This is a genomic window from Pseudomonas sp. B19125 (assembly GCF_044218855.1).
GTDB classification, from domain to species: domain Bacteria; phylum Pseudomonadota; class Gammaproteobacteria; order Pseudomonadales; family Pseudomonadaceae; genus Aquipseudomonas; species Aquipseudomonas edaphica.
Genome location: NZ_CP162589.1, coordinates 1450001 through 1506873 on the forward strand (window position 1 = coordinate 1450001; position 56873 = coordinate 1506873).

Sequence of the window (56873 nt, forward strand, 5' to 3'; positions counted from 1 at the left end):
GGATAACAGGCTGATACCGCCCAAGAGTTCATATCGACGGCGGTGTTTGGCACCTCGATGTCGGCTCATCACATCCTGGGGCTGAAGCCGGTCCCAAGGGTATGGCTGTTCGCCATTTAAAGTGGTACGCGAGCTGGGTTTAGAACGTCGTGAGACAGTTCGGTCCCTATCTGCCGTGGACGTTTGAGATTTGAGAGGGGCTGCTCCTAGTACGAGAGGACCGGAGTGGACGAACCTCTGGTGTTCCGGTTGTCACGCCAGTGGCATTGCCGGGTAGCTATGTTCGGAATAGATAACCGCTGAAAGCATCTAAGCGGGAAACTAGCCTCAAGATGAGATCTCACTGGAACCTTGAGTTCCCTGAAGGGCCGTCGAAGACTACGACGTTGATAGGTTGGGTGTGTAAGCGCTGTGAGGCGTTGAGCTAACCAATACTAATTGCCCGTGAGGCTTGACCATATAACACCCAAGCAATTTGAGTCGAAAGGCCAGATTGGGTGTGTGAAGACGAGATGAACCGAAAGTTCGACGCTCACAAAACACCGAAAGCTGTCACATACCCAATTTGCTGAAGCGAAGCCATTTGGCTACGACTCAGTACCCGAATTTCTTGACGACCATAGAGCATTGGAACCACCTGATCCCATCCCGAACTCAGTAGTGAAACGATGCATCGCCGATGGTAGTGTGGGGTTTCCCCATGTGAGAGTAGGTCATCGTCAAGATTAAATTCCAAAACCCCTGATTGCTAACGCAATCAGGGGTTTTGTTTTGGGCGGTCGAAAAGTGTGGGCACGCAATGTATCAAGCGTTTCCCTGTTGCAGCCTGCCACCGCCTTCAATGCTAAAGTCCATGCCTCGATTTTGCTTTTCCCAAGGAAGCCGTTATGCCGGATGCGACGTCCCTCAGCGCTGGATTCATGGTGGTTCACGGCAACCGCCTGGACGAACTGCGCAGTCTGGTAGTCAGCTGGATGCGCCGTTATCCCCTGGCTCCTCTGGAAAACGAAATTGCCTTGGTCCAGAGCAACGGCATTGCCCAATGGCTCAAGTTGGCCTTGGCAGAGGATCCGGAAGAAGATGATATGGGCGGCTGTGGCATCGCTGCGGCTATCGACGTGCAACTCCCCGGCAGCTTCATGTGGCAGCTCTATCGCATGGTCTTGGGGAAGGATGAAATCCCGCCCAAATCCCTGCTCGATAAGGCCCCGCTGACCTGGCGCTTGATGCGCTTGCTCCCGGAGCTCATCGATCAACCGCACTTCGAGCCCCTGCAGCGCTTTCTCACCGACGACACCGACCTGCGCAAACGCTATCAACTGGCCGAACGCCTGGCCGACTTGTTCGACCAATACCAGGTCTACCGCGCCGACTGGCTGGAAGATTGGGCCGCCGGTCGCCATCAACTGCGCAATGGCCGAGGCGAAGCAAAGCCCCTGAACCCGGCAAATTGTTGGCAGGCCGAACTATGGCGTGCACTGCTATTGGACGTTGGCGAAGAGGGCATGGCCGAAAGCCGTGCCGGTGTTCACCAGCGTTTTATCGAGCGGATCAACACCCTCGAAAAAGCCCCTCAGGGGCTGCCGTCCCGAGTCATCGTTTTCGGCATTTCATCCTTGCCCGCCCAAGCGCTGGAAGCACTCGCCGGCCTGGCACGCTTCAGCCAAGTCCTGCTGTGCGTACACAACCCTTGCCGCCACCACTGGTCCGACATCGTCGCCGACAAAGACCTGCTGCGTAACGAGTACAAACGCCAGGCGCGCAAAGCCGGCATGCCAGTCACCATCGACCCGCAAACCCTGCACCAACATGCGCACCCGTTGCTGGCCGCTTGGGGCAAACAGGGCCGCGACTACATTAGCCTGCTGGACAGCTACGACGACCCCAACAGCTACCGCGCCGCCTTCCGTGATGGCCGCATCGACCTGTTCAGCGACAACGAACCCACCACGTTGCTCAACCAATTGCAGGACGACATCCTCGAACTGCGCCCACTCAATGAAACCCGCGAACTGTGGCCGGGTGTCGATCTAAATCACGACAGCTCCATCCGCTTCCACGTCGCCCACAGCGCCCAACGCGAAGTGGAAATCCTCCATGACCAATTGCTCCAACGCTTCAGCGCCGACCCCACACTGCGCCCGCGTGACATCATCGTCATGGTCCCCGACGTCGACAGCTACGCGCCGCACATCCGCGCCGTCTTCGGCCAGCTTGAGCGAAACGACCCACGCTTCATCCCGTTCACCCTCACCGACCAAGGCCAACGCGGCCGCGATCCGCTGCTGATCGCCGTCGAACACCTGCTAAAACTTCCAGATAGCCGCTTCCCCGTCAGCGAAATCCTCGACCTGCTCGACGTCCCCGCCTTGCGCGAACGTTTTGCCATCAAGGAACGTGATCTGCCCACGCTGCACCGCTGGATCGAAGGCGCCGGCATTCGCTGGGGCCTCAACGCCGAACAGCGCGCCGGCCTCGGCCTCCCCCAGGAGCTTGAGCAAAACAGCTGGCGATTCGGCCTGCGCCGTATGTTGCTGGGTTATGCCGTGGGCACTGGAATCGCCTGTGACGGTATTGAGCCCTACGATGAAATCGGCGGGCTGGACGCCGCGTTGATCGGCCCACTGGTCGCCTTGCTCGATGCGCTAAACCACGCTCATCAAGCCTTGTCACAACCGGCAAGCCCCCCAGAATGGGGCGAGCGCCTGCAACGCCTGATGCAGCTGTTCTTCCTGCCCAGCAGCGAGCACGACGACTATCTACTCGGCCAACTCGAACAACTGCGAGAAGACTGGCTGGAAACCTGCGAGTCCGTCGGCCTGCAGGACGAGTTACCCCTTACCGTCGTCCGCGAAGCCTGGCTCGCCGGCCTCGACCAAGGCCGCCTGTCCCAGCGCTTCCTTGCTGGGGCTGTCAATTTCTGCACCCTGATGCCCATGCGCGCCATCCCGTTCAAGCTGGTCTGCCTGCTCGGCATGAACGACGGCGACTACCCGCGAGCCCAACCGCCGCTGGACTTCGACCTGATGGGCAGCGACTACCGCCCCGGCGACCGTTCACGCCGCGAAGACGATCGTTACCTGCTGCTCGAAGCGCTGCTGTCCGCCCGCGATCAGCTCTATATCAGCTGGGTAGGCCGCAGCATCCGCGACAACAGCGACCGCCCTGCCTCGGTATTGATCGGCCAATTGCGTGACCACCTCGCCAGCGGCTGGCATAACGCAGACACACAAGAACCGTTGCTGGAAGCCATGACCCAGGAGCACCCACTCCAACCCTTCAGCGCCCGCTATTTCCACGAAGGTGATGCGCTGTTCAGCTACGCCCGCGAATGGCAATTGCTCCATCAAGCACCCGTGGCCACGGCTACAGAAGAACACTTGGCAGAGCACCACCAGGAAGAACCTCTGAGCCTCGGTCAGTTGCAAGACTTTGTGCGCAACCCCGTCAAACACTTCTTCAGCCAGCGTCTGAAAGTGTTCTTCGAAGCCGCTGAAGTCCCGCTGGCCGATGAAGAACCTTTCGTTCTCGATGCCTTGCAACGCTACAGCCTCAGCGACAGCCTGCTCAATGCAGCCTTGGCCCAGCCCGATCACATAGACCAGGCCCTGAATGCCCAAGCCCTGCGCCTGCAAGGCAGTGGCCTGCTGCCCATGGTCGGTTTCGGCGAATGCCTGCGTAATGAATTGGTCGAGCCATTGCCCGATCTACTGCAGCGTTATCAACACTTACTGGCGCTCTGGCCTACGCCACAAACCGCTGCCGAACCGATCAGTTTTGAGCATCAAGGCATTGAACTCGAAGGCTGGATCAGTGGCCTGCATCGGCGCAGTGATGGCGGATTGTTAAGCGTCACCACCATCCCCAACAGCATTGGCTCGATCAAGACCCGCAAGTGGCATCGACTGATCCGCCCGTGGGTCAATCATGTGGTGGCCTGCGCCTGCGGCTTGCCACTCAGTACCGGGCTGGTCGCCAGTGACGACACCCTGCTGCTGGCCCCGCTGGAAAAAACCGTCGCCCAGGAACTACTCGGCAACCTTTTACTGGCCTGGCACACCGGCATGCGCAAACCACTGCCCGTCGCCGTGAAAACCGCCTTCGCCTGGCTTGGCCAAACCGACCCCGACAAGGCCCAGGCGGCAGCCAGCAAAGCCTATGAAGGTGACGGCCTGACCACCGACGGCGAACGCCGCGAAACCCCGGCGCTCACTCGCCAATTCCCGGATTACGCCACGCTCATCGCCAGCGAAGAATTCGAAGGTTGGGCCGAAACCCTGTATCGGCCCTTGATCAACGCCCCATGGCGATCACTCAGCAGCGAGGAGGCCAGCGCATGATCAGTAAACCTTTGGCCCTGGCCTTCCCACTCAAAGGCAGCCAGCTGATTGAAGCCAGCGCCGGCACTGGCAAGACCTTCACCATTTCCGCCCTGTACCTGCGCCTGGTGCTTGGTCACGGTGGCGACGAATCCGGCTTTGGCCGCGAACTGCTGCCACCGCAAATCCTGGTGGTGACCTTCACCGACGCCGCCACCAAAGAGCTGCGCGAACGCATCCGCATCCGCCTCGCCGAAGCCGCGCGGTTCTTCCGCGACGAAATTGAGCAACCGGACGCCCTGATCGCCGACCTGCGTGACCAATACCTGCCCGAGCAATGGCCTGCCTGTGCCAACCGCCTGGACATCGCCGCCCAATGGATGGACGAAGCTGCGGTTTCGACCATCCACAGTTGGTGCCAGCGCATGCTGCGCGAACACGCGTTCGACAGCGGCAGCCTGTTCACCCAAACCCTGGAAACCGACCACAGCGACCTGCTCGGCGAAGTGCTGCGCGATTACTGGCGGCTGTTCTGCTACCCAATGCACGACGATGCGCTCAACTGGGTGCGCAAAAACTGGAGCGGCCCCGCCGCGCTGATGCCACGCGTGCGCGCGCTGTTCGGCAGCGAACGGCCCACCGATGAAACCCGTGAGCCGGCCGAATTGATCAACGCTTGCTTGCAAGAGCGCCGCCAAGCGCTGGTTGCGCTCAAGGCGCCCTGGCAACAATGGGCCATCGAGCTGCGCGATATCTGCCTGCAAGCCGTCGCCGTCAAAGCCGTCGACGGCCGCAAGATGCAGGCGCGTTACTTCGAGCCCTGGTTCGAAAAGATCAGCGCCTGGGCCACTGACGAAACCCTCGAACAACTCGACATCGGCACCGGCTTCACCCGCCTTACGCCCGTTGGCATGGCCGAAGCCTGGAAGGGTGAGCCGCCGCGCCACCCTGGCATCGACGCCATGGCCAGCCTCAAGGCCAGCCTCGACGCGCTGCCAACCCCCGATGCCGCCGTGTTGCAACACGCCGCCGGTTGGGTCGGTAAACGCTTCGAAGAAGAAAAACGCCGCCGCTCCGAAATGGGCTTCGACGACATGCTCATCCGCCTCAACGCCGCCCTGCAAGCCGACGGCGGCGAGCGCTTGGCCAATGTGATCCGCGAGCAATTCCCGGTCGCCCTGATCGACGAATTCCAGGACACCGACCCGGTGCAATACAGCATCTTCGACAGCATCTACCGCATCGAAGAAAACCACCTAGACAGTGGCCTGTTCCTGATCGGCGACCCCAAACAGGCCATCTACGCCTTCCGTGGCGCCGACATCTACACCTACCTGCGCGCCCGCCAGTCCACCACCGGCCGCCATCACACCCTGGGCACCAACTTCCGTTCCAGCCACGCGATGGTCGAGGCGGTCAACCATGTGTTCCAGAGTGCCGAGACCGGCCGTGGCGCGTTCCTGTTCCGTGAGCGAAATGGCGACAACCCGGTGCCGTTCCACTCGGTGTTGTCCCAAGGCCGCAAAGAGCAGTTGCAAGTCGATGGCCAAACCTTGCCGGCGATGAACCTCTGGCACCTGCCCACCGATCAGCCGATTTCCAACGCGGTCTATCGCCAACAACTCGCGGCCGCCTGTGCTACGCAAATTGTTGAGTTGCTCAATGGCGGGCAGCAGGGCCGCGCGGGTTTCCTACAACCGGATGGCAGCTTAAAAGGCGTACTCCCGTCAGACATCGCCATCCTGGTGCGCGACGGCAAGGAAGCCCAAGCCGTGCGCGCCGAACTGGCCGCCCGTGGTGTACGCAGCGTTTATCTGTCTGACAAGGATTCGGTGTTCGCCGCCCAGGAAGCCCACGACCTGCTGGCCTGGCTCAAGGCCTGCGCCGAGCCGGACGTCGAGCGCCCACTGCGCGCCGCCCTGGCCTGCGTCACCCTGAACCTGTCACTGGCGGAACTGGAGCGTCTGAACCAGGACGAACTGGCGTGGGAAACCCGCGTGATGCAGTTCCGTGGTTATCGCGCGATCTGGCGTACCCAAGGCGTGCTGCCGATGCTGCGACGCCTGCTGCATGATTTCAAACTGCCGCAAACCCTGATCGCCCGCAGTGACGGCGAACGCGTATTGACCAACCTGTTGCACCTGAGCGAACTGCTGCAACAGGCCGCGTCAGAGCTGGATGGCGAGCAAGCATTGATTCGCCACCTGGCCGAACACCTGGCACTGTCGGGCCAGGCCGGTGAAGAACAGATTCTGCGCCTGGAAAGCGACGAACAACTGGTCAAGGTGGTGACCATCCACAAATCCAAGGGCCTGGAATACGACCTGGTCTTCCTGCCGTTTATCTGCTCGGCCAAGCCGGTGGATGGCAGCCGTTTGCCGCTGCATTACCACGACGAACAGGGCAAATCCCAAGTCAGCCTGCGGCCGACCGCCGAGTTGATTACCCAAGCCGACGACGAGCGCCTGGCCGAAGACCTGCGGTTATTCTACGTCGCCCTCACGCGTGCCAAACACGCGTGCTGGTTGGGCATTGCCGACCTCAAACGTGGCAATAACAGCAGCTCGGTCTTGCACCTGTCCGCGCTGGGTTATCTGCTCGGTGGCGGTGCCTCGTTGGGCGAATCCGCTGGTCTGGCGCGCTGGCTGCTGGACTTGCAGGAGGGCTGCGCTGCCATCCTCTACACCCACGTGCCCGACGCGCAAGACAGCCTGTTCCACCCGCCGCGTAACGAGGCTACCTTGCTGGCACCGCTACTGCCCACGCGCAAAGCCGCTGAAAACTGGTGGATCGCTTCTTACAGTGCGCTAAGAATTGGCGACAGCATGAGCGCCGCTAATCTAGAAGCACCAGAAAGCCCACAAGCCCAGAAGCTGTTCGACGACGAACGCCTCGACCCCGACGCACCGCGTGAAGTGGCAGCGTCTGGCGGCGACATTCACCGTTTCCCACGTGGCCCTAACCCCGGCACCTTTCTCCATGGTCTGTTGGAATGGGCGGGCGAGGAAGGCTTCAACGTGACGCCCGAGGCCATCGAAAAAGCCGTGGGCGCCCGCTGTAATCGGCGCAACTGGGAAGGCTGGATCGTCACCCTCAGCGGCTGGCTCGGCCATTTGCTGCAAACGCCGCTGCCGGTAGATAACGATCTAGTCGCCCTCAGCAGCCTGCAGTACTACCAGATCGAAATGGAGTTCTGGTTCGCCAGCCACAAAGTCGACGTGCTGGCCCTCGACAAGCTAGTGTGCCAGCACACCCACAACGGCGTGTCCCGAGTGGCCGCCGAACCGGTGCTGCTCAACGGTATGTTCAAGGGTTTTATCGACCTGACGTTCGAACACGATGGCCGTTATTACGTGGCCGACTACAAATCCAACTGGCTCGGCCCTGACGATTCGGCCTACACGCAGGACGCCATGGAACAGTCGATCCTTGAGCATCGGTACGACCTGCAATACGTACTTTACCTGCTGGCCCTGCACCGCCAGCTGAAGGCACGCCTGCCGGACTACGACTACGACCGCCATGTCGGCGGCGCGCTGTACCTGTTCCTGCGGGGCACCCAGGCCACCAGCCAGGGCGCGTATTTCACCCGGCCGCCACGTGAGCTGATCGAAGGCTTGGACCTGCTGTTCCAGGGCAAACCCATACCGCCCAAGGTTGAGCCCGCCTGGGAACAAGGAGTGCTGCTATGAGCCTGTCGCCCTTACCGCTTGAGGAGTTGATGCCACTCAGTCGCGCCGCCGACCTGTTGCAGTTGTTGGAACGCTGGGTTGAGCGTGGCTGGCTGCGCGCATTGGACAAAGCCTTCGTCGGTTTCCTCCACGAACTCGACCCGCAGGCCGACCCACTGGTATTGCTGGCCGCCGCATTGACCAGCCACCAATTGGGCCATGGCCACGTCTGCCTGGACTTGTTCGAAACCCTTAAAGCGCCAGACTTTGCCCTGTCATTGCCCCCCGAAGGCGACCTGCAAACCGGCGCCATGTTGCTGCCCTCGCAATTGCTCGACGGCCTTGATGGCGCCCACTGGTGCCAGGCGCTGGCCGCCAGCCACTTGGTCGCGCTGGCTGTTGATGGCACTGAATCGGCCCAAAGCCGCCCGCTGGTGCTGTCCGGCAAACGCCTGTATTTGCGCCGCTACTGGACCTACGAACGGCGCATCGACATGGCATTACGCCTGCGCCTGGCCACCCTGGAAACCGTCGCCACTGATTTGCCGCAACGCCTGAACACCTTGTTCGATCAAGCGCCGCCGGACGGCGTGATCGACTGGCAAAAACTTGCCTGCGCCCTGGCCACACGCGGTGCCTTCAGCATCGTTACCGGCGGCCCCGGCACCGGCAAAACCACCACTGTAGTGCGCTTGCTTGCGCTGCTGCAGGCCCCGGCGGTAGAGGCCAACAGCCCATTGCGCATCCGCCTCGCCGCGCCCACGGGCAAAGCCGCCGCACGCCTCACCGAATCCATCAGCCAGCAAGTACTCTCGCTGAATGTGCCGGACAGCGTGCGGGAAAAAATCCCCACCCAGGTCACCACGGTTCACCGCCTGCTTGGCAGCCGCCCCGGCACGCGACATTTTCGGCATCACCTCGGCAACCCGTTGCCATTGGATGTGCTGGTGGTGGACGAAGCCTCGATGATCGACCTGGAAATGATGGCCAACCTGCTGGACGCGTTGCCGCCCCACGCACGCCTGGTATTGCTCGGGGACAAAGACCAACTCGCTTCGGTCGAAGCCGGCGCCGTGCTCGGCGACTTATGCCGTGATGCCGAAGCCGGCTGGTACAGCCCCGACACGCGCCAATGGCTGCAAGCGGTCAGCGGCGAAGACCTCAGCGCCAGCGGCCTGCAGGAAGATCTCGATGGCAGTCATCCGCTCGCCCAGCAAGTGGTCATGCTGCGCTATTCGCGACGCTTCGGCGAAGGCAGTGGCATCGGCCAACTGGCGCGTTGGGTTAACCAGCAAAATGCCGAAGAGGCGCGCAGACTGCTTGCCGCGCGCAGCCATAACGACCTGTTCTGCCTCAGCCTCAAGGGCGAACACGATCACGCGCTTGAGCGCCTGGTGCTGGACGGGCAGGGCGACGACGCCCAGGGTTATCGCTATTACCTCAACCTGCTGCACAGCGCGCGCCCGGCCCTCGACACAGCGCGCGAAGACGCCGCCTGGACCCACTGGGCGCAACAACTATTGCAAGCCTTCGACGCCTTCCAACTGCTCTGCGCCGTGCGCAAAGGCCCATGGGGCGTGGAAGGTTTAAACCAGCGCATCACCGCCGCCTTGCGCAAAGTGCGGCTGATCGAAGGCGATGACCAATGGTACGAAGGCCGCCCGGTGTTGATGACGCGCAACGACTACGGCCTGGGCTTGATGAACGGCGACATCGGCATCGCCCTCAAACTGCCCGAAAGCGACGGCGGCCCACAGGTGTTGCGTGTGGCTTTCCCACGCAACGATGGCCAGGGCGGCGTGCGTTTTGTACTGCCCAGCCGTCTGAATGATGTGGAAACCGTGTACGCCATGACCGTGCACAAATCCCAGGGCTCCGAATTCACTCACACGGCGCTGATCCTGCCCGATGCGCTGAACCCGGTGCTGACCAAAGAGCTGATCTACACCGGCATCACCCGCGCCAAACGCTGGTTCAGTTTGATCGAACCGCGAGGCGGGGTGTTTGAAGAAGCGGTGCGGCGCAAGGTCAAACGCCTGAGCGGGTTGATGCTGGAGTTGGATGCCGCCCTCGATAAAACTGACTGATTGGTCATTAAATATTTCTGGTTTAGTTGTCTGATTTTTCTGAAAATATAGCGGGCTTTGATAAACCCCCAGTTCGTGGGGTTTTCCGCCGCTGTGCTATCGTTGCGGCATCACCCTGTAAAATATTTGAGAGAATTGCTGCATGAACGTGGCTGTCTCGCCCACAGAGCGCAGTTTGAGCTGGAGACGCATGTTACTGGTGGCGGTGCTATGCCTGCTCGCCCCGCGTGTATTTGCGCAGACGCCCAGCCTGGCGGATCACCGCGCCCAGGCGGTCACCCAAGTGGTACTCGGCATCCTCAGTTATGCCCGTTGGCCGGTGGAGCCTGCACAACTGCGCTTGTGCATCGTCGGCCCCACCCAATACACCGACGACCTTGTCAAAGGCACCACCCAGGCCACTGGCCGCCCGGTGGTGGTGCAGCGCCTGCTGGCCGATAATCCCGATATCGTCAGTGCCTGCGACGCCATTTACATCGGCAAACTCACCGCCGATGAACGCAGCCGCCTGTTCACCTCATTGATCGGCCACCCGGTGCTCAGCATCAGCGAAGGCGGCGACCAATGCACCGTGGGCAGCCTGTTCTGCCTGCGCGTGGGCGATGAGCAAGTGTCGTTCGAGGTCAACCTGGATTCCGTCGCCCGTAGCGGCGTGCGCATCCACCCCAGTGTGTTGCAACTGTCCCGACGTCGAGCGCCAGCGCCATGAGAACCGCTAAAGCGCGGCCGACCTTGCGTTCGGTCATTGGCCGTGGGCATTTGATCCTGGCACTGGTGGCCGTGACCCTGGCCAGTGTGTCGCTGACCCTGCTCGGCGTGCTGGCGCTGCGGGTGTATGCCGAGCACAACCTGCACCTGATCGCGCGCTCCATCAACTACACCGTGGAAGCTGCGGTGGTGTTCGATGACAGTGCCGCCGCCACCGAAGCGCTGAGCCTGATTGCATCGACTGAAGAAGTGGCCCAGGCCGAAGTCTTCGACGCCAACGGCAAGCTGCTGGCGCAATGGGTACGGCCCGAAACCGGCATGCTCTCCAAGGTCGAGCTGGCGGTGGCGCACACCCTGCTCGAACAGCCTATCAGCCAGCCGGTCCTGCACCAGGGCCAGCCCGTCGGCAGCATTCACTTGGTCGGCCATGGCGGCAGCCTGCTGCGCTTTTTGCTCAGTGGCCTGGCCGGGATTCTGATTTGTACCGCGCTCAGCGCCTGGGTTGCGTTGTACCTGGCGCGGCGTCTGTTGCAAGGCATCACCCAACCGCTGCAAAGCCTTGCCGCCGTGGCCCACGCCGCCCGCAGCGAGCGCGATTTTGACCGCCGTGTGCCACCGGCGCAGATCGCCGAACTCGATAGCCTCGGCAGCGACTTCAACGCCTTGCTCGGTGAGATGGAAGCCTGGCAAAGCCACCTGCAAAGTGAAAATGAAACCCTCGCCCACCAAGCCAGCCACGACAGCCTCACCGGCTTGCCCAACCGCGCGTTCTTCGAAGGCCGCCTGATTCGCGCACTGCGCAGCGCCGCCAAGATCAATGAGAAAGTGGCGGTGTTGTTCCTCGACAGCGACCGCTTCAAAGACATCAACGACAACTTTGGCCACGCCGCCGGCGATGCCGTGCTGGTCGCCGTCGCCGAACGCGTGCGTGCGCAGCTGCGTGAGGATGACCTGGTGGCGCGCCTGGGCGGTGATGAATTCGCGATCCTGCTGGCGCCGCTGCACAAGGCCGAGGATGCCCAGCGCATTGCCGACAAGATCATTGCCAGCATGGACAAACCAATCCCGTTGCCCGGCAATACCCAGGTGCTGACCTCCCTCAGTATCGGCATCGCCATCTACCCCGATCATGGCGCCACTCCCGGTACCCTGCTTAATGCCGCCGACGCGGCCATGTACCAAGCCAAGCGGCTGTCTCAAGGCGGCCAGCAAACGGCGGAGGCGGAGCCTACCGCTGCCAACGTTCAACACAGGAGTTGATCCCTTGTTCTCGAAAACGCGTGTTCTGTTTATCACTTTACTGGTGGCCTTCCTGGCCCTCGGCGGCTGCCAGACGCCGCCGCCCAAAGGCCTGACCCCGGCGCAAGTCGCGGTCCTCAAACAACAAGGCTTTGAACTCACCGACGAAGGCTGGGCCTTCGGGTTATCCGGCAAAGTGCTGTTCGGCAGCGACGTCGAAAGCCTCAACAAAGCCAGCACCGACATCGTCGAACGCATCGGCAAAGCCCTGACGGGCGCCGGTATCGACCGCGTGCGCGTAGACGGCCACACCGACGCCTCGGGCAAAGAAACCTACAACCAGCAGTTATCCCTGCGCCGCGCCAAAAGCGTGGGCAAGGTGCTGACCAGCGTGGGCATGAAAGAAGAAAACATCCAACTGCGCGGCCTGGGCAGCAGCGAACCGGTGGCGTCAAACACCACCGTGGCAGGCCGCACCGAGAACCGGCGCGTGTCGATCGTCGTGATTGCCGACTAAGCACCTCACTCAATCCCAACGTGGCAATGCGGTCAACTGTGGGAGCAGGCAAGCCAGCTCCCACACTTATTTGTGCCAGACCTGAATCCTGTGCCCACCACCCTTCAACTGTGGGAGCGGGCTTGCTCGCGAATGCGGTGTATCAGCAGTAGATAAGCTGCCTGACCCACCGCCATCGCAGGCAAGCCAGCTCCCACACTTATTTGTGCCAGACCTGAATCCCGTGCCCGCCACCCTTCAACTGTGGGAGCGGGCTTGCCCGCGAATGCGGTGTATCAGCAGCAGATAACCTGCCTGACCCACCGCCATCGCAGGCAAGCCAGCTCCCACACTTATTTGTGCCAGACCTGAATCCTGTGCCCACCACCCTTCAACTGTGGGAGCGGGCTTGCTCGCGAATGCGGTGTATCAGCAGTAGATAAGCTACCTGACCCACCGCCATCGCAGGCAAGCCAGCTCCCACACTTATTTGTGCCAGACCTGAATCTTGTGCTCGCCACCATTCAACTGTGGGAGCGGGCTTGCCCGCGAATGCGGTGTATCAGCAGCAGATAACCTGCCTGACCCACCGCCATTCGCAGGCAAGCCAGCTCCCACACTTGTTTGTGGCAGACCTGAATCCTGTGCCCGCCACCCTTCAACTGTGGGAGCCGGGCTTGCCCGCGATGGCGGTGGGTCAGCTGAGGATTTACTCACTGACCCACCGCTTTCGCGAGCAAGCCCGCTCCCATATTTTGTTTTGAAGTGTGCTTGCTGGCGTGTTCGCTTAGCTGCTCGGCGTCATTGCTTGCGTCAGGTCATCCACCACGGCTTTGCCCATCTCACACAGGTAATGCGCGGCCCATGCGTATTGCTCTACACCCACACTCATGACGAATCTTGATGGCTAAGCTGATGAGGTTTCGCTTTTTCGCAAGTGGTGGGCTTAGTTAAATGGGCGCTCTAACTAACCACCTTAAAGAATCTCGATGATCATAAAAGGCAGTAATTTCAGCCAAGAGGTGTGCAGCCATGCAACAGCCTTGGTTGATGAACTACAAGGCACACCCACTCAACTTCCGGACAAGAAGCCGATGTCTATCAGTAATGCTGAGGTACTCGCTCTGATTTATTCCGGGGCGGACGTAACAGTTGATTCGTCTATGTTCTCGGCGTTGCAGCGTGACAGTCAGGCAATAGCGGCTCGAGATTCGAAGCGCCACGTAACGTTCCGGAATGCAGCGATGATTGATCAGTCAGAACGGTTAGCGCTGTCGAAAAATGCACCCATGGCTGTGCATTTAGATTTTTCTTGAGTGTTGTCTCGATACCTAGAATGAGCAAGTTATCAGACATGGCCTGCTAGACATTTGAAGTGTTCTTATCTCAAAAAGAAAAAGCCGAGCCCCATGGACAACTCCGATATCGCGATCACGCTGGTCTTGATCTCTGCCTTCATGCACGCCACCTGGAACGCTGTAGTCCGCGCCGGTAGCAGTCGCTTCATGACCTTGGCCATGGTTGATGGTACCGCGCTAGTGATATGCCTGCTGGCCTTGCCATTTGTCAGAGTGCCGAGCCTGGAGGTTGGGGGCTATATCCTCGTCTCCGTGATGCTCAATACGGTCTATCGGCTATTCCTTATCAAGGCGTATGAAACGGGTGACTTCGGCCAGGTTTACCCCGTGATGCGTGGGGTACCGCCCGTATTGGTCGCGCTGTTTTCCTTCTTTCTGCTGCATGAGCAGTTGTCACTCCAGGCTTTGACCGGAGTGTTGCTGATTTGTGTGGGGATTATCAGCCTGACCTTTGTGCGCAGGATGACGGCGCAGATGTTCAAACCGATCCTGATGGCGGTGTGCGCCGGTGTGTTTATTGCGTCTTACACGGTGGTGGATGCCAAAGGTGTAAGAGCGAGTGAGACGGTAATGCAGTACATCATCTACCTGACAGTGTTCCAGAGTATTCCGATCCCTGTGCTGGCGTATTCCAAAGAGCGTTCAGCCTTGGCTCAAGCAATACGTGGGCATTGGCGAGTAGGCCTGTTAGGCGGTGTTTTTTACCTGGCGTCTTACGGATTGGTGTTGTTTGCGTTATCGCTGGATGCGGTCGCCAAGGTCTCAGCGCTGCGGGAAACCAGTGTTATTATCGGCGCCATTATTGCCGCGCTGTTCTTTCATGAACGGTTCGGTTGGCGACGGATGCTGTCGGCATTCGTCATTGTTTGCGGGATCATCTTGATCAAAGTGAGCACCTGATGGCCCAGCGTCCGCCTCCCACACCCATGCTTCAAGCGTTCGTCAGCGCAGCGCAAACGGGTAGTTTTGCGCGTGCTGCCTCTGAGCTCAACCTCACCGCCAGTGCCATCAGTCATCAAATTGCGGGCCTTGAGGAGTGGTGGGGCGTGCTGTTGTTTGAGTGGCACTCGCGCGGTGTGAAGCTGACGGCAGCGGGGCAGGCCTTATTGCCGGTAACCGACGGATTTTTCAAGGCGCTGGACGGGGTGCTGCATTCGCTCAACCCCGGTAAATCCCCGCCGTTGTACCTCTCATGCACCTCTTCCCTCTGTTCGACGTGGCTGATTCCCAGAATGCACGGCTCTCACACTGAGGCCTCGTTCAACATTGACCTGGTGTTGACCAGCGCTGACATGAGCGGCGCCAGCCTGGAGGCTCATCAATACGATGTCGCGGTGGTGATGGGGTACGGCGACTACCCGGATCATCATGTTGAACTGCTGATGCGCGACGCGGTGTTCCCCGTTTGTTCGCCGGAGTTTCTGCGGTTGAAGGGTGATATTGCACAGGAAGATGTCGCCCGGTACCCGCTGATCCATCGGGTGGACGATCAGGTGTGTCCGGGGTGGGAAAGCTGGTTTGCATTTCAGGGGCTGGCGGCGCCGCCTTATCACCATGGGCCGCGATTTCCGGATTCGAGCCAGGCGATCAGTCTGGCGGTGAAGGGCACAGGGATTGCGCTGGGCAGAACTGCGTTGGTGTACGACCAATTGGAAGGCGGCACATTGGTTGCGCTGAATAGCCCAGTGATGATGTCGCCAGCGGCCTATTACATAATTTGCCGAAACGGACGACAGTCGGAGCCCGATATCGCTCGGTTAATTGTTTGGCTCAAGAGCACCGCGGGTGAGTTTTTGCGGGAAGTGCGGGCTCGGCATCCGCAAATAGCTGGGGCTGGTGCGGTTTAGAAGTGGAAGGAGCAAGCTTCCTCCCACATTCCGATCGTTCCCACGCTCCGCGTGGGAATGCATCCTGTGACGCTCCGCGTCACGACTTCAAGAGCAGACGCAGAGCGTCCAGGGCGGCATTCCCACGCAGAGCGTCACTAGTGTCCGGTAAAAACCAAAGGGGGAGCTTGCTCCCCCTTGTTGTTCGCGACTGTCAGTCATAATCGGATTTTTCAGACTCGATTTTGACCCATGTTTACCAGTACCCGTTTAGCCCACCTACTCAGTGCGATCCCGCGCCAGTTCTTTCGGCAATCCACCGAAAAGCACCAGGCTGATCGCTACGTCAAACGCTGCACGAGCTGGCAATTGCTGGTGACACTGGTCAGCGGCCATATAACCCAAGCCTTAAGCCTGCGGTCCTTGGCCACTTTTTCCGAAACGCTAAGTCCGCATAGTTACCATCTTAAAGCGGGGCCCGTCGCCCGATCGACCCTGTCAGATGCTTTGAACAAGCGAAACTACCGGCCATTCCAGGATCTTTGCCAATTGCTGTTGAGCGGCATCAGCCGCCAACAGCGCAAAGAAGTCGGTGCCATGATTAGCCTGCTTGATTCCACGTCAATCACTTTGCGCGGACCTCACTTTGATGACTGGACAGCCTCCACGAAAACCCGCATCACGCAGGGCCTGAAAGTACATGTCGGACTAGATTTGGCGCAGTTGGCCCCGGTGTACGTCAACATCACTCCTGCCAACGTCAACGACCTGAGCGATGCGCTGGAAATGCCGATTCAGGTCGGCATGACGTATGTCTTTGACAAGGGATATTGCGATTACAACTGGTGGCACCAGTTGCAGACCAAAGGAGCCTTTTTCGTCACCCGCCTGAAAAAAAACGCCAATATCAAAGTGCTGCACAAGCACTCGATCGCAGCCGAGCAAAGCCCCGTCATGACCGACGAAGTCATCCTGTTCGGAAAAAAGCATCTAGGCGGCAAGCGTCTTAATGACTACCGAGAAACGCCGGCAAGACGCGTGGTGGTAGAACGCGAGGGACATGCCACGCCGTTAATCCTGGTGACCAATGACTTCGTAAGATCAGCCGAAGAAATCGCGGGATTGTATAAAGATCGCTGGAAGATCGAGCTGTTTTTCAAGTGGGTCAAGCAACATCTGAAACTCAAACGCTTCTACGCATTCTCTGAAAACGCCGTGCGTCTGCAGATTTACAGTGCCTTGATCAGCTACTTGTTATTGCACCTTTACCATCGTCGCTCAGAATTTACCGGTTCGTTGTTTGAGCTGACGGTTCGCATATCTCATGTCCTGCACGAACGGCCCGCGACGCCAGAATTGAGGGATCGACGAAGGCAGGAGCGAGAAAAGCTGAAGGCTGCCCAAGGCAGCCTTCAGCTATGAAACATGTTTACCGGACACTAGTGACGCAGAGCGTGGGAACGATCTGCGATCTAGCCTTTAGCTCGTAGGCGTCATCGCTTGCGTCAGGTCATCCACCACGGCTTTGCCCATCTCACACAGGTAGTGTGCGGCCCAGGCGTATTGTTCGCCGCGTACATCCATGGCGGCTTCCATGGCGAGTTTCTTGGAATAAAACAGCAGGGTGGAGGCGTGTTCCAGGGCTTGCTCGATGGGCATGCCGGAGTTGACGCGGAACAGCGGTTTTTGGTTTTCGCCGTAGTCGCCGAAGGTGACGACGCCGAGGGTGGTGATGGATGAAAGGGGTGGATCGGGGACGATTTTGCTCATGATGATTGCTCTCTGCTGAAGTAGAGCTGCCACATCACATCGCTAAACATGAAGAGGGTGGCAGCTGTGTGCAGGTTAGCGATCCGGGCCAGAGCGCATCCCGGGTAGACTCGAAAGTCTCCCGCACACAGCCGCCATAAAACGCTAAAAGCTGACGAGAGCCAGCTGATACTGTTGGGGGCAGTGTCACGCCTGAAACCCGGATCGCTAAACCCGATCGCTGATGAGCAGCGAAGTCAGGAGGCTAGTGACCCAAACGGTAAGGCGCAATAGGGTAGAGAGTCTCTAGGAAACGTCCTGCAAATTAAAGCGAATCGTCGCTGATGGCCCTTTAATCCGCGAACCTCATCTCCCGCGTTTCCCCCATCAACAACCCCGCGTTCTGCTCCGTCACTTCCCTGATGTAATCCCACAACAGCGTAATCCGCTTCAGCTTCCGCAAATCCTCCCGGCAATACATCCAAAACTGCCGCGTTATCGCAATCTGCTCGCCCAGCACCGGCAACAACCGTGGGTCCTGCGCCGCCAGGAAGCACGGCAATATCGCCATCGACCGGCCCTGCTGCGCCGCCACGTACTGCGCGATCACGCTGGTACTGCGCAAACTCGCGCTGGCGCCGGGCACTACGTTGGCCAGGTACAACAGCTCCGAGCTGAACGCCAGGTCATCCACATAGCTGATAAACGGATGCTCGGCCAAATCCGCCGGTTTGCGGATCGGCGGGTGTTGGTCGAGGTAGTCCTGGGTCGCGTACAGCTGCAATTTGTAGTCGCACAGTTTGCAGCACACATACGGCCCGTGTTCCGGGCGTTCCAGGGCGATCACTATGTCGGCTTCGCGCTTGGACAGGCTGATGAAGTGGGGCAGGGGCAAAATATCCACCGAGATTGCCGGGTAAGTGTCGACAAAGTGGCTGAGCTGCGGCGTGACAAAAAAGCTGCCGAAACCTTCGGTGCAGCCCATGCGCACATGCCCGGACAGCGCCACGCCAGAGCCGGACACCTGCTCGCAGGCCATGTGCAGCGTGCTTTCGATGGACTCCGCATACCCCAGCAAACGCTGGCCTTCGGTGGTGAGCACGAAGCCGTTGGTCCGGGATTTTTCGAACAGCAATGTGCCGAGCGACACTTCCAACGAACTGATGCGCCGCGACACGGTGGTGTAGTCCACCGCCAGGCGCTTGGCGGCGACGCTGGCCTTACGGGTGCGGGCCACTTCGAGGAAAAACTTCAGGTCATCCCAGTTCAGGGAGCCCAATGACGTGATGTTTTTTTGCATATTGGACCGGCTTTTATGTGCGTTCTTATTAGAGATTTGCACATCTATACTCCAAAAACAGTCCGAACGCCTCATTCTTCAAGGCGATAGGGGTGTGCTCTCAATAGATGGCGGATCGCGTTGGAGCTGTGATTGTGTCAGGCAAGGCGCGGGACGAAGAGGATGCTTCTGCCTCTTCAAGTCCCGCAACGCAGACTGGCGCGATCACAGCTCCAACCCGCAGGGCCAAGTCCCAAATGAAAGTGTTAGGGATGAACCGGATTTACGCTGGGACGCAGGCGCGACCGTCAGCTATTGAGAGCACACCCCTGGCCTTGGTTCTCTGCACAAATATAAGATTTGGAGACCACATGAACGCTTCTGCCGATATTTCCGTGCAACAGGTCAAGTTGCTGATCAAGGGTGAATGGGTCGAATCCAAGACCACCCACTGGCAAGACATCGTCAACCCGGCCACTCAAGAGGTGCTGGCCAAAGTCCCTTTCGCCACCGCCGATGAAGTCAACGCCGCCATCGACGCTGCCCATCAAGCTTTTCAAACCTGGAAGCTCACGCCGATCGGCGCACGCATGCGCATCATGCTCAAGCTGCAAGCCTTGATCCGCGAACATTCCAAGCGCATCGCCGTAGTCCTGAGCGCCGAGCAGGGTAAGACCATTGCCGACGCCGAAGGCGATATTTTCCGTGGCCTGGAAGTGGTCGAACACGCGTGTTCTATCGGCACCTTGCAGATGGGCGAGTTCGCTGAAAACGTCGCCGGTGGCGTCGACACCTACACCCTGCGCCAGCCGATCGGCGTGTGCGCAGGCATCACTCCGTTCAACTTCCCGGCGATGATTCCACTGTGGATGTTCCCGATGGCGATTGCCTGCGGTAACACTTTCGTGCTCAAACCGTCCGAACAAGACCCTCTGTCGACGATGCTGCTGGTAGAGCTGGCGCTGGAAGCCGGTGTGCCGGCCGGCGTGCTCAACGTGGTGCACGGCGGCAAGGATGTGGTGGATGCGCTGTGCACCCATAAAGATATCAAGGCAGTTTCTTTCGTCGGTTCGACCGCCGTTGGTACCCACGTGTACGACCTGGCCGGCAAACACGGTAAGCGCGTGCAGTCGATGATGGGCGCCAAGAACCACGCCGTGGTGCTGCCGGACGCCAACCGCGAACACACCTTGAATGCGCTGGTCGGTGCCGGTTTCGGCGCGGCAGGCCAGCGTTGCATGGCCACCTCGGTGGTGGTGCTGGTGGGCGCGGCCAAGCAGTGGCTGCCGGATTTGAAAGCGCTGGCGCAAAAACTCAAGGTTAACGCTGGCAGTGAAGCGGGCACGGATGTCGGCCCGGTGATCTCCAAACGCGCCAAGGCGCGCATTCTGGAACTGATCGAAAGCGGCGTGAAAGAAGGCGCCAAGCTGGAGCTGGACGGCCGCGACATCAAGGTGCCGGGCTTCGAACACGGCAACTTCGTCGGCCCGACCCTGTTCTCGGGCGTGACCACTGATATGCAGATCTACACCCAGGAAATCTTCGGCCCGGTGCTGGTGGTGCTGGAAGTCGCCACGCTGGATGAGGCCATCGCGCTGGTCAACGCCAACCCGTTCGGCAACGGCACCGGCTTGTTCACCCAAAGCGGTGCGGCAGCGCGTAAGTTCCAGAGCGAAATCGATGTAGGCCAGGTCGGTATCAACATCCCGATTCCGGTGCCAGTGCCGTTCTTCAGCTTCACCGGTTCGCGCGGTTCCAAGCTCGGCGACCTCGGCCCGTATGGCAAGCAAGTGGTGCAGTTCTACACCCAGACCAAAACCGTCACCAGCCGCTGGTTCGATGACGACACGGTCAACGATGGCGTCAACACCACCATCAACCTGCGCTGATTTGGGGAGACGACCATGAAGATTGCATTTATCGGCTTGGGCAACATGGGCGCGCCCATGGCCCGCAACCTGATCAAGGCTGGCCATGCGCTGAACCTGTTTGATTTGAACCAGACAGTGCTCAAAGAGTTGGCCGAACTGGGCGGCACCATCAGCGACTCGCCGCGTGATGCGGCCAGCGGCGCGGAGCTTGTGATTACCATGCTGCCGGCCGCTGCCCATGTGCGCAGCGTGTGGCTGAATGAAGATGGCGTGCTTGCTGGCATCGGCAAAGGCGTGCCGGCGGTGGATTGCAGCACCATCGACCCGCAAACCATTCGCGATGTGTCTGCCGCGGCGGCAAAACAAGGCGTGGTGGTGGCCGACGCACCCGTCTCCGGCGGCACGGGTGGCGCGCAAGCCGGGACGCTGACCTTCATGGTCGGCGCCACCCCGGAACTGTTCGCCACCCTGCAACCGGTGCTGGCGCAGATGGGCCGCAATATCGTGCATTGTGGCGATGTCGGCACCGGCCAGATCGCCAAGATCTGCAACAACCTGTTGCTCGGCATCAGCATGGTCGGCGTCAGCGAGGCCATGGCCCTGGGCGATGCGCTGGGCATCGACACGCAAGTGCTGGCCGGGATTATCAACAGCTCCACCGGGCGCTGCTGGAGTTCCGACACTTACAACCCATGGCCGGGCGTGATTGAAACTGCGCCGTCGTCCCGTGGCTATACCGGTGGTTTCGGCGCCGACCTGATGCTCAAGGACCTGGGGCTGGCCACCGAAGCCGCACGCCAGGCCAAGCAACCGGTAATCCTCGGCGCCGTGGCCCAGCAGTTGTATCAATCGATGAGTCAGCGTGGGGAAGGGGGTAAAGACTTCTCGGCGATCATCAACAGCTATCGCAAACCCAAGTAGGGGCGTTTCCGAGAGCCCGCGTCGGGCGGGCTCTCGGGTTTTTGCCGGTTACCACAGTGGCTTTTCGTAGCTGACGATCAAGCGTGTTTCGTCTATATCGCTTTCAAAGTTGGAGCGCATCATTGCGTTGCGTAAGCGGACTTTGACGTTTTTCAGGGTCGGATTCTGGAAGGCATAGCTCACATCGATATCCCGTTCCCACTCACGCCCGTCCGAACGGCCCGGCCCTCGGTCGACGTTGCTGCCCGATGCATAGCGCGTGAACATGGAAAGGCCGGGAACGCCCAGCGCGGTGAAGTCGTAGTCGTAGCGTACTTGCCAGGATTTTTCATCCTTATTGGCGAAGTCGCTGTACTGCAGAAAATTCACCAGTGTGGGATAGCTTCCTCTTACAGCTGCGTGGCCTGTGTTGCCTGACATGGTTTGGTAGGCCCCACCCAATTTATGCGCCCCCCATGCGTAGGTCAGCATCGCACCCACTGCGGTGTTGTCGATGTTGGTTTGGCCGTTATCGAGAGAGCGCGTGTAACGCAATTCACTTTTCAGGCTTTGGTCCTCGGCAACTGGATAGGTATGTTGAAGGCTGCCCGCGTGCTGGGTGTAGAGGTTGTCCAGCGTGCTGTAGTAGTAGCTGGCGGTGAGTTGTTTGTTGACGGCGTAACTACCGCCTGCAAAGTCGAATGCATTCGATTGATTCTTCCCACGAACCACGATATTCCTGCGTGCGCCGGTGGCGACCGCCAACGCTTCATAGTTGGTTGAGTCGACCTGGTTGACGTGGGTAATTCTGCCCACGTCCAGCGTCAGGTCTTTGAGTTCCTGGGAGCGCAGGTGCGCGCCCTTGAAAAGCTGCGGCTGCAAGCGGCCGACGTTTTTTTCCAGTATCGGTAGCGCTGGTGGGGCCAGCGCACCGATTTTCAGCGTCGTTTGGGAAGCCCTGAATTTTGCCGTAAAAGCGGCTTCGCCATAGCTGTCTTCGGCTTTGCCGGATTGACGCACCGGCAATAAGCCGGAGCGGGTTCGGTCTGCACTTGAATCAAGCTTGAAGCCCGCCATGGCGAGGACATCGACGCCAACACCCACGGTGCCTTCGGTGTACCCGGACTCAATTTGCAACGCGAAACCTTGTGCCCATTCTTCGCGCTTGGACTGCGTGGCATTGGGCTCACGGTAGTCACGGTTGAAGTAAAAGTTCTTCAGCTCAAGCTTGCCGGTGCTGTCACTGATGAAGTCAGCGAGGGCAGAGGGTGCGAGAAAAACACAGATGTTTAACACACATACTTTGGTCAGGACGTTCAATTGGGCAGCCTGCGTGAGTGGGAAGACTCATCGCAGGGTGCTTTAAAGGGGCCGGACTCACGCTAGGGAAAAACTGAAGCAGGCCAAGGATTTATCTGATGCTGCTTATGCAAACACAAAATACTTACGCACGGTCTCGACCACTTCCCACGTGCCCTTCATACCGGGTTCCACCACAAAGATATCCCCAGCCCGCAAGTGAATCGGCTCCATGCCTTCTGGTGTGATCACGCAGTAGCCTTCCTGGAAGTGGCAATATTCCCACTTTACGTATTCCACGTACCACTTGCCCGGCGTGCAGATCCAGGTGCCCATGATCTTGCTGCCGTCTTCGCTGGTGTAGGCGTTGAGGTTGACGGTGTGCGGGTCGCCCTCGAGCTTTTCCCATTTGCAGGCATCCAGGACAGGTAGCGGGTGGGTGTCACGCAGTACGGTGATGGGCTTGGACATGATGGCTCCGAGGCAGGGAAGGGAAAGATGAACCCTAAGGCCTTGGGCGTTGTGTCAGTGGTCTGAACTCGACATCGGGATGCCCAGAAGCGCAGCCGAATGCGATCTCTCAGACACTGTGCAGTCCATGTGGGAGCGGGCTTGCCCGCGATAGCGGAGTGTCAGGTACTGGAGATGCAGCTGTGCCGCCGTCATCGCGGGCAAGCCCGGCTCCCACAGGGAAAGGAGGCGCTCTTGAGTGATAGGTTTGTGCGGTAAAGCGCTATTTCCCCGCAGTAACTGCGAAAAATTTCCCGTGTTGCGCAGGAATTAGCAAGAAAATGCACGGCTGGCCCTCGTATCATTCACCCAAGAACGAGTGAGAGCCTTGCAATGAACCCAATAAAAACGTGGTGGGATATCAGCCCGCCCTTGAGCACGGCGACGCCGACCTGGCCGGGCGATACGCCGTTCCAGGAAGAGCGCGTGTGGCAGTTTGGCCCGGAGTGCCCGGTGAATGTGGGCCGCGTGACGTTTTCGCCGCACACTGGCGCCCATGTGGACGCGCCGCTGCATTACAGCGCCGACGGTGCGCCGATCGGCGAGGTGTCGCTGGATGTGTACATGGGCCCGTGCCGGGTGTTGCATTGCCTGGGCAGCGGCGCGCTGGTGCAGCCGCATCAGTTGCAAGGGCGTGTGGATAACTTGCCTGAGCGTGTGCTACTGCGCACTTATCCACAAGCACCGCTGACCGAGTGGGACTCGAACTTCACCGCCATCGCACCACAAACCATTGAGCTGCTCGCCAGCCTGGGCGTGCGTCTGATCGGTATCGACACACCGTCCCTGGACCCGCAACAGTCCAAGACCATGGATTCGCACAACGCCGTGGCCCGCCATGGCATGGCGATTCTCGAAGGCATCGTGCTTGATGATGTACCGGAGGGCGACTATGAGTTGATCGCGCTGCCGTTGCGTTTTGCCAACCTGGACGCCAGCCCCGTCCGTGCCATTCTCCGCCCGCTCAAGGAGCCCACGCGATGAGCCAGTGTCCCTTTTCACCTGATTACCAGCCGCCGGAAGAATGGCATAACGCCGAACTGAATTTTTCCGAGTCCATGAGCTACGGCGACTACCTGGACCTGGGCAAAGTCCTCAGCGCCCAGCACCCGCTGTCGCCCGATCACAACGAAATGCTCTTTATCATCCAGCACCAGACTTCAGAGCTGTGGATGAAACTGATGCTCCACGAACTCAAGGCCGCCCGCGAGCACGTGCGCCTGGGCGAGTTGCCGCCGGCATTCAAGATGCTGGCGCGAGTGTCACGGATCTTCGATCAACTGGTGCATGCCTGGGCCGTGCTGGCGACCATGACGCCGTCGGAGTACAAGGCGATTCGCCCGTTTCTGGGGCAGTCGTCGGGGTTCCAGTCGTTCCAGTACCGTGAGATCGAATTTATCCTTGGCAATAAAAGCGCAGCGCTGTTGCGGCCGCACGCGCATCGGCCAGAATTGTTGAACGAGTTGAAAGTGGCGATTGCCACGCCGTCGCTGTACGACGAGGCGATTAATCTGATGGTTAAAGCCGGGTTGGCGATTGACCCCAAGCGCGCCGAACGCGACCCGACGGCGGCCACGGTTCACGATGAGTCCGTGGAGGCGGCGTGGCGCGAGGTGTATCGCGACCCGAGTCGGTATTGGGATTTGTATCAGTTGGCCGAGAAGTTTATCGACCTGGAAGACTCATTCCGCCAGTGGCGCTTTCGGCATGTGACCACGGTGGAGCGCATCATTGGCTTCCAGCCCGGCACCGGTGGCACCGAAGGCGTGGGTTACCTGCGCAAGATGCTCGACACGGTGCTGTTCCCCGAACTGTGGCGAGTGCGTTCCACGCTATAAAAAAAGCCCCGGAATTCCGGGGCTTTCTACATCTGGAATGCAATCAAATGTGGGAGCTGGCTTGCCTGCGATAGCGGTCTGTCAGCCAGCTCATCCACTGACTGACCCACCGCCATCGCGGGCAAGCCCGGCTCCCACAGGGATCACCGTGCGTTCACTACCGCGTTGCTTTTTCTAATCCGCAACCGGTAGGCAATGTAGATAATCCCCACCCAAACCGGCATCGCATACACCGAGTTGTTAATCCCCGGAATCGCCAGCATCACGCTGATGATCATCACCATGAACGCCAGGCACAGGTAGTTGCTGAACGGGAACCAGAAGGTCTTGAACGACGGCGTCACGCCTTGCTCGCCCATGGCCTTGCGGAACTTGATGTGGGTGAGGCTGATCAGTGCCCAGTTGATCATCAGCGAGGCAACCACCAGCGCAAACAGCAGTTCCAGCGCACTGTGCGGCGCGACGTAGTTGACCACCACGCACAGCATCGTCACCAGCGCCGAAATGGCCAGGGCGCGAATCGGCACGCCTTGTTTGTTGAGTTTCATCAGCGCTTTGGGCGCATCGCCTTGCTCGGCCAGGCCGAACAGCATGCGGCTGTTGCAGTACACGCCGCTGTTGTACACCGACAGCGCCGCGGTCAGCACCACGAAGTTGAGAATGTGCGCGGCGGTGTCGTTACCGATCAGCGAGAAGATCTGTACAAACGGGCTGCCGCCGTAGGCATCGCCCGACGCGCCGAGGGTTTGCAGCAGTTGGTCCCACGGGTACAGCGACAGCAGCACGGTCAGCGCGCCGACGTAGAAAATCAGGATGCGGTAGACCACCTGGTTGATGGCTTTGGGGATCACTTTGCGCGGCTCGCTGGCCTCGGCTGCGGTGATACCCACCAGCTCCAGGCCGCCGAACGAGAACATGATGAAGGCCATGGACATCAACAGCCCCATGCCGCCATTGGGGAAGAACCCGCCGTGGCTCCACAGGTTGCTCACCGAGGCTTGCGGGCCACCGGTGCCGCTGAACAGCAGGTAACAGCCGAGCACGATCATGCCGACAATCGCCACCACCTTGATGATCGCGAACCAGAACTCGGCTTCACCGAAGAACTTCACGTTGAGGGTGTTGATCAGGTTGACCGCGACAAAGAACACCAGCGCGCTGACCCAGGTCGGAATCTCCGGCCACCAGAACTGGATGTATTTGCCCACGGCTGTCAGTTCGGCCATGCCCACCAGCACGTAGAGCACCCAGTAGTTCCAGCCGGCCAGAAAGCCTGCGTAGCCGCCCCAGTATTTGTGGGCGAAGTGGCTGAAGGAGCCGGCCACCGGCTCTTCGACGATCATCTCGCCAAGCTGGCGCATGATCAGGAACGCGATGAAACCGGCAATCGCGTAGCCCAGGATCATCGACGGCCCCGCCGACTTGAGCACCCCGGCCGAGCCAAGGAACAACCCTGTGCCAATCGCCCCTCCCAAGGCGATCAGCTGAATGTGCCGGTTCTTCAGGCCACGCTTGAGGCCCACCGGGTTAACCATGTCATCCGCCATTAACATTCCCTTCTACTTGTTTTTCTTGAGGGTGAGTGCACGCCGCATCAGCCCCTCAGAACTGCTGAGGGTCAGATATTACTCTGCGTAAACTTTTCGTAATACAGCTGAACGCCATCAAGTGCCTGATCCGCCAGCCATTGTTGGATGGATTCGACCATTGGAGGGGGGCCGCATACGTACATATCGGCCGAACTGTCCCGCAATTCGGCCAGGTCGAAATGTTCGGTGAGGTAACCGCGTTTGCCAGGCCACTCGGGTGACGGGTCGCTGAGCACTTCGGTGTAGCGAAAGTCGGGGATTGTCGAGGTGTAGGCTTCGATGCGTTGTGCTTCGCACAAGTCCTCGGCCCCGCGCACGCCGTAATACAAGTGGACCGGCTGGTTGCAGCCGTTGGCAGCCAGCTCATCGAGCATGCCCAGCAAGGCCGACAAGCCAGTGCCGCCGGCCACCAGTATCAGCGGCCGGGTGACATGCCTGAGGTAGAAGGCACCCAATGGCGCCTCCATCAGCACTTGATCACCGACCTGGCAGCGCTCGCGCAGGTAGTTGCTCATGACGCCATCGGGCAGCAGGCGCACCAGAAACTGCAGTTGATTGCCCGATCGGTTGGCGAAGGAGTACGAACGCCAACTGTCGGTGCCGGGCACCGCCAGGCGGGCGTATTGGCCGGGCAGGAAGTCCAGCGGGTTGTCCAGGGTCACCTGCAAAATCGCCGTGCTGGCCGACACCTGCTGCACTTCGCTGACCTTGCCGCGCACGTGTACCGGCCCCGGCGCGTTGCACAGGCTCGAATCAAAATCGAAGTAGAACGTAGCGTCGGACTGCACCCGCGTCTGGCAACTGAGCATCTTGCGTTGCTTGAGGTCGAGGCTGGAGAGGGCTTCGTCGTCGACATAATCCTGGGTGTAATCGCCGGACTCGCAACGACCCTGGCAGGTGCCGCACACGCCTTCGCGGCAATCGAGCGGGATCTTGATGCCGTTGCGCAATGCCGCATCCAGCAGGATTTCATTCGCGCCTACCGGGAAAAACAGGGTCTTGCCGTCGGCAAAACTGAAGGCCACTTTGTGATTCATCCGCATAACTCCGCGTATCTGATTTTTGTGCCTGACCCGTGAGCTTTTGTGGCGAGCGGGCTCGTTGTGGTGACCGGGCTTGTTGTGGCGAGCGGGCTTGCCCCGCGTTGGGCTGCGAAGCAGCCCCAATAAAGTCACCGCATTTATCCAGTCAAACCGCAGTGCCTGAATTAGGGCCGCTTCGCGCCCCAACGCGGGGCAAGCCCGCTCGCCACAGGACGGTGCTTGTCACAAAAGTTCTCTGCTACAAGTGATAGAAATCCAGCACCGAGTTGATGGTGTCGTTGAGCAACAGTGCGTGCTTGCGGGTGATCAGCCAGCTGTCGCCATCCGGCTTGAGGTGGTAAGTGGCAGGCCCGTAAAACTGCTCTGAGGTGGCCAGGCGATAGAACAGCGTGTGCCAGTTCAGCTTCACCTCCAGCGTGCCGTCTGCCTGCTCGGCGATCCGCACGTTATTGATCAAGTGCAAGGTGCGCGGCATCGGCGTGGCCGACGCGGCCTTGCCGGTGCGCAAACGGAACACGCGGTCTTCCAGGCCCGAACGGTTGGCGTAGTAGATCAGCGACATTTCGCGTTTGGGGTCGCGGGTGTACACGTGCTCCGAGTCCCATTGCGGCAAGTGAAACTCGCTCTGCGGGTCGAACAGCTGCACATAGGCGTCCCAGTCCTGGGCGTCGCACAGCTCGGATTTGCGGTAGAAGAATTGCTCGATCCGGCACTGCAATTGGGCATCCATCACTTCACCTCCCGCAGTGTCAGCGCTTGCTGGTCCAGGCCTTTGAGCAGAAATTGCTGCCAGTTGCGATGCTGGTTCACATACAGGCCTTCGTGGGTGAATTCGGTGCCGGTCATGGCCGGTTGAATGCCGATGGCTTCGCTGTTCGGTGTCGGCCCGGTTTCCCAGCGATGGCTGCCCCGTGAGATATCGCTCCAGCGCTCCAGGCGGCCCTGGAAACCGCGCTGGGCTTCGCGAAACTCCACCAGATCATCCGGCGTGCCCATGCCCGATACGTTGAAGAAATCCTCAAACTGGCGAATGCGGTTTTCGCGGTCGGCATCCGACTCGTTTTTCACGCCCAGGCACTGGCTGATGATCTCGGTCTTGTTCCACGCCACCGGGCGGATGATGCGCAGCTGCGAGCTGATCTGGTCGAGAAAGAACAGGCTCGGGTAGATGTTCAGGTTGCGCAGGCGGTGCATCATCCACTCGGCTTTCTGCTGGCCGTGTTCTTCCACCAGGCGCGGCATGATGGTGGCGTAGCCCGAGCGCACGCTGGGGTTGGGCATGTCGCTGAACAGCACGCTGTGGCCGTTGTTGAAGGCGAACCAGCCGTCATCGGTATTCGCGTCGCCGGCGCCGAGTTTGCTGTAGTCCAGTGTGCTGGCGGACGCGCTGCCGTTTTCGGTATTCACCTGCTGGCGATGCTGCACCGTGGCCACGTAGTTGTAGTGCACGGTGCTGACGTGATAACCGTCCAGGCCGTTTTCGTTTTGCAGTTTCCAGTTGCCGTCGTAGGTGTAGGCGGATTTGCCCGGCAACACTTCCAGCTCACCGGTGGCCGACTGCGCGACCATCATGTCGAAGAACACTTTGGCGTCACCGAGGAAGTCTTCCAGGCTGTCGGTGCCTTGCACGTTGAGGCTGATGAACACAAAGCCCTTGTAGCTTTCGATACGGGCTTTTTTCAGGCCGCGTGTGGCTTTGTCGAAACCTTCCGGGTACTCGCCCGGCGCCTTGACCTTCACCAGCCGGCCGTCGCTCTTGTAGCACCAGGCGTGGAACGGGCAGGTAAAGGTCGATTGGTTGCCCTTGCCGACGCGGGTCAGTGTGGTGCCACGATGCTGGCAGGCGTTGATCAGCGCATTGAGTTGGCCTTCGCCGTCGCGGGTGATGATCATCGGCTGGCGCCCGGCGCGCATGGTCACGAAGTCGTGGTTATTGGCCAGTTCGCTTTCGTGGCAGGCGTAGATCCAGTTTTTTTCGAAGATCAGTTCCATCTCCAGGTCGAACAGTTCGGGCTCGGTGAACATGTCGCGGGCGATGCGAAACACTTCATCCACCGGCCGAAAGTCCAGGCAACCTTCGATAAACGTTTTCCACTGCTCGACGCTTCTTGCACCACTCATGGGAGGCACCTTTTTAGATAGGGGCTAATCGGTGGGTTATTAGAGGCAGTGGGGCAGGGCGCGGGCTATCCGCTTAATGGGTGAAGGCAGGCCGCAAAATTGGGCAGCAAATACCCAGTTCAGTGCGCCCAGGTGACGCCATGCGCTACTGTCATACCAAAGGAAGGTCGCAAATGCCTGCGGCTTATCCACATAGTCGACGCTTGCTATCCACCCGGTTGCATTCAGGCGGGCGTGGCGTAGAACTTGCTGTCGATTGCCAACGACGCGCCGCCAGAGCGCGCAACCGCCTAACCGCCGTGGGTGCACCCTGATGAGTAGCCATACACGCGAGATCCATATTCAACGCTTCGACCTGGAGGGCGCCTGCAGCTGGATGTCCGGCATCTGCGGGCCGCACCGCCTGGCGACAAGCACGCCCGAGCGCCTGCGTTTTCACCACAGCGCCAATGTGTTCAAGTCCCGCGCCACTACCTTGGGCGTGATCGAGTACGGCACCGATGTGACCATTGATATCGAAGACGCCGAGCACTTCAGCAGCTACAGCCTGAGCCTGCCGTTGGTGGGCGAGCAGGAATTGAGCAAGAACGGCGAGCGCCTGAGTTCCAACCGTGACCAAGGCGTGATTTTGTCGCCTAACGAGCATCAGGTGCTGGCGATTTCCGGTGATTGTCGCAAGTTGCAGGTGGTGATTACGCGGGCGGCGATGAGTGAGTCGCTGGAAGGGTTGCTGCAACGGCCGATTGAAGCGCCACTGCGGTTTGAGTCGGTGATGGATGCGGTGGACGGTGCTTCGGCATCGTGGTGGCGCATGGCGCGCTACTTTATTGCGGAGCTTGAGTGCAGCAGCGAGTTGTATGAGCAGGCGGCGTTTACGCGGGATCTGGAAAGCTCGTTGATCAAGGGTTTGATCCTGGCCCAGCCGAACAACTATTCAGAAGAATTGCGCGACGTGCTCGGCGTGAAGCTGCCGCATTACCTGATTCGGGCGCGGCAATACATCCACGACAACGCCCGCGAGGCGATCCATTTGGAAGACCTGGAAGCGGCTGCGGGTGTGTCGCGGTTCAAGCTGTTCGATGCGTTTCGTAAATACTTTGCGCTGTCGCCGATGGCGTATTTGAAGAAGTACCGACTGGGTGTCGTGCGCCAGGAAATCCTCGAGCATGGTTCAATCCGCACCATCTCCGAGATCGCGCTGGGCTGGGGCTTTACCCACTTGGGACGGTTTTCGGCGGAGTACCGCAAACTCTTCGATGAATCCCCCAGCCAGACCCTGCAGCGCAAACGCCTGCGCAGTCTCTGAACTGTATGAAGATCAAACTGTGGGAGCTGGCTTGCCTGCGATAGCGGTGGACCCGTTGGCATCCTGGTTAACTGACCCACCGCTATCGCAGGCAAGCCAGCTCCCACAGGGGAATTGCGGTGTTTGGAGGGTTTCAGATCAACTCCTCAACCAACTGCAAACAATGACTCAGCCCTGGCGACTGATCATTCACTCGCCTGCTCAGGATAATCGGCGAGGTCGCAGTGGCTTCCACAATCGGCGTGTAGCCGATATCCGCCCGGTGCAACACCTGCACCGAGGCCGGCACCAGCGTCACGCCCATTCCCGCGCCCACCAGCCCGATGGCCGTCTGCAACTCGTTGGTCCACTGCACCACCTTGAGGCTCAAGCCATGGGCGTCGAACAGCGCGATCACATGGTCGGCATAGCTGGGGCGCGGGTTGCCGGGGTAGAGCACAAACGGCTCTGCGGCCAATTGCGCGAGGGTGGCGGGCGCGCCCAGCAGCGAGTGGCCGGCGGGCAATACGGCCACCAGTCGATCTTCCACCAGCACGCGCTGGACGATGGCCGGGTCGTCGATGCGAATGCGCCCGAAACCCACATCAATGCGCCCGGCCTTGAGCGCCTCGACTTGCTGCAGGGTGGTCATCTCCGACAAGCCCAATTCCAGCTCCAGCGCCTCATGGTTGCGCAGCCGCCGTATCAACTCCGGCAGCACGCCATACAGGGTCGATGGCGCAAAGCCGATGCCCAGCCAGGTCTTTTCGCCCTGGCCGATGCGCCGCGTGGTATCGCAAACCTTGGCCAGTTGTTCCAGCAGCACATTGGCGTGCTCATAGAAAAATCGCCCGGCTTCGGTCAGCCGCAACGGGCGGCCGCGTTCCAGCAACATCACGCCCAGTTCATCTTCCAGTTGCTGGATCTGCCGGCTCAATGGCGGCTGGGCGATGTGCAGGCGTTCGGCTGCGCGGGTGAAGTTGAGGGTTTCACCCAGCACCTGGAAATAGCGAAGATGACGCAGTTCCATGACGGTTCCTTTTATACCTTGAGGGTATCGTGCGAGACCCATTCTATATTGGAAGCCTTTAAAAATACGGTACAGAATCGGCTCAAATCTATAAAGAACCCAACGGGTATAGCCATGCCGATTTGCGCCATCGAGTCGATCGAGACCATCATCGTCGACCTTCCCACCATTCGCCCGCACAAGTTGGCGATGCACACCATGCAAAACCAGACGTTGGTGATCATCCGCCTGCGCTGCGCCGACGGCATTGAAGGCATCGGTGAGTCCACCACCATCGGCGGTTTGAGCTACGGCAACGAAAGCCCGGACAGCATCAAGGTCAACATTGACCGTCACTTCGCGCCGCTGCTGATCGGCCAGGACGCGAGCAATATCAACGCGGCCATGTTGCGCCTGGAGCGCAGCATTCGCGGCAATACCTTTGCCAAATCCGGCATCGAAAGCGCCTTGCTCGACGCACTGGGCAAACGCCTGAACCTGCCGGTGAGCGAACTGCTCGGCGGGCGTGTACGTGACGCCTTGCCGGTGGCCTGGACCTTGGCGAGCGGCAACACCGAACAGGACATCGCCGAGGCTGAAAAGATGCTCGACCTGCGCCGTCATCGCCTCTTCAAGTTGAAGATCGGCGCTGGAGAGGTCGATCGCGACCTGGCCCATGTGATCGCGATCAAAAAAGCCCTGGGCGAGCGTGCCAGTGTGCGTGTCGACGTCAACCAGGCCTGGGACGAAGCCGTGGCCCTGCGCGCCTGCAAGGTGCTGGGCGATAACGGCATTGACCTGATCGAGCAGCCGATTTCGCGCAATAACCGTGGCGGCATGGCCCGGCTCAACCTGTCGAGCCCGGCGCCGATCATGGCCGATGAATCCATTGAATGTGTCGAAGACGCCTTCAACCTGGCCCGCGAAGGCGCGGCTTCGGTGTTCGCGCTCAAGATAGCCAAAAACGGCGGCCCACGGGCGGTGTTGCGCACCGCCGCGATTGCCGAGGCGGCGGGCATCGGCTTGTACGGCGGCACCATGCTCGAAGGCGGCATCGGCACATTGGCGTCGGCGCATGCCTTTCTCACGCTGAACACGCTGGCGTGGGGCACCGAACTGTTCGGCCCACTGCTGCTCACCGAAGACATCCTCACCGAACCGCCGGTGTACCGCGATTTCGAGCTGCATGTCTCCACCGCACCGGGCCTGGGCCTGGCCATTGATGAAGAACGCTTGGCGTTCTTGCGTCGTGACAAACACTAAGAGGCGCCTGCCATGTTGTTCCACGTAAAAATGACCGTGAACCTGCCGCTGGACATGAACCCCGAGCGCGCCGCCAGCCTCAAGGCCGAGGAGAAAGCCCTGGCACAGCGCCTGCAACAAGAAGGCCAATGGCGCCACCTGTGGCGCATCGCCGGGCACTACGCCAACTACAGCGTGTTCGATGTCGACAGCGTACAAGACCTGCACGACCTGCTGATGCAACTGCCGCTTTTCCCCTACATGGCCATCGAAGTGAACGCCCTGTGCCGCCACCCTTCGTCGATCCATGAGGACGACCGTTGAGCCTGCTTTGCACCCAATAATTACAAGATGAGGATTGCACCATGTCCATCCGACTGTCCCAGACTGCCCATGCCCAGGCGTTTCTCGAAGAAGCCAGTGGCAACCATAACGACGGCGGCAACCCGCGCGCCAAGGCGCTGATCTACCGGATCCTGCGCGATACGGTAAACATCATCGAAGACCTGGAAGTGACCCCGGAAGAGTTCTGGAAGGCGGTCAATTACCTCAATGAATTGGGTAAAAGTCAGGAAGCGGGTTTGCTGGCTGCCGGCTTGGGCCTGGAGCATTACCTGGACTTGCTGATGGACGCTGCGGACGAAGAGGCCGGTAAATCCGGCGGTACGCCCCGCACCATCGAAGGCCCGCTGTACGTGGCCGGCGCGCCGCTGAGCCAATACGAAGCGCGGCTGGACGATGGCAAGGACGACGCAGTGCCGCTGTTTATGCGCGGGCAAGTGCGCGACACCGACGGCAAGCCGTTGGCGGGTGCGATTGTGGATGTGTGGCAGGCCAACACGGGTGGCACCTATTCGTGGTTTGACCCAACGCAATCGGAGTTCAACCTGCGTCGGCGCATTGAGACCGATGCCCAGGGCAACTATCGTTTTCGTAGCATCGTGCCGTCCGGTTATGGCTGCCCGCCGACCGGGCCGACTCAACAACTGCTCGACCAGTTGGGTCGCCACGGACAGCGGCCGGCGCATATTCACTTCTTCATCTCGGCGCCGGGGCACCGGCACCTGACCACGCAGATCAACCTGTCGGACGACCCGTACCTGCATGATGATTTTGCCTACGCGACGCGCGATGAGTTGATCGCCGAGATTCGCTTTAGTGACGATCAGCAATTGGCGCGCGAGTTTGGGGTGCAAGGGCGGTTTGCGCAGATTGATTTTGACTTTGAGTTGCAACTGGCAGACGCGCCGGTAGAGCAAAAACGCATGCAGCGCGTTCGCGCCCTCGAAGACTGATTAAACGCGGTCAAAAAAATGTGGGAGCTGGCTTGTTGTGGCGAGCAAGCTTGCTTGCGCTGGGGTGCGAAGCGCCCCCAAAAAGCCGGCTCCAGCTGCGCTGTCGTACGGGAGCAAGCTCCCTCGCCACAACAAGCCAGCTCCCACAGGTTTTGTAGTGTTGCGGTTATTTGCGCACCACCAGATCCAACACCTCATCCCGGTCCTTGATCTTCTGCAACACAATCTCCGAACGAATATCCATCACCCCCGCCGTGCGGTTCAGGTGGTTCACGATAAAGTCGGAAAAGTGCTTGAGGTTGCGCGCCTGCACACGCAACACATAGTTGCTTGCACCCGTAATCACATAGGCACTGGCCACCTCCGGCCACCCCTGCACCTTCTTGATAAACGTCTCGTGCCAGTCCTCCACATCCTGGCGCAACGACAGGTGCACGATGGCCTCAAGCTCAATCCCCAGCTGCTCGGCATTCAACACGGCGCGGTAGCCGCTGATGATTCCTTCGCTCTCCAGCAGGCGCAAACGGCGCAGGCAGGCGGAGGGCGAGAGGGCGACTTTTTCCGCCAGTTCCTGGTTGCTGATGCGGCCATCCTGTTGCAAAAAATGCAGGAGGCGCAGGTCGGTGGCGTCGAGAATCATGGTTAGAATAAATCCGCGTATTTGGGGGTTAAATTCGAATTTCCTACAGCTTAATTAGCCTGTTACCCACCACTTTGCACGAAAATTCTCTAAAACTTCGTTCATTATTTGGTTCATATTCACTTATAAAAAATCAGGACAACCCATGACCAACCGAAGCCACTGCCAAGCCCTCGATGCCCAGGACCCGCTGGCGCCACTGCGTCAGCAGTTTGCCTTGCCTGCGGGCGTGATCTACCTCGATGGCAACTCTCTGGGCGCCCGCCCGGTGGCGGCGATGGCGCGCGCCCAGCAGGTGATTGCCGAGGAGTGGGGCAATGGCTTGATTCGCAGCTGGAACAGCGCCGGTTGGGCGGATTTGTCCCAACGCCTGGGCAACCGCCTGGCGCCGCTGATCGGCGCGCGTGACGGTGAAGTGGTGATTACCGATACCACCTCGATCAACCTGTTCAAGGTGCTCAGCGCTGCCTTGAGCGTGCAGCGCCAACGCGAGCCTGCGCGCAAGGTGATTGTCAGCGAAGCGAGTAACTTTCCCACCGATTTGTACATCGCCGAAGGCCTGACCGAGTTGTTGCAACAGGGCTATTCCCTGCGGTTGGTCAACAGCCCGGACGAGCTGCCCCAAGCCATCGAACAGGACGTAGCGGTGGTGATGCTTACCCACGTCAATTACAAGACCGGCTACATGTACGACATGCAGGCGCTCACCGCCTTGAGCCACGAATGTGGCGCGCTGAGCATCTGGGACTTGGCGCATTCGGCGGGCGCGGTGCCCATCGACCTGAACAAGGCCGGTGCCGATTATGCGATTGGCTGCACCTACAAATACCTGAATGGCGGGCCGGGCTCGCAGGCGTTTGTGTGGGTCAACCCGGCCTTGGTGGATGTGGTGCGCCAGCCGCTATCGGGTTGGTTTGGCCACACGCGTCAGTTCGCCATGGAAGCTCAGTACGCGCCAAGCGCCGGTATCGCGCGCTACCTGTGCGGCACACAACCGATCACGTCGTTGGCAATGGTCGAATGCGGCCTGGAGATTTTTGCCCAGACCGACATGGCCAGCCTGCGCAGCAAATCCCTGGCCTTGACCGACCTGTTTATCGCGCTGGTCGAAGCCCGTTGCGCCGCCCACGGCCTGGAGCTGATTACGCCGCGTGAGCATGCCCGGCGCGGAAGCCACGTGAGTTTCGAACACCCTGAAGGTTATGCGGTGATCCAGGCCTTGATCGCCCGTGGCGTGATCGGCGATTACCGCGAGCCGCGCATCATGCGCTTTGGGTTTACGCCGTTGTACACAAGCTTTACCGAGGTATTTGATGCTGTAGAGATTCTGGGCGAAATCCTCGACAACCGCACCTGGGACCAACCGCAATTCAAAGTGCGCAACAGCGTTACCTAAGTACAACACGAATCAAAATGTGGGAGCTGGCTTGTTGTGGCGAGCAAGCTTGCTTGCGCTGGGGTGCGAAGCGCCCCCAAAAAGCCGGCTCCAGCTGCGCTGTCGAACGGGAGCAAGCTCCCTCGCCACAGCAAGCCAGCTCCCACAAGGTTCAGCGCCAGCCATAACAATCACAATAATAAAGGGGCACACCACGTGACCACGCCAGACAACGGCTTTGCAGAGATCACCCATCGCGAACTGGGCCTGAGGCGCCAGCTCACTTCCGGCCAGATGAGCATGATCGCCATCGGTGGCGCCATCGGCACCGGGCTGTTCATGGGCAGCGCCTACGCCATCGGTTATGCCGGGCCGAGTGTGCTGGTGAGTTACGCCATCGGTGCGTTGATCACCTTGCTGTTGATGGGCTGCCTGGCGGAGATGACCGTGGCGCACTCCACCTCGGGCTCGTTCGGTGCCTACGCCGAGTTCTACATCAGCCCGCTGGCCGGCTTTCTGGTGCGCTATGCCTACTGGGCGGCGATTGTGCTGGCAGTGGGCGCCGAGGTCACGGCGGTGGCGATGTACATGAAGTACTGGTTCGCCAACGTGCCGGAGTGGGTGTGGATCGTGTCGTTTTCCAGTGTGCTGATCCTGCTCAATGCCATCAGCGTAAAGACCTTCGGCAACTTCGAATACTGGTTCTCGACCATCAAGATCACCGCAATCGTCGGCTTCATCATCCTCGCGGTGTACGTGGTGTTCGGCTCCGGTAATCCTGATTATGGCGTGCAGAACTACACGGCCCACGACGGGTTTTTCCCCCATGGGCTGAGCGGCATGTGGATCGCAGTGATCGTGTCGATCTTCAGCTATCTGAGCGTAGAAATGATCGCCGTGGCCGCCGGTGAAGCCGCCGACCCGGAGCATGCGGTGAAGAAGGCCTTTCGCGCCACCATCGTGCGGTTGGTGGTGTTCTACCTGCTGACCCTGGCATTGATGCTCGCCATCGTGCCGTGGAACCAGGCCGGCCAGACCCAGAGCCCGTTTGTTACGGTAATGCAGACCATTGGTATTCCCGGTGCCACCGGGGTGATGAATTTCGTGATCCTGATCGCCGCGTTGTCGGCGATGAACAGCCAGCTCTATATCACCACACGCATGATGTTCAGCCTGTCGCGTGCAGGTTTTGCGCCCAAGTCCATGGGCGCCTTGAGCAAGAGCGGCATTCCGCTGAACGCGTTGCTGCTGTCCAGCTCCGGCATTGCCCTGGCGACCTTGTTGAACGTGGTGTACCCGGAAAGCTCGTTCACCTTGATGATGGCGATTTCGATGTTTGGCGCGATCTTCACCTGGTTCATGATCTTCCTCACGCACCTGTTTTTTCGCCGTTATCGCAAGCGTCATGGCGGGCCGAAGCTGTCGTTCCAGCTGCGCCTGTTTCCCTACAGCACACTGCTGGGCCTGGTGCTGATGGGGGCGGTGATGATCACCACGTACTTCACCGAGGCCTTCAAGATGACGCTGGTGTTTGGCGTGCCATTCCTGATGATCCTGTCGGCGGTGTATTACGGGTTTTTCCGCAAGGGCAGGGCTAGGGCGTCGAACAAGGCTTTGGCGTAACCGGGCAATTGCTCGAAGGAGCGGGCGCATAACAGTAGTTTGCGACAGGCCCAGTCTTCGCTTAATGGCTGGGCTTTAATGCGCTTTTCTGTCGGCCAACGTTCCAGTGCGGCCTGGGGCACGATGCCCAGGCCGGCGCCGCCGGCGACCATGCGGATCAACCCATCAAAACCCTCGGCGCGAATGCGTGTTTGCAGGCGAAAGCCTGCGTGCAATGCCTGTTCTTCCAGGTATACCGAAAGCGCGCTGCTGGCGGTCAGGCCTACATAATCGTATTGCAGGCTGTCGATGAAATTCGCCGTCGCCAACGGATGATCGAGGGGCATGATCAGCACCAGTGGGTCATCGCGAAACGGCAGGGTCTGCAAGCCGTGGGTGTCCACCGCATCAGAGATAATCCCCAGGTCTGCTGTGCCCTGGCGCAAGGCTTGGGTAATGCGCAGGCTTGGCAACTCCTGCAAGTCGATATCGAGGTTGGGGTGCTGGCGCAAAAAATCCGCCAGCAGTTCCGGCAGGTATTCGCTCAGGGCGGTGGTGTTGCACAGCAGGCGCACCTGGCCTTTGATGCCCTGGGCGTATTCGGCCAGGTCCTGTTGCAGGTGCTCGGCCTGTTGCAACAGCAGGCGGGCGTGGCGGGCCAGGGCTTTGCCGGCGGGTGTTGGCGTGACGCCACGGCGGCCGCGTTCAAGAAACTCGATGCCCAATGACGCTTCCATCGCACGGATACGCGCGCTGGCGGCGGCCAGGGACAAATGGCTTCGGGCGGCGCCGCCAGTGATGTTGCCGGTGTCGAGGGTGTGCAGGTAGAGGCGCAGGTCGATCAGGTCAAAGTGCATGGCTGAGGTTTCTCGAGTGACTTCACTGGCCTTATCGCAGACAAGCCAGCTCCCACATTTTGCTTTGTGAACACAGTCCAATGTGGGAGCTGGCTTGCCTGCGATAGCTATTTAAGCCTCACGCAAAACAAGAGGCTACCTCAGTATATGGCGAATTTTCGACCTCAACGAAATCCTGCAAAATCGCCCCATGACTACCTTCCTCGCGTTCTACCAAAACCTCGGCCCGGCCTTGACCCTGCTGGTGATCGGAACCTTCCTGCTGGCCGGCACCGTCAAGGGCGTGATCGGCCTGGGCCTGCCCACCGTCGCCATGGGTATGCTCGGCCTGGCTATGCTCCCGGCGCAGGCTGCGGCATTGCTGATCATCCCTTCAACAGTCACCAACCTTTGGCAACTGGCGTTCGGTGGCCACTTGAGCGCCTTGCTCAAGCGCCTGTGGCCAATGCTGCTGCTGATTTTTCTCGGCACCGGGCTTGGCACGTTGTGGCTGGGCACGGACGGCGGGCATTGGGTGGTTCGCGCGCTGGGTGGCGCCTTGCTGGTGTATGCGTTAAGTGGCTTGTTTTTGCCGACCTTCAAGGTGAAACCTAAAACCGAGCGCTGGCTTGGCCCGTTGTGCGGTCTGGTCACCGGCCTTATCACTTCGGCGACGGGGGTGTTCGTGATTCCGGCCGTGCCCTATCTGCAAGCCCTGGGTTTGAACCGCGATCAATTGGTGCAGGCGCTGGGGCTGGCGTTCACCGCTTCCACGTTGGCGTTGGCCGCAGCGCTGACCTGGCGTGGCACCCTGGGCGGTGGCGAAGTCAGCGCCTCGCTGTTGGCGCTGATACCCGCGTTGCTGGGGATGTGGCTGGGCCAGGTGTTGCGCCAGCGCATCAGCGCGGTGCTGTTCAAGCGGGTGTTTTTCGTCGGCATGGCGCTGTTGGGGGGCCATCTACTGATCAGCGGCTGAGTGGCTGTTCACGGTGTAAGCTGTCGCGAACCGATTGAGAGGACACCCCGTGAAAGCCCGATCCGATGAGCTACAGATCTTCGTCAGCGTGATTGAGTGCGGCTCGATTTCGGCAGCCGCGGAGCAGGTCGGGCAGACGCCGTCGGCCGTCAGCCGTACCTTGTCGCGCCTGGAAGCCAAGCTCGACACCACGCTGATCAACCGCACCACGCGGCGCATGGACCTGACCGAGGAGGGCAAGTACTTTTTCGAGCAGGCCAAGCTGATCCTGGCGCAGATGGACGAGCTGGAAGAGCGCCTGTCGTCGCGCCAGAAGAACCCCGCCGGGCGTCTGCGCATCAATGCGGCCGTGCCGTTCATGCTGCATGGGATCGTGCCGTACATTGCCGAGTTTCGCAGCCTCTACCCGGATATCCAGCTGGAGCTGAACAGTGACGACCTGATCATCGACCTGCTGGAGCAGAGCACCGACATTGCCATCCGCATCGGTGCCCTGGCCGACTCGACCCTGCATGCGCGCTCGTTGGGTTGTACGCCGCTGCATATCCTCGCCAGCCCCGACTACCTCAAGCAGTTCGGCACGCCGAAGACGGTGGCCGAGTTGGTCGACCATACGCTGCTGGGCTTCACCCAGACCGAAACCCTCAACCACTGGCCGCTGCGCCACGTGGAAGGCGACCGCTGGCTGATCCAGCCAAGCATTGCCGCCTCCAGCGGCGAAACCGTGCGCCAACTGGCGCTGGAAGGCCAGGGCATTTGCTGCCTGTCGAACTTCATGACCAACGCCGACATCGATGCCGGGCGCCTGGTACCGGTGCTGGAAGCCTTCAACAGCGGCTATCGCCAGCCGATCCACGCGGTGTTCTACCGTAACTCGCAGTTGGCGCTGCGCATCCAGTGCTTCCTGGACTTCATTCAAACCAAGCTTGCGCGGTATGCCTGCTGATTCGTGACCTGTGCGCAAGATTGAATTGGGCAGCATGGGCTTATTCGGCAGGAATGAGTCCTTGATACTGGGCCTATCACTTACCCAGTCAGGAGCAACCTCCATGAACGTATTCGTCACCGGCGCAGCAGGGTTTATCGGCGGCTCCATCGCCACCGGCCTGGTCAAGGCCGGCCACACTGTCACCGGCCTGGTGCGCAGCGCCGAGCAAGCGGCTGAAATGACCGCCCTGGGCATCACGCCCGTGATCGGCACGCTGGATGACGCCGCCGTGTTGACCGCACAGGCTTCTAAAGCTGATGCGGTGATCAATGCCGCCAGCAGCGACCATCGCGCTGCCGTCGAAACCTTGCTGGCCGCCTTGAAAGGTTCGAACAAGCCGTTCCTGCACACCAGCGGTTCGAGCATTGTTGGCGATGCTTCGGGCGGTAAATCCAGCGATGTCATCTACGTTGAAGACAACCTGCCGGAGCCGACCGTCGACAAGGCCGCGCGCGTGGCCATCGACAACCTGATCCTGGCGGCGGCCAAAGAGGGCGTGAACTCGGCGGTGATCTGCAACACCCTGATCTACGGCCACAGCCTGGGCGTGAAGCGTGACAGCGTGCAATTGCCACGACTGCTCAAGCAAGCGCGCAAAAGTGGTGTGGTGCGCCATGTGGGCACTGGCCAGAACATTTGGTCCAACGTACACATTGAAGACGTGGTGGCCCTGTATCTGCTGGCGCTGACCAAAAACGTTCCGGGCACGTTCTACTTTGTGGAAAGCAGCGAAGCGGCGTTTGTCGACATGACCACCGCAATTGCCCAAGCCCTGAACCTGGGCGAGCCGCAGGATTGGCCATTGGCTGAGGCTGAGGCTGAGTGGGGCTATGAAATGGCCAACTATGGCCTGGGTTCCAACAGCCGGGTGCGTGGCAAACATGCGCGTGAGTTGCTGGGCTGGGCGCCGACGCGCACGTCGGTGGTGGAGTGGATTCGCAACGAGATGGTGTGATGTTCGCTTAGTACCGTGGCGTTGCCATCGCAGGCAAGCCAGCTCCCACTCTTGAACGTATTCGCAATTCAAAATGTGGGAGCTGGCTTGCCTGCGATGAAGGCGACTCGGTTCATGTGTTGTTACACATTACTGGCCCCACCGACCGCAATTCCGTACCATCCCCCGCCATATCCCTCGCTACTCCCTGGTACCTCATGAACCTCACCCGTCTGCGCGCCGATGCCCTGGCCGGCCTCACCACGTCTTTCGCACTGCTGCCCGAATGCATCGCCTTTGCCCTGGTGGCTCACCTCAACCCGCTGATGGGCCTCTACGGCGCCTTTATTATCTGCACGCTCACGGCCTTGTTTGGCGGCCGGCCGGGCATGGTCTCGGGCGCGGCGGGTTCGATGGCGGTGGTGATCGTGGCGCTGGTGGTGCAACACGGCGTGGAGTATTTGCTCGCGACGGTGCTGCTGGGCGGTCTGATCATGGTCGCGTTTGGCCTGTTACGGCTGGGCAAACTGGTGCGCATGGTGCCGCATTCGGTGATGCTCGGGTTCGTCAACGGCCTGGCGATCATCATTGCGCTGGCACAGCTGGAGCATTTCAAAAGCGGTGAAACCTGGCTGAGCGGCACGCCGTTGTATGTGATGAGCGGGCTGGTGGTGGCAACCATGGCGATTGTTTACCTGCTGCCACGCCTGACCCGCGCCGTGCCGCCCGCGCTGGTGGCGATTTTGGGCGTCGGCCTGGCTGTTTACCTGCTTGGTCTGCCAACCCGCACGTTGGGCGACATGGCCCACATCGCCGGCGGCCTGCCAACCTTCGCGTTGCCGCAAATCCCGTGGACCCTGGAAACCCTCGGCATCATTGCGCCCTACGCGTTCCTGATGGCGATGGTCGGCCTGCTGGAAACCCTGCTGACCCTGAACCTCACCGACGAAATCACCGAAACCCGTGGCTACCCCGACCGCGAAAGCGTGGCCCTGGGCGCGGCGAATATGGTCTCGGGCCTGTTTGGCGGCATGGGCGGTTGCGCGATGATCGGGCAAACCGTGATCAACTTAAGCTCTGGCGGGCGCGGGCGTTTCTCCGGGGTGTTCGCCGGGGTGATGATCCTGTTGTTTATTCTGTTTTTGTCGCCGCTGATTGAGCGTATTCCGCTCGCGGCTTTGGTCGGCGTGATGTTCGTGGTGTCCCAGCAGACCTTTGCCTGGGCGTCGCTGCGGGTGATCAACAAGGTGCCGGTCAACGACGTGTTGGTGATTATTGCGGTAACGGTGATTACCGTGTTCACCGACCTGGCCACCGCCGTGCTCTGCGGCATCGTGATTGCGGCGCTGAACTTCGCCTGGCAACAGGCCCGTGAGTTGTATGCCGATGAGCATCTGGAAGCTGACGGCAGCAAGCTGTATCGCCTGCACGGCACGCTGTTCTTTGCCTCGACCACGCCGTTTTTGAACCAGTTCGACCCGGCCAACGACCCGGCCCAGGTGACGCTCGATTGTCGTCACCTGAGCTTTGTCGACTACTCAGCGATTGCTGCGCTGATGACCCTGCGCGAGCGCTACACCAAGGCCGGCAAGCATTTGCGCGTGCTGCATTTGTCGGAGCGCTGCAAGAAGCTGCTCAAGCGCGCCCGCGTGCATCACGACTGATTACAGCGGCAGCATATTTTCCAGTTCCTGGGCGCGGGTGCGGGTCATGTCCAGCATGCAGCCGATGCCATTGACCTGATCGATGGTGCCACCAGTCGCTGAGCCGATGAAGCCGCAGTTGGCGTCCCGGTACTTGATCCACAGGCGCTGTACGTCCTGCAGTTGCTGCTTCTGTTTGCCTTCCTGAAGCGCAAGGACGTCTTTGTACGCCTTGTTCAGGCGCGCGTCCTGGATCTTGGCTTCGGTGGCGTTGCAGCTGACCATGTCCGCCGTGGTGTTGGCGCCATCCAGGCATTTTTTCAACGCCGGGCTGCCATCGGCCCAAGCGCTGCCGCAAAAGGCCAGCAGCAGTGCGCTGGCGGCGAAAGGAACAAGCAGGGTCTTGCGCTTCATTGTTGGTTTTCCTGGTTGTGGGTAGGCCTGTCATCTGAGACTCGGCCCTGGCAACTGAGTTTCCGCACGCAAAAAACTTCATGTAAGAACACCCCCCGGATTTTCATCGGCTGGCGTTGGGCATGTCCCAAAGCGACAGCGCTTATCTGTGGGCGAAAATTACTTTCATAAAAATTGAAAATTACACCCGGTAATGATTTATGAGTTTCACAACCAATTCGACGTGACCCTTTCCAAGGAGTACCGCATGGCCGCACCACTGGGCTTTGGGCTGTTGGCATACGCTGCCATCGCCATCATTGCATTGATCGTGCTGATTGCACGCTACCGACTCAACCCGTTTATCGTCATCACGTTGGTGTCTATCGGCCTGGCCTTGATGGCCGGCATGCCGGCCGACACGATCATGGGCTCGTACGAGGCGGGCGTCGGCAAGACCCTTGGGCATATCGCCCTGGTGGTGGCGTTGGGCACCATGCTTGGCAAGATGATGGCCGAATCCGGCGGTGCCGAGCAGGTGGCGCGCACGCTGATCAACCGTTTCGGCGAGCGCAACGCGCATTGGGCGATGGTGTGTATTGCGTTTCTGGTGGGGCTGCCGCTGTTTTTCGAGGTCGGTTTTGTGTTGCTGGTGCCGATCGCCTTTACCGTGGCGCGGCGTGTGGGCGTGTCGATCCTGATGGTCGGCTTGCCGATGGTCGCCGGTCTGTCGGTGGTACACGCGCTGGTGCCGCCACACCCGGCGGCGATGATGGCGGTGCTGGCCTATAACGCGTCGGTGGGGCAGACCGTGCTGTACGCGATTCTGATCGGCATTCCCACGGCGATCATCGCCGGCCCCGTGTATGCCAAGTTCATCGTGCCGCGCATCCACTTGCCGGCGGAAAACCCGTTGGAACGCCAGTTTATCGAGCGCGAGCCGCGTACACGTTTGCCAAGTTTCGCCCTGACCATGGGCACCATCTTGCTTCCGGTGGTGCTGATGATGATCGGCGGTTGGGCCAACGTGATTTCCACTCCGGGCACTGGTTTCAATCAATTCCTGCTGTTTATCGGCAACTCGGTGATTGCGCTGCTGGTCGCCACGCTGGTGAGCTTCTGGACCTTGGGCCTGGCCCAGGGCTTCAACCGCGAATCGATCCTCAAGTTCACCAATGAATGCCTGGCGCCGACCGCCAGCATCACCTTGCTGGTGGGCGCAGGCGGCGGTTTGAACCGCATCCTGGTGGACGCGGGCGTGACCAATGAGATTCTTGGTCTGGCGCATGCCTTCCACCTGTCGCCGCTGGTGATGGGCTGGTTGTTTGCCGCATTGATGCGCATCGCTACCGGCTCGGCCACCGTGGCCATGACCACGGCCTCCGGTGTGGTCGCGCCCGTCGCCATGGGCCTGGGTTATCCACACCCTGAATTGTTGGTGCTGGCGACCGGTGCGGGTTCGGTGATCTTTTCCCACGTCAACGACGGCGGCTTCTGGCTGATCAAGGAATACTTCAATATGACGGTGATCCAGACCTTCAAGACCTGGACCGTGCTGGAGACTTTGATTTCGGTGGTTGCATTCGGTCTCACCTATGGCCTGTCTCTTGTTTTATAAGCCTCATTTTGTAAGCCGGAGCCGTCATGGACATCCTCTACCAGATCCGCGCCCGCCAGGATTCGTTCAGCGCCGGCGAGGGCCGTATCGCCAAGCTGATGCTCGATGATGTGGGCTTTGCCGCGTCGGCCAGCCTGGAAGCGTTGTCGCAACGGGCCGAGGTCAGCACGGCAACTTTGTCGCGTTTTGCTCGCAGTGTCGGTTGCCGCGATTTACGTGATTTGCGCCTGCAATTGGCCCAGGCCAGTGGCGTGGGCAGTCGTTTTCTGGACCCGGCCGGGTTGCCGGAGCAGTCGGCCTTTCACCGGCAGATTCTGGGGGATATCGAAGCGACGTTGCGTCAGCACCTGTCGGGGTTTAACCAGGCCAGTTTTGTTGATGCGGTCAGCCTGTTGGGCAAGGCGCGGATGATTCACGCGTTTGGCATGGGCGGCCCATCGAGCCTGTGCAGTGACGAATTGCAGGTGCGCCTGGTACGCCTGGGCTACCCGATTGCCGCCAGCCATGACCCGGTGATGATGCGGGTCACGGCGGCCACTTTAGGCCCGGAGCAGGCGCTGATCGTGTGCTCGCTCACCGGGCTGACGCCAGAACTGTTGGACGTCGTGAAGCTTGCGCGTAGCTACGATGCCCCCATCATCGCCATCACCCTGGCCGACTCACCCCTGGCCGAATTGGCGGATGTATTACTGCCGCTGCAACCGGCCGAAACCAGTTTTATCTACAAGCCCACCGCGGCGCGCTACGGCATGCTGTTGGCCATCGACCTGCTCGCCACCGAACTGGCGCTGGCCCTGCCGGACGACAACCAGGAACGCCTGCGCCGGATCAAGCTGGCCCTCGACGATTATCGCGGCGGCCCCGACAGCCTGCCGCTTGGAGACTGATATGAAGTACGACACGTTGATCCGCCAGGCGCTGATCATTGATGGCAGCAACACGCCGGGCTATGTCGCCGATGTGGGGCTGCGCGCCGGGCGCATCGAGACGATCGGCGACTTGTCGAGCGCAACCGGCGAGCATGAAGTCGACGCCAGTGGCCGCGTGTTGGCGCCGGGTTTTATCGACGTGCACACCCACGATGACACGGTGGTGATCCGCCACCCGCAGATGCTGCCCAAGCTCAGCCAGGGCGTGACCACAGTGATTGTCGGCAACTGCGGCATCAGCGCATCGCCGGTGAGTTTACGTAGCGACCCACCGGACCCGATGAACCTGCTGGGGGCGCGTGAGGCATTCGCTTATCCACGTTTTGCCGACTATCGTGCTGCCGTGGAAAGTGCTCATCCGGCAGTCAACGTTGCCGCTTTGATCGGCCACACCGCCTTGCGCAGCAACCATATGGACGACCTGCACCGCACCGCCACGCCCAGTGAAATTGCCGCCATGCGTGTGCAGTTGCAGGAGAGTCTGCAGGCGGGTGCCCTCGGTTTATCCACAGGCCTGGCCTACGCCAGCGCGTTCAATGCCGAGACCGATGAAGTGCTGCAGCTCAGTGAAGAACTCACGGCGTTTGGTGCGGTGTACACCACGCATTTGCGCAGCGAATTCGAACCGGTACTGGAGGCGATGGACGAGGCGTTTGTGATTGGCCGACATGCGCAGGCACCGGTGATCATTTCCCACCTCAAGTGCGCCGGTGCGGGCAATTGGGGGCGCAGTCCGCAACTGTTGGCATCGTTGGAATTGGCAGCGCAAACCCATCCGGTCGGGTGTGATTGCTATCCCTATGCCGCCAGCTCGTCGACGCTGGATTTGAAGCAGGTCACCGACGCGTTTCGTATCACTATTACCTGGTCAACACCGCACCCGGAGGTCGGCGGGCGCGACTTGCAGGACATCGCGGCGCAGTGGGAGGTTTCGCTGATGGATGCGGCACGTCGCCTGCAACCGGCAGGGGCCGTGTACTACGGGATGGATGAGGCGGATGTACGGCGTATTCTTGCGCATCCGTTGTCGATGGTGGGTTCGGATGGTTTGCCGGAAGACCCGTTTCCCCATCCACGTTTGTGGGGCGCGTTTCCACGGGTGCTGGGGCACTTCAGCCGGGATGTGGGGTTGTTTCCACTGCACACGGCGGTGCACAAGATGACCGGGTTGTCGGCGGCGCGTTTTGGGCTGGCCGAGCGTGGAGAAATTCGTGAAGGGCACTGGGCCGACCTGGTGTTGTTCGACCCGTTGCGCGTGCGTGATGTGGCGGATTTCAAAGAACCGCAACGCGCTGCCGAGGGGATTGATGGCGTGTGGGTCAATGGCGTGCTGAGTTATAGCGATGGGCAGGCCAATGGTCATCGGCCGGGGCGATTCCTTGCGCGCAATGGGGATTTGCGTGGCGGGTTTTCGTCCCTATAGTGGGTGCCTTCATACACGGAGCGGTTGCCATGCACTTAGGAAAAGTCACCCCGATTTTGCGGATCCTCGACGAGGCCAAGGCGTTGGAGTTCTACGTCGACTTCCTGGGGTTCAAGGTTGACTGGCAGCACCGTTTCGAGGCGAATTTCCCGTTGTATCTGCAAGTGTCGCTGGGCGAGTGCGTGCTGCATTTGTCCGAGCACCATGGCGATGCTTCGCCGGGCTCGGCGGTGCGGATTCAGGCGCAAGGCGTGGACGGCTACCAGCAGCAGTTGCTGGCCAAGGACTACCGGTATGCCAAGCCTGGGGTTGAAGAAACGCCTTGGGGCTCGCGGGAGATGAGCATCAAGGACCCGTTTGGGAATCGACTGGTGTTTGTTGAGGAAGGCGAGGGCTGAGGGCCAAGGGACTCAAGGCAAGCCGAGTATGTCTAAGTTTGCCTGTGGCGAGGGAGCTTGCTCCCTCGCCACAGAGTTTGTGCGTAGTCAGCGTTGGGTTTTTACACCCGGAAATGACTGACCATCTGCTGCAACTGGCTGCCCAAACGCGCCAGTTCCACGCTCGACTTGGCCGTCTCGTCACTCGCAGTAGCCGTTTGCTCCGACACATCGCGCACGTTCACAATGCTGCGGCTGATCTCTTCAGCCACGGCGCTCTGCTGCTCGGCGGCCGCTGCAATCTGCTGGTTCATCGACTGGATATTCGACACGGTACGCGTGATGTTCTCCAGCGACACACCGGCCTTGCGCGTCAGCTCGACGCTGCTGTCGGTAAGGCTGCGGCTGTTGTTCATCACCGTGGCCACTTGCTGGGTGCCGTTTTGCAAACCGGCGACCAGGCCTTCGATTTCTTCGGTGGATTTTTGTGTGCGCTGGGCCAGGCCGCGCACTTCGTCAGCCACCACGGCAAAACCACGACCGGCTTCACCGGCACGCGCCGCTTCAATCGCCGCGTTGAGCGCCAACAGGTTGGTCTGCTCGGCCACGGCCTTGATCACGTCCATCACGCTGCCGATCTTGTTGCTCTCTTGTTGCAGGTGCGTCATTGCGTCAGTAGAGCGCGCCACTTCGGCGGCCAGGCGTTCGATCTGGGCGATGGCCTCGGCCACCACTTTGTCGCCGGCGCGGGCTTGGCCATCGGCATCGGCGGCGGCCAGCGACGCTTGCTCGGCGTTGCGCGCGACTTCCTGCACGGTGGCAGTCATTTCATGCATCGCGGTGGCGACTTGATCGGTTTCGATTTTCTGGCTGTTCACGCCGGCACTGGTCTGCTCGGTCACGGCCGAGAGTTCTTCGGCGGCGCTGGCGATCTGGGTTACGCCGTCACGAATGCCGCTGATCAGCTCGCGCAGGGTGGTGCCCATGCGCTGGATACCTTGCTGCAATACGCCGAGCTCATCGCGGCGGGTCACCTGGATGTTGTGGCTCAGGTCACCGGAAGCGATGCGTTCCACCACGGCCAGGGTGTCCTGGATCGGGCGAGTGATCTGGCGGGTAATGACCAGCGCCGCGATGATGCCGACCAGCAACGCCAGCAAGGTGCTGATCAATTGCAGGCTGCGGGCCTGGGTGCTTTCGGCGTCGCGGCGATCGAGCTGGATGTCGTACAGCTTGTCGCTGATGGTGACGATGTCGGCGCCCTGGGTGGTCATTTCGGCACGGGCGCTGACGATGTTGGCGTTGGCGGCCTTGTAGCTCTGTACGGCGCTGCGATAGGCACCGAGTGCGGTTTCCAGCGACGTCAGTGCGCTTTGTTGGCTGGTGCCAAACGCGGCGCTGAGGCTTTTCAAACCGGCGATGGCTTTTTCGATTTGTGCAGCGGCGCGGGCTTCGGTTTCTGCGCTGGGGGAGTTGGTGTAGCCGCGTACTTCATAGCGCGCCAGGTGGAACTCTTCCTTGGCGTGCGTCACGGCCTGGTACTGGGTGAAGCGCTCCGGGCTGTCGGGCGCTTGCTGCACGCTGGCTTCCAGTGCGTCGATCTGCCCGTTGGCGATATCGGCCTTGTCGCCCATCACTTGGCGCGCGGCATTGCCGTTACGGTAGGCCTCACGCATTTTGTTCAGCGACTGCTGGTAAGCCGTGATGACGGCTTTCTGCTCGGTGAGCAGCTTGCGGTTTTCCGGGCTCTTGAAGCTGTCCAGCAGTTTCTGTTGCTGGGCGGCGAAGGCGTCGAGGCTGGTCTGGACGTTCTGTGCCACGGCTTCGTCGCCATTGGCGAGCATGTATTGCAGGCGCACGATGCGCAGCTTGGTCAGGGACGCGTTGAGCTGGGTGATGTCGCTCATCCAGTTGCTACGGTCAATCAAGCCGCCCAGGCTGGTCCAGCCGGTCAGGGCCAGGATCGAGGTGAGGACCAGCACCAGGCCAAAGCCCAGGCCGAGTTTGAGGTTGACGCTGATGTTGCCGAACCAGCTATTCATCGAATGCTCCGCAAGAATGATGTGTGTCTGCTGGACGGTGTTGTTGTTTGAGCCAGCCAAAGTTTGTACGGGGGTATCGGCGGCAGGCGATGATTCTGAAATACATTTCTTACGGGTGCGACGAAGGGTCGCTGTTGCAAGGTTGGATCCTCTGAAGGTGGCAGCCAGGGGGCTGATCAGAGGCGGGTCTTGTGTGCTAGTCTGCGGGCCCTTTTAGTTTTGGATGGCGCGGGAAACCGTGCTGTCCTACAGCGGAGCCTCTTCATGTCCGAAGTTAATCTGTCCACCGACGAAACCCGCGTCAGCTACGGTATCGGCCGTCAGTTGGGCGACCAACTGCGCGACAACCCGCCACCGGGCGTGAGCATCGACGCCATCCTGGCCGGCCTGACCGACGCGTTCGACGGCAAAGCAAGCCGCGTTGACCAAGAGCAAATGGCGGCGAGCTTCAAAGTGATCCGTGAAATCATGCAAGCCGAAGCGGCTGCCAAGGCAGAAGCAGCTGCTGGCGCTGGCCTGGCGTTCCTGGCTGAAAACGCCAAGCGTGATGGCATCACCACCCTGGCTTCCGGCCTGCAATTTGAAGTGCTGACTGCAGGTGACGGCGCCAAGCCGACCCGTGAAGACCAAGTGCGTACTCACTACCACGGCACCCTGATCGACGGCACTGTGTTCGACAGCTCCTACGAGCGCGGCCAGCCTGCAGAATTCCCGGTTGGCGGCGTGATCGCCGGCTGGACCGAAGCCCTGCAACTGATGAATGCCGGCAGCAAATGGCGTCTGTACGTGCCGAGCGAACTGGCTTACGGCGCTCAAGGCGTTGGCAGCATTCCGCCGCACAGCGTTCTGGTGTTCGACGTTGAGTTGCTCGACGTTCTGTAAGACCTGTTGATGGTTGCGCCGGGTCCTATGTGGGAGCCGGGATTGATGTGGCGAGCAAGCTTGCTTGCGCTGGGGTGCGAAGCGCCCCTAAAGGCCTGCGACTGCTGCGCAGCCGAGCGGGAGCAAGCTCCCTCGCCACAACAAATCCAGTTCCCACATAGAGCCGGTGCATTCAGGTTTTGCGCGGTGGTTCATGGATGGAACTTGCCATTGAGCTCTGTCGCCGGGCGCAACGCTCGGGCATAGCAGAACAGAAACAGATTACGCACCACCTCCTTCAGCACCCCAGGCTCACTGGAACTCAGGCCGTTGACGTCCAGGTCGCCTTGATCCTGCAGTTCATTCAGCGCTTCTTCTTCCAACACCGCACAGACTTCGCCGGTTTCCCGATGCAGGATCCGCAGGTATGGGTGTGGGCGGTCCAGCCAGGCATCTATCAAATAAGTCATGGTCGTTCTCCTTGATGAGTTTCAATGAGAATAATTCTTATTCGTGGAATAGCAAGTGCCTATTGGCGGTTTCCTGGTTTTTCTGTGTGGATGTTGAGGCAGGTCAGCGCAGAGGGCAAAACGCCATCCCGCGGCTGGCGCGGGATGGATGCAGCAGGTTCAGACTTTGCGCACGAACTCGGACTTGAGTTTCATCGGGCCGATACCGTCGATCTTGCAATCGATATCGTGATCGCCGTCGCACAGGCGGATGTTCTTGACCTTGGTGCCGACCTTGACCACCAGGGACGTGCCCTTGACCTTGAGGTCCTTGATCACGGTGATGGTGTCGCCGTCTTGCAGGACATTGCCCACAGAGTCTTTCTTCACGGTTTCGTCGCCCGCCACTTCGGCCTCGCCATTGGCGGACCACTCATGGGCGCATTCCGGGCAGATCAGCTGGGCGCCGTCTTCGTAGGTGTACTCGGAATTGCATTTCGGGCAGGGTGGCAACGTGCTCACTAAAGCTCCTTGAAAGTCAGGATGGCTAAAAGTCGCACATTATATAGGGTTTATTGCAGGTTGGGGTGGGCGCCTCGGAACCTTGTGGGAGCCGGGCTTTCCCGCGATGCAGGCACCGTGGTGTGTCAGCTATACCGAGGTGATGCTATCGCAGGCAAGCCAGCTCCCACACAAGCCAGCTCCCACACAAGCCTGCGCTCGCAGATATTGCTCAGTGCGTGCGGGCTACCGCAAACTCACTCAGCTCAACCAGGGCATCCCGGTACTCGCTGGGTGGCAGGGCTTCCAGGCACTGGATGGCACGGGCCGCATAGTCACGCGCCAACTGCGCGGTGTACTCCAGGGAACCCGAGGCTTCTACCGCTGCACGGATAGCTTCGAGGTCTTCAATCCCGCCTTTCTGGATCGCCTTGCGCACCAGAGCGGCCTGTTCCGGCGTGCCTTCGCGCATGGTGTAGATCAACGGCAAGGTCGGCTTGCCCTCGGCCAGGTCGTCACCGACGTTCTTGCCCAGGGTTTCGGCGTCGCCACGGTAGTCGAGCAGGTCGTCCACCAGTTGGAACGCCACGCCCAGGTGATCACCAAAGGTGCGCAGGGCTTCGGCCTGTTCGGTCGTTGCGCCACACAGGACGGCGGCGCTGTGGGTCGAGGCTTCGAAGAGCATCGCGGTTTTGCCGCGAATCACTTCCATGTAGGTTTCTTCAGTGGTGCTGGCGTCGCGGACCTTGGACAGCTGCAGTACTTCGCCTTCGGCGATGATGCGCGTGGCTTGTGAAAGAATCTTCATCACCGGCATCGAGCCCAGTTCGACCATCATTTCGAACGAGCGCGAATACAGGAAGTCGCCCACCAATACGCTGGGGGCATTGCCCCACATCGCATTGGCCGTCTCGCGGCCACGGCGCATGCCGGACATGTCGACCACGTCGTCATGCAGCAGGGTCGCGGTGTGCAGGAATTCGATGGTCGCGGCCAGCAGGCGCAGGTCATCGCCTTCGCGGCCCAGAGCCTTGCCACACAGCAACACTAATAAAGGTCGCAGGCGTTTACCGCCCGCCGACGTAATGTAGTCGCCAATTTTGGAGACCAGCGGCACTTTAGACGTGAGCTGCTGCTTGATGATGCCGTCGACGGCGCTAAAATCGTCCGCGACCGCGCGGTAGAAAGCTTGGGGTTGCATCAGCGACAGTCGCTCCAGAAGGGTTGCGCGGCATGCTAGGACCCTGACCCGGCAGTGTCAAGGCGCGATAGACGGCCCCTTGCATCACCCATTTACCTTGCGTACAATCGCGCACCCTGAACTTCCTGGGCAGCACCTGCCTTACGCAATTGCATTCGGGACGTCCATCCCATGCAGCCATGCCAGCCAATACCTTTTCTTATAAAGCGCTGGGTGAGCAGGATTATCGGAGAAATACCATGTCGTACGCAGTAATTGTTACTGGTGGCAAGCAATACAAGGTCGCCCCAGGTGAATACCTGAAGATCGAAAAACTGGAAGTCGCTACTGGCGAATCCGTTACCTTTGATCGCGTTCTGTTGGTCGCTAATGGCGATGACGTGAACATCGGCGCTCCAGTTGTTGCTGGCGCTACCGTTGTGGCTGAAGTGATCTCCCAAGGTCGTCACGATAAAGTCCGCATCATCAAGTTCCGTCGTCGTAAGCACCACATGAAGCGTATGGGCCACCGCCAGTGGTACACCGAGATCAAAATCACCGGTATTCAGGCTTAATTTCAGCCTAATTCCTCACTAGGAGAATTGACTCATGGCACACAAAAAAGCTGGTGGTAGTACCCGTAACGGTCGCGACTCAGAAGCCAAACGCCTTGGCGTTAAGATGTATGGCGGCCAGAAAATCATTCCGGGCAACATCATCGTGCGTCAGCGCGGCACCCAATTCCACGCCGGTTACGGTGTTGGCATGGGTAAAGATCACACCCTCTTCGCTAAAATCGAAGGCGTGATCAAGTTTGAAGTAAAAGGCGCGTTCAACCGCCGTTACGTGAGCGTTGTCGCCGCTTAATTGCGCGATCGCTGGAAAAGCCCTGTCTCGCGACGGGGCTTTTTCGTTTGTGGAGTGAGTCTCTTGCAAAGCTGTTTGTGATGGGCTCAGGCGCTGGATGTGCGGTCGTTTTCTGAGGTCGCTGCGCTCATTTTTGCAAGAGTCTTATGTCTTGGTTTCTTAAGCTCGTCCGTGCGACGAGAGGCGTTTTGTTATGAAGTTCGTTGATGAAGTTTCCATCCGAGTAAAAGCAGGCGACGGCGGTAACGGTTGCATGAGTTTCCGTCGCGAAAAATTCATCGAAAACGGTGGTCCAAACGGCGGTGACGGCGGTGACGGCGGTTCCATCTACATGATGGCCGACGAAAACCTCAACACCCTGGTCGACTACCGTTACACCCGGCACTTCGATGCCGAGCGTGGCTCCAACGGCGGCAGCACCGACTGCACCGGTAAAAAAGGCGAAGACCTGGTACTGCGCGTACCGGTCGGCACCACGATCATCGATTCCGCGACCCAGGAAGTGATTGGCGACCTGACCAAGGCCGGCCAGAAGCTGATGGTTGTGCAGGGCGGCTGGCACGGTCTGGGTAACACCCGATTCAAGTCCAGTACCAACCGCGCGCCACGCCAGACCACGCCGGGCAAGCCGGGCGAGCAGCGTGACCTGAAGCTGGAGATGAAAGTACTGGCAGACGTGGGCCTGTTGGGCTTGCCGAACGCCGGTAAAAGTACCTTCATCCGCTCGGTCTCGGCCGCCAAGCCGAAAGTCGCCGACTACCCGTTCACCACCCTGGTGCCAAACCTGGGCGTGGTCAGCGTAGACCGCTGGAAAAGCTTCGTGATCGCCGACATTCCTGGCTTGATCGAAGGTGCTTCCGACGGTGCAGGCCTTGGGATTCGCTTCCTCAAGCACTTGTCGCGCACCCGTTTGCTGCTGCACCTCGTCGACATGGCGCCGCTGGATGACACCAGCGCACCAGACGCCGCCGAAGTGATCGTCAGCGAGCTGACCAAGTTCAGCCCGGCCCTGGCCGAGCGTGACCGCTGGCTGGTACTGAACAAGTGCGACCAGATCCTCGAAGAAGAGCACGAAGAACGCGTCAAGGAGATCGTTGATCGCCTGGAGTGGGAAGGCCCGGTCTACGTGATCTCGGCCATCGCCAAAGAAGGCACCGAGCGCCTGACCCGCGACATCATGCGCTACCTCGAAGACCGTGCCGACCGCCTGGCGGCCGACCCGGTATTCAAGGCAGAACTGGCAGAACTCGACCAGCAGATCGAAGACGAAGCCCGCGCCCAGTTGCAAGCTCTGGACGACCAGCGTGCCCTGCGCCGCAGCGGCGTGAAGTCGGTCCATGACATCGGCGACGACGATTGGGACGAAGAAGACGTGGATGATGAAGACGGTCCGGAAATCATTTACGTGCGCGACTGATAGGTTGCGATAAACTCAAACGCCGCTCCCAGGAGCGGCGTTTTGGTATCCGGGTATAACGTTATGGGCCGCGCTGGGTCGCGGGGCCCTCAATCTAAGGTTGAAGATGATGCGGAGCAAAGTGACAGGTGCGCAGCGCTGGGTCGTAAAGATCGGAAGTGCGCTGCTGACGGCGGATGGCAAAGGTCTGGATCGCGCAGCGATGAGCGTCTGGGTCGAGCAGATGGTGGCCTTGCATGAGGCCGGTGTCGAGTTGGTGTTGGTCTCGTCCGGGGCCGTTGCCGCCGGGATGAGCCGCCTCGGCTGGACCGCGCGACCCAGCGCGATGCACGAACTGCAAGCCGCCGCCGCCATCGGCCAGATGGGCCTGGTGCAAGCCTGGGAATCCAGCTTTGCCGAGCATGGCCGCCACACGGCGCAGATCCTGCTGACCCACGACGACCTGTCCGACCGCAAACGTTACCTCAACGCTCGCAGCACCCTGCGCGCACTGGTTGAGCTCAAGGTCATCCCGGTGATCAACGAGAACGACACGGTGGTCACCGACGAAATCCGCTTCGGTGATAACGACACCCTGGCCGCGCTGGTCGCCAACCTGGTAGAAGCCGACCTGCTGGTGATCCTCACCGACCGCGACGGCATGTTTGACGCCGACCCGCGTAACAACCCCGACGCCCAGCTTATCTACGAAGCCCGCGCCGATGACCCGGCGCTCGACGCCGTGGCCGGCAGTGTCGGCGGTGCATTGGGCCGTGGCGGCATGCAGACCAAGCTGCGTGCGGCGCGTCTGGCCGCACGTTCCGGCGCGCACACCATCATCGTCGGTGGGCGTCTGGAGCGTGTGCTGGATCGCCTCAAGGCCGGTGAGCGCATCGGTACGCTGCTGTCGCCGGAACGCGGCATGCTGGCGGCGCGCAAACAATGGCTGGCCGGTCATCTGCAAACCCGTGGCACGCTGGTTCTGGACGACGGTGCTGTGTCAGCCTTGTCCCAGGGCAACAAGAGCCTGCTGCCGGTCGGCGTCAAGTTGGTGCAGGGCAGCTTCCGCCGTGGCGAGATGGTGGTGTGTGTGGCGCCCGATGGTCGCG

The 56873-nt window shown here is 60.1% G+C and carries 49 protein-coding genes, 2 rRNA genes and 2 pseudogenes (2 of these 53 running past the window's edge); 35 read left to right on the forward strand and 18 right to left on the reverse strand.

The window, feature by feature from the left end; all coding sequences use genetic code 11:
* The 8 genes from AB4P96_RS06580 to AB4P96_RS06615 all read left to right on the forward strand — a co-directional run.
* Positions 1–459: ribosomal RNA gene (locus AB4P96_RS06580) — 23S ribosomal RNA — on the forward strand (it extends 2433 nt beyond the left edge of the window).
* Between the two features lie 150 nt (positions 460–609).
* Positions 610–725: ribosomal RNA gene (gene rrf / locus AB4P96_RS06585) — 5S ribosomal RNA — on the forward strand.
* A 162-nt stretch (positions 726–887) separates the two neighbouring features.
* Positions 888–4340 carry an exodeoxyribonuclease V subunit gamma gene (gene recC / locus AB4P96_RS06590; RefSeq protein ID WP_170040471.1) on the forward strand — a complete coding sequence of 1151 codons (3453 nt, stop codon included), beginning with the start codon at positions 888–890 and terminating at the stop codon, positions 4338–4340.
* Complete coding sequence (gene recB / locus AB4P96_RS06595) at positions 4337–8011, forward strand: exodeoxyribonuclease V subunit beta (protein WP_395600617.1); 3675 nt, start codon at positions 4337–4339, stop codon at positions 8009–8011. The genes recC and recB overlap by 4 nt, the downstream gene beginning before the upstream one ends.
* A complete protein-coding gene (gene recD, locus AB4P96_RS06600) occupies positions 8008–10077 on the forward strand; it encodes an exodeoxyribonuclease V subunit alpha (protein WP_395600618.1) in 2070 nt (689 codons plus the stop codon). Before recB ends, recD begins: the two co-directional genes overlap by 4 nt.
* 142 nt (positions 10078–10219) lie before the next feature.
* A complete protein-coding gene (locus AB4P96_RS06605; protein ID WP_099549471.1) occupies positions 10220–10786 on the forward strand; it encodes a YfiR family protein in 567 nt (188 codons plus the stop codon).
* Positions 10783–12045, forward strand: coding sequence for a diguanylate cyclase domain-containing protein (locus AB4P96_RS06610; protein WP_017137979.1), 1263 nt, complete (start codon positions 10783–10785; stop codon positions 12043–12045). The genes AB4P96_RS06605 and AB4P96_RS06610 overlap by 4 nt, the downstream gene beginning before the upstream one ends.
* Positions 12046–12049: 4 nt before the next feature.
* The gene (locus tag AB4P96_RS06615; protein ID WP_017137978.1) at positions 12050–12541 is read left to right on the forward strand and encodes an OmpA family protein; all 492 of its coding nucleotides are present in this window, start codon (positions 12050–12052) and stop codon (positions 12539–12541) included.
* 766 nt (positions 12542–13307) lie between these two features.
* On the opposite strand, the pseudogene AB4P96_RS06620 reads toward AB4P96_RS06615, so the two are convergent.
* A pseudogene (locus tag AB4P96_RS06620) lies at positions 13308–13412 on the reverse strand (DUF3077 domain-containing protein); the annotation flags it as partial.
* A 97-nt stretch (positions 13413–13509) separates the two neighbouring features.
* On the opposite strand from AB4P96_RS06620, the gene AB4P96_RS06625 reads away from it, so the two are divergent.
* From AB4P96_RS06625 to AB4P96_RS06640, 4 genes are all read left to right on the forward strand, one after another.
* Positions 13510–13836, forward strand: a complete 327-nt coding sequence (locus tag AB4P96_RS06625; RefSeq protein ID WP_395600619.1) for a hypothetical protein — start codon at positions 13510–13512, stop codon at positions 13834–13836.
* 93 nt (positions 13837–13929) lie between these two features.
* Positions 13930–14778 carry an EamA family transporter gene (locus tag AB4P96_RS06630; RefSeq protein ID WP_186618043.1) on the forward strand — a complete coding sequence of 283 codons (849 nt, stop codon included), beginning with the start codon at positions 13930–13932 and terminating at the stop codon, positions 14776–14778.
* On the forward strand, positions 14778–15725 hold the full coding sequence (locus tag AB4P96_RS06635; RefSeq protein WP_186618045.1) for a LysR substrate-binding domain-containing protein: 948 nt from the start codon (positions 14778–14780) through the stop codon (positions 15723–15725). Before AB4P96_RS06630 ends, AB4P96_RS06635 begins: the two co-directional genes overlap by 1 nt.
* A gap of 231 nt (positions 15726–15956) precedes the next feature.
* Complete coding sequence (locus AB4P96_RS06640) at positions 15957–17126, forward strand: IS4 family transposase (RefSeq protein WP_099549335.1); 1170 nt, start codon at positions 15957–15959, stop codon at positions 17124–17126.
* Positions 17127–17183: 57 nt separating this feature from the next.
* Here the strand turns inward: AB4P96_RS06640 and AB4P96_RS06645 are convergent, their stop codons facing one another.
* Complete coding sequence (locus tag AB4P96_RS06645) at positions 17184–17474, reverse strand: DUF3077 domain-containing protein (protein ID WP_017137974.1); 291 nt, start codon at positions 17472–17474, stop codon at positions 17184–17186.
* Between the two features lie 331 nt (positions 17475–17805).
* A complete protein-coding gene (locus AB4P96_RS06650) occupies positions 17806–18753 on the reverse strand; it encodes a LysR family transcriptional regulator (RefSeq protein WP_017137973.1) in 948 nt (315 codons plus the stop codon).
* A gap of 350 nt (positions 18754–19103) precedes the next feature.
* On the opposite strand from AB4P96_RS06650, the gene AB4P96_RS06655 reads away from it, so the two are divergent.
* Together AB4P96_RS06655 and mmsB are read left to right on the forward strand one after the other, a co-directional pair.
* The gene (locus AB4P96_RS06655; protein WP_099549421.1) at positions 19104–20621 is read left to right on the forward strand and encodes a CoA-acylating methylmalonate-semialdehyde dehydrogenase; all 1518 of its coding nucleotides are present in this window, start codon (positions 19104–19106) and stop codon (positions 20619–20621) included.
* A 15-nt stretch (positions 20622–20636) separates the two neighbouring features.
* The gene (gene mmsB, locus AB4P96_RS06660) at positions 20637–21524 is read left to right on the forward strand and encodes a 3-hydroxyisobutyrate dehydrogenase (RefSeq protein WP_169988469.1); all 888 of its coding nucleotides are present in this window, start codon (positions 20637–20639) and stop codon (positions 21522–21524) included.
* 48 nt (positions 21525–21572) lie between these two features.
* Here mmsB and AB4P96_RS06665 read toward each other — a convergent pair whose 3' ends face one another.
* On the reverse strand, positions 21573–22823 hold the full coding sequence (locus tag AB4P96_RS06665) for an OprD family porin (protein WP_017137970.1): 1251 nt from the start codon (positions 22821–22823) through the stop codon (positions 21573–21575).
* 105 nt (positions 22824–22928) lie between these two features.
* Positions 22929–23273 carry a cupin domain-containing protein gene (locus tag AB4P96_RS06670; protein ID WP_003230905.1) on the reverse strand — a complete coding sequence of 115 codons (345 nt, stop codon included), beginning with the start codon at positions 23271–23273 and terminating at the stop codon, positions 22929–22931.
* Between the two features lie 372 nt (positions 23274–23645).
* Between AB4P96_RS06670 and kynB the strand changes: the two genes are divergently transcribed.
* Both kynB and kynA read left to right on the forward strand, forming a co-directional pair.
* Positions 23646–24296: an arylformamidase gene (gene kynB / locus AB4P96_RS06675; protein WP_017137969.1), complete on the forward strand. Its 651-nt coding sequence runs from the start codon at positions 23646–23648 to the stop codon at positions 24294–24296.
* Entirely contained in the window at positions 24293–25150 is an 858-nt protein-coding gene (gene kynA / locus AB4P96_RS06680) for a tryptophan 2,3-dioxygenase (RefSeq protein WP_017137968.1), read from the forward strand. The genes kynB and kynA overlap by 4 nt, the downstream gene beginning before the upstream one ends.
* Before the next feature lie 143 nt (positions 25151–25293).
* Here kynA and AB4P96_RS06685 read toward each other — a convergent pair whose 3' ends face one another.
* From AB4P96_RS06685 to antA, 4 genes are all read right to left on the reverse strand, one after another.
* A complete protein-coding gene (locus tag AB4P96_RS06685) occupies positions 25294–26697 on the reverse strand; it encodes an amino acid permease (RefSeq protein WP_176992535.1) in 1404 nt (467 codons plus the stop codon).
* Between the two features lie 71 nt (positions 26698–26768).
* The gene (gene antC / locus AB4P96_RS06690) at positions 26769–27776 is read right to left on the reverse strand and encodes an anthranilate 1,2-dioxygenase electron transfer component AntC (protein ID WP_395600620.1); all 1008 of its coding nucleotides are present in this window, start codon (positions 27774–27776) and stop codon (positions 26769–26771) included.
* A 244-nt stretch (positions 27777–28020) separates the two neighbouring features.
* Complete coding sequence (gene antB / locus AB4P96_RS06695; RefSeq protein WP_395600621.1) at positions 28021–28512, reverse strand: anthranilate 1,2-dioxygenase small subunit; 492 nt, start codon at positions 28510–28512, stop codon at positions 28021–28023.
* Positions 28512–29903 (reverse strand): anthranilate 1,2-dioxygenase large subunit, encoded by a 1392-nt coding sequence (gene antA, locus AB4P96_RS06700; RefSeq protein WP_017137964.1) that lies wholly within the window; start codon positions 29901–29903, stop codon positions 28512–28514. Before antA ends, antB begins: the two co-directional genes overlap by 1 nt.
* 313 nt (positions 29904–30216) lie before the next feature.
* Here antA and AB4P96_RS06705 point away from each other — a divergent pair, with 313 nt between their 5' ends.
* A complete protein-coding gene (locus AB4P96_RS06705; protein ID WP_017137963.1) occupies positions 30217–31209 on the forward strand; it encodes a helix-turn-helix domain-containing protein in 993 nt (330 codons plus the stop codon).
* A gap of 133 nt (positions 31210–31342) precedes the next feature.
* Here the strand turns inward: AB4P96_RS06705 and AB4P96_RS06710 are convergent, their stop codons facing one another.
* Entirely contained in the window at positions 31343–32218 is an 876-nt protein-coding gene (locus AB4P96_RS06710; protein WP_017137962.1) for a LysR family transcriptional regulator, read from the reverse strand.
* Positions 32219–32332: 114 nt separating this feature from the next.
* On the opposite strand from AB4P96_RS06710, the gene AB4P96_RS06715 reads away from it, so the two are divergent.
* From AB4P96_RS06715 to catA, 3 genes are read left to right on the forward strand one after another with little or no spacing between them, the layout of a single operon-like run.
* Positions 32333–33460: a muconate cycloisomerase family protein gene (locus AB4P96_RS06715; protein WP_395600622.1), complete on the forward strand. Its 1128-nt coding sequence runs from the start codon at positions 32333–32335 to the stop codon at positions 33458–33460.
* A gap of 12 nt (positions 33461–33472) precedes the next feature.
* On the forward strand, positions 33473–33763 hold the full coding sequence (gene catC / locus AB4P96_RS06720) for a muconolactone Delta-isomerase (RefSeq protein ID WP_169988463.1): 291 nt from the start codon (positions 33473–33475) through the stop codon (positions 33761–33763).
* Between the two features lie 41 nt (positions 33764–33804).
* The gene (catA, locus tag AB4P96_RS06725; RefSeq protein ID WP_099549427.1) at positions 33805–34734 is read left to right on the forward strand and encodes a catechol 1,2-dioxygenase; all 930 of its coding nucleotides are present in this window, start codon (positions 33805–33807) and stop codon (positions 34732–34734) included.
* Positions 34735–34900: 166 nt separating this feature from the next.
* Here the strand turns inward: catA and AB4P96_RS06730 are convergent, their stop codons facing one another.
* Positions 34901–35374 (reverse strand): Lrp/AsnC family transcriptional regulator, encoded by a 474-nt coding sequence (locus AB4P96_RS06730; protein WP_003176072.1) that lies wholly within the window; start codon positions 35372–35374, stop codon positions 34901–34903.
* 145 nt (positions 35375–35519) lie between these two features.
* Here AB4P96_RS06730 and kynU point away from each other — a divergent pair, with 145 nt between their 5' ends.
* Together kynU and AB4P96_RS06740 are read left to right on the forward strand one after the other, a co-directional pair.
* Positions 35520–36770, forward strand: a complete 1251-nt coding sequence (gene kynU, locus AB4P96_RS06735) for a kynureninase (protein WP_395600623.1) — start codon at positions 35520–35522, stop codon at positions 36768–36770.
* Positions 36771–36965: 195 nt separating this feature from the next.
* The gene (locus AB4P96_RS06740) at positions 36966–38372 is read left to right on the forward strand and encodes an amino acid permease (RefSeq protein WP_395600624.1); all 1407 of its coding nucleotides are present in this window, start codon (positions 36966–36968) and stop codon (positions 38370–38372) included.
* Here AB4P96_RS06740 and AB4P96_RS06745 read toward each other — a convergent pair.
* Complete coding sequence (locus AB4P96_RS06745) at positions 38318–39208, reverse strand: LysR substrate-binding domain-containing protein (RefSeq protein ID WP_395600625.1); 891 nt, start codon at positions 39206–39208, stop codon at positions 38318–38320. The two genes, AB4P96_RS06740 and AB4P96_RS06745, sit on opposite strands and share 55 nt — an antisense overlap.
* A gap of 190 nt (positions 39209–39398) precedes the next feature.
* On the opposite strand from AB4P96_RS06745, the gene AB4P96_RS06750 reads away from it, so the two are divergent.
* From AB4P96_RS06750 to AB4P96_RS06765, 4 genes are all read left to right on the forward strand, one after another.
* A complete protein-coding gene (locus tag AB4P96_RS06750; RefSeq protein WP_017137954.1) occupies positions 39399–40163 on the forward strand; it encodes a sulfite exporter TauE/SafE family protein in 765 nt (254 codons plus the stop codon).
* Between the two features lie 49 nt (positions 40164–40212).
* Positions 40213–41109, forward strand: coding sequence for a LysR family transcriptional regulator (locus tag AB4P96_RS06755; protein ID WP_017137953.1), 897 nt, complete (start codon positions 40213–40215; stop codon positions 41107–41109).
* A 103-nt stretch (positions 41110–41212) separates the two neighbouring features.
* A complete protein-coding gene (locus AB4P96_RS06760) occupies positions 41213–42106 on the forward strand; it encodes an NAD-dependent epimerase/dehydratase family protein (RefSeq protein ID WP_017137952.1) in 894 nt (297 codons plus the stop codon).
* A gap of 197 nt (positions 42107–42303) precedes the next feature.
* Positions 42304–43749: a SulP family inorganic anion transporter gene (locus AB4P96_RS06765; RefSeq protein WP_017137951.1), complete on the forward strand. Its 1446-nt coding sequence runs from the start codon at positions 42304–42306 to the stop codon at positions 43747–43749.
* On the opposite strand, the gene AB4P96_RS06770 is transcribed toward AB4P96_RS06765, so the two are convergent.
* Positions 43750–44142, reverse strand: a complete 393-nt coding sequence (locus AB4P96_RS06770; RefSeq protein ID WP_017137950.1) for a lysozyme inhibitor LprI family protein — start codon at positions 44140–44142, stop codon at positions 43750–43752.
* A gap of 247 nt (positions 44143–44389) precedes the next feature.
* Here AB4P96_RS06770 and AB4P96_RS06775 point away from each other — a divergent pair, with 247 nt between their 5' ends.
* Genes AB4P96_RS06775 through AB4P96_RS06790 form a run of 4 tightly spaced genes read left to right on the forward strand, consistent with a single transcriptional unit; the run spans position 44390 to position 48489 of the window.
* Positions 44390–45739, forward strand: a complete 1350-nt coding sequence (locus AB4P96_RS06775; protein ID WP_225933009.1) for a gluconate:H+ symporter — start codon at positions 44390–44392, stop codon at positions 45737–45739.
* A 26-nt stretch (positions 45740–45765) separates the two neighbouring features.
* On the forward strand, positions 45766–46626 hold the full coding sequence (locus AB4P96_RS06780) for a MurR/RpiR family transcriptional regulator (protein ID WP_017137948.1): 861 nt from the start codon (positions 45766–45768) through the stop codon (positions 46624–46626).
* A 1-nt stretch (position 46627) separates the two neighbouring features.
* Positions 46628–48091, forward strand: coding sequence for an amidohydrolase family protein (locus AB4P96_RS06785; protein ID WP_169988447.1), 1464 nt, complete (start codon positions 46628–46630; stop codon positions 48089–48091).
* Positions 48092–48120: 29 nt separating this feature from the next.
* Positions 48121–48489 (forward strand): glyoxalase superfamily protein, encoded by a 369-nt coding sequence (locus AB4P96_RS06790; RefSeq protein ID WP_395600626.1) that lies wholly within the window; start codon positions 48121–48123, stop codon positions 48487–48489.
* Between the two features lie 101 nt (positions 48490–48590).
* Here the strand turns inward: AB4P96_RS06790 and AB4P96_RS06795 are convergent, their stop codons facing one another.
* Both AB4P96_RS06795 and AB4P96_RS06800 read right to left on the reverse strand, forming a co-directional pair.
* The gene (locus AB4P96_RS06795; protein WP_371317720.1) at positions 48591–49454 is read right to left on the reverse strand and encodes a methyl-accepting chemotaxis protein; all 864 of its coding nucleotides are present in this window, start codon (positions 49452–49454) and stop codon (positions 48591–48593) included.
* A gap of 39 nt (positions 49455–49493) precedes the next feature.
* Positions 49494–50510: pseudogene (locus tag AB4P96_RS06800) on the reverse strand (methyl-accepting chemotaxis protein); the annotation flags it as partial.
* Positions 50511–50774: 264 nt separating this feature from the next.
* Here AB4P96_RS06800 and AB4P96_RS06805 point away from each other — a divergent pair.
* Positions 50775–51392 (forward strand): FKBP-type peptidyl-prolyl cis-trans isomerase, encoded by a 618-nt coding sequence (locus AB4P96_RS06805; protein WP_017137944.1) that lies wholly within the window; start codon positions 50775–50777, stop codon positions 51390–51392.
* 191 nt (positions 51393–51583) lie between these two features.
* Here AB4P96_RS06805 and AB4P96_RS06810 read toward each other — a convergent pair whose 3' ends face one another.
* From AB4P96_RS06810 to AB4P96_RS06820, 3 genes are all read right to left on the reverse strand, one after another.
* A complete protein-coding gene (locus tag AB4P96_RS06810; RefSeq protein ID WP_003194088.1) occupies positions 51584–51841 on the reverse strand; it encodes a hypothetical protein in 258 nt (85 codons plus the stop codon).
* A 159-nt stretch (positions 51842–52000) separates the two neighbouring features.
* A complete protein-coding gene (locus AB4P96_RS06815) occupies positions 52001–52342 on the reverse strand; it encodes a zinc ribbon domain-containing protein YjdM (RefSeq protein WP_003230858.1) in 342 nt (113 codons plus the stop codon).
* Between the two features lie 211 nt (positions 52343–52553).
* Positions 52554–53522, reverse strand: a complete 969-nt coding sequence (locus AB4P96_RS06820) for a polyprenyl synthetase family protein (RefSeq protein ID WP_099549439.1) — start codon at positions 53520–53522, stop codon at positions 52554–52556.
* 239 nt (positions 53523–53761) lie between these two features.
* Here AB4P96_RS06820 and rplU point away from each other — a divergent pair, with 239 nt between their 5' ends.
* The 4 genes from rplU to proB all read left to right on the forward strand — a co-directional run.
* A complete protein-coding gene (rplU, locus tag AB4P96_RS06825) occupies positions 53762–54076 on the forward strand; it encodes a 50S ribosomal protein L21 (protein WP_007950961.1) in 315 nt (104 codons plus the stop codon).
* 34 nt (positions 54077–54110) lie between these two features.
* A complete protein-coding gene (gene rpmA / locus AB4P96_RS06830) occupies positions 54111–54368 on the forward strand; it encodes a 50S ribosomal protein L27 (protein WP_003176049.1) in 258 nt (85 codons plus the stop codon).
* A 193-nt stretch (positions 54369–54561) separates the two neighbouring features.
* A complete protein-coding gene (gene cgtA / locus AB4P96_RS06835; protein WP_016976186.1) occupies positions 54562–55785 on the forward strand; it encodes an Obg family GTPase CgtA in 1224 nt (407 codons plus the stop codon).
* A 109-nt stretch (positions 55786–55894) separates the two neighbouring features.
* On the forward strand, positions 55895–56873 hold the 5' portion of the coding sequence (proB, locus tag AB4P96_RS06840; RefSeq protein WP_026013771.1) for a glutamate 5-kinase. 140 nt of this gene lie beyond the right edge of the window; only the first 979 of its 1119 coding nucleotides appear in the window; its start codon is at positions 55895–55897; its stop codon lies beyond the right edge, outside the window.

What these genes read in the sequence shown, in the direction of transcription:
- AB4P96_RS06790 (WP_395600626.1), top strand. Translation starts at nt 48,121, where the DNA reads ATGCACTTAGGAAAAGTCACCCCGATTTTGCGGATCCTCGACGAGGCC.
- AB4P96_RS06605 (WP_099549471.1), top strand. Translation starts at nt 10,220, where the DNA reads ATGAACGTGGCTGTCTCGCCCACAGAGCGCAGTTTGAGCTGGAGACGC.
- cgtA (WP_016976186.1), top strand. Translation starts at nt 54,562, where the DNA reads ATGAAGTTCGTTGATGAAGTTTCCATCCGAGTAAAAGCAGGCGACGGC.
- AB4P96_RS06710 (WP_017137962.1), bottom strand. Translation starts at nt 32,218, where the DNA reads ATGGAACTGCGTCATCTTCGCTATTTCCAGGTGCTGGGTGAAACCCTC.
- kynB (WP_017137969.1), top strand. Translation starts at nt 23,646, where the DNA reads ATGAACCCAATAAAAACGTGGTGGGATATCAGCCCGCCCTTGAGCACG.
- AB4P96_RS06765 (WP_017137951.1), top strand. Translation starts at nt 42,304, where the DNA reads ATGAACCTCACCCGTCTGCGCGCCGATGCCCTGGCCGGCCTCACCACG.
- AB4P96_RS06820 (WP_099549439.1), bottom strand. Translation starts at nt 53,522, where the DNA reads ATGCAACCCCAAGCTTTCTACCGCGCGGTCGCGGACGATTTTAGCGCC.
- catA (WP_099549427.1), top strand. Translation starts at nt 33,805, where the DNA reads ATGTCCATCCGACTGTCCCAGACTGCCCATGCCCAGGCGTTTCTCGAA.
- AB4P96_RS06635 (WP_186618045.1), top strand. Translation starts at nt 14,778, where the DNA reads ATGGCCCAGCGTCCGCCTCCCACACCCATGCTTCAAGCGTTCGTCAGC.
- AB4P96_RS06810 (WP_003194088.1), bottom strand. Translation starts at nt 51,841, where the DNA reads ATGACTTATTTGATAGATGCCTGGCTGGACCGCCCACACCCATACCTG.
- AB4P96_RS06795 (WP_371317720.1), bottom strand. Translation starts at nt 49,454, where the DNA reads ATGGGCACCACCCTGCGCGAGCTGATCAGCGGCATTCGTGACGGCGTA.
- AB4P96_RS06775 (WP_225933009.1), top strand. Translation starts at nt 44,390, where the DNA reads ATGGCCGCACCACTGGGCTTTGGGCTGTTGGCATACGCTGCCATCGCC.
- AB4P96_RS06805 (WP_017137944.1), top strand. Translation starts at nt 50,775, where the DNA reads ATGTCCGAAGTTAATCTGTCCACCGACGAAACCCGCGTCAGCTACGGT.
- AB4P96_RS06730 (WP_003176072.1), bottom strand. Translation starts at nt 35,374, where the DNA reads ATGATTCTCGACGCCACCGACCTGCGCCTCCTGCATTTTTTGCAACAG.
- AB4P96_RS06610 (WP_017137979.1), top strand. Translation starts at nt 10,783, where the DNA reads ATGAGAACCGCTAAAGCGCGGCCGACCTTGCGTTCGGTCATTGGCCGT.
- AB4P96_RS06685 (WP_176992535.1), bottom strand. Translation starts at nt 26,697, where the DNA reads ATGGCGGATGACATGGTTAACCCGGTGGGCCTCAAGCGTGGCCTGAAG.
- AB4P96_RS06625 (WP_395600619.1), top strand. Translation starts at nt 13,510, where the DNA reads ATGATCATAAAAGGCAGTAATTTCAGCCAAGAGGTGTGCAGCCATGCA.
- AB4P96_RS06780 (WP_017137948.1), top strand. Translation starts at nt 45,766, where the DNA reads ATGGACATCCTCTACCAGATCCGCGCCCGCCAGGATTCGTTCAGCGCC.
- recB (WP_395600617.1), top strand. Translation starts at nt 4,337, where the DNA reads ATGATCAGTAAACCTTTGGCCCTGGCCTTCCCACTCAAAGGCAGCCAG.
- AB4P96_RS06645 (WP_017137974.1), bottom strand. Translation starts at nt 17,474, where the DNA reads ATGAGCAAAATCGTCCCCGATCCACCCCTTTCATCCATCACCACCCTC.
- AB4P96_RS06670 (WP_003230905.1), bottom strand. Translation starts at nt 23,273, where the DNA reads ATGTCCAAGCCCATCACCGTACTGCGTGACACCCACCCGCTACCTGTC.
- AB4P96_RS06785 (WP_169988447.1), top strand. Translation starts at nt 46,628, where the DNA reads ATGAAGTACGACACGTTGATCCGCCAGGCGCTGATCATTGATGGCAGC.
- AB4P96_RS06630 (WP_186618043.1), top strand. Translation starts at nt 13,930, where the DNA reads ATGGACAACTCCGATATCGCGATCACGCTGGTCTTGATCTCTGCCTTC.
- mmsB (WP_169988469.1), top strand. Translation starts at nt 20,637, where the DNA reads ATGAAGATTGCATTTATCGGCTTGGGCAACATGGGCGCGCCCATGGCC.
- AB4P96_RS06745 (WP_395600625.1), bottom strand. Translation starts at nt 39,208, where the DNA reads ATGCACTTTGACCTGATCGACCTGCGCCTCTACCTGCACACCCTCGAC.
- recC (WP_170040471.1), top strand. Translation starts at nt 888, where the DNA reads ATGCCGGATGCGACGTCCCTCAGCGCTGGATTCATGGTGGTTCACGGC.
- recD (WP_395600618.1), top strand. Translation starts at nt 8,008, where the DNA reads ATGAGCCTGTCGCCCTTACCGCTTGAGGAGTTGATGCCACTCAGTCGC.
- AB4P96_RS06750 (WP_017137954.1), top strand. Translation starts at nt 39,399, where the DNA reads ATGACTACCTTCCTCGCGTTCTACCAAAACCTCGGCCCGGCCTTGACC.
- antC (WP_395600620.1), bottom strand. Translation starts at nt 27,776, where the DNA reads ATGAATCACAAAGTGGCCTTCAGTTTTGCCGACGGCAAGACCCTGTTT.
- kynA (WP_017137968.1), top strand. Translation starts at nt 24,293, where the DNA reads ATGAGCCAGTGTCCCTTTTCACCTGATTACCAGCCGCCGGAAGAATGG.
- AB4P96_RS06640 (WP_099549335.1), top strand. Translation starts at nt 15,957, where the DNA reads ATGTTTACCAGTACCCGTTTAGCCCACCTACTCAGTGCGATCCCGCGC.
- antB (WP_395600621.1), bottom strand. Translation starts at nt 28,512, where the DNA reads ATGGATGCCCAATTGCAGTGCCGGATCGAGCAATTCTTCTACCGCAAA.
- kynU (WP_395600623.1), top strand. Translation starts at nt 35,520, where the DNA reads ATGACCAACCGAAGCCACTGCCAAGCCCTCGATGCCCAGGACCCGCTG.
- AB4P96_RS06770 (WP_017137950.1), bottom strand. Translation starts at nt 44,142, where the DNA reads ATGAAGCGCAAGACCCTGCTTGTTCCTTTCGCCGCCAGCGCACTGCTG.
- AB4P96_RS06705 (WP_017137963.1), top strand. Translation starts at nt 30,217, where the DNA reads ATGAGTAGCCATACACGCGAGATCCATATTCAACGCTTCGACCTGGAG.
- rplU (WP_007950961.1), top strand. Translation starts at nt 53,762, where the DNA reads ATGTCGTACGCAGTAATTGTTACTGGTGGCAAGCAATACAAGGTCGCC.
- antA (WP_017137964.1), bottom strand. Translation starts at nt 29,903, where the DNA reads ATGAGTGGTGCAAGAAGCGTCGAGCAGTGGAAAACGTTTATCGAAGGT.
- AB4P96_RS06760 (WP_017137952.1), top strand. Translation starts at nt 41,213, where the DNA reads ATGAACGTATTCGTCACCGGCGCAGCAGGGTTTATCGGCGGCTCCATC.
- AB4P96_RS06650 (WP_017137973.1), bottom strand. Translation starts at nt 18,753, where the DNA reads ATGCAAAAAAACATCACGTCATTGGGCTCCCTGAACTGGGATGACCTG.
- rpmA (WP_003176049.1), top strand. Translation starts at nt 54,111, where the DNA reads ATGGCACACAAAAAAGCTGGTGGTAGTACCCGTAACGGTCGCGACTCA.
- AB4P96_RS06655 (WP_099549421.1), top strand. Translation starts at nt 19,104, where the DNA reads ATGAACGCTTCTGCCGATATTTCCGTGCAACAGGTCAAGTTGCTGATC.
- AB4P96_RS06715 (WP_395600622.1), top strand. Translation starts at nt 32,333, where the DNA reads ATGCCGATTTGCGCCATCGAGTCGATCGAGACCATCATCGTCGACCTT.
- catC (WP_169988463.1), top strand. Translation starts at nt 33,473, where the DNA reads ATGTTGTTCCACGTAAAAATGACCGTGAACCTGCCGCTGGACATGAAC.